51 protein-coding genes and 1 tRNA gene (2 of these 52 cut by a window edge) are annotated in these 57,671 nt (G+C 35.0%); 39 read left to right on the forward strand and 13 right to left on the reverse strand.

The window, feature by feature from the left end:
- On the reverse strand, window positions 1–1,176 hold the 5' end (the start) of the coding sequence (locus E5D58_RS14320) for a tetratricopeptide repeat protein (protein ID WP_136482958.1). 2,238 nt of this gene lie to the left of the window's left edge; only the first 1,176 of its 3,414 coding nucleotides appear in the window; its start codon is at window positions 1,174–1,176; its stop codon lies beyond the left edge, outside the window.
- A 106-nt stretch (window positions 1,177–1,282) separates the two neighbouring features.
- Window positions 1,283–2,128 (reverse strand): universal stress protein, encoded by an 846-nt coding sequence (locus tag E5D58_RS14325; RefSeq protein WP_136482960.1) that lies wholly within the window; start codon window positions 2,126–2,128, stop codon window positions 1,283–1,285.
- 196 nt (window positions 2,129–2,324) lie between these two features.
- Between E5D58_RS14325 and E5D58_RS14330 the strand changes: the two genes are divergently transcribed.
- The 5 genes from E5D58_RS14330 (at window position 2,325) to E5D58_RS14350 (ending at window position 9,897) form a co-directional block, all read left to right on the forward strand.
- Window positions 2,325–3,377, forward strand: a complete 1,053-nt coding sequence (locus E5D58_RS14330; RefSeq protein WP_136482962.1) for a M28 family peptidase — start codon at window positions 2,325–2,327, stop codon at window positions 3,375–3,377.
- Window positions 3,378–3,443: 66 nt separating this feature from the next.
- Complete coding sequence (locus tag E5D58_RS14335) at window positions 3,444–4,454, forward strand: M28 family metallopeptidase (RefSeq protein ID WP_136482964.1); 1,011 nt, start codon at window positions 3,444–3,446, stop codon at window positions 4,452–4,454.
- Between the two features lie 128 nt (window positions 4,455–4,582).
- Window positions 4,583–7,105 carry a PIG-L family deacetylase gene (locus tag E5D58_RS14340; RefSeq protein ID WP_136482966.1) on the forward strand — a complete coding sequence of 841 codons (2,523 nt, stop codon included), beginning with the start codon at window positions 4,583–4,585 and terminating at the stop codon, window positions 7,103–7,105.
- Window positions 7,106–7,217: 112 nt separating this feature from the next.
- Complete coding sequence (locus E5D58_RS14345) at window positions 7,218–8,930, forward strand: sodium:solute symporter (protein ID WP_136482968.1); 1,713 nt, start codon at window positions 7,218–7,220, stop codon at window positions 8,928–8,930.
- Complete coding sequence (locus E5D58_RS14350; protein ID WP_136482970.1) at window positions 8,908–9,897, forward strand: Gfo/Idh/MocA family protein; 990 nt, start codon at window positions 8,908–8,910, stop codon at window positions 9,895–9,897. Before E5D58_RS14345 ends, E5D58_RS14350 begins: the two co-directional genes overlap by 23 nt.
- 139 nt (window positions 9,898–10,036) lie before the next feature.
- Here E5D58_RS14350 and E5D58_RS14355 read toward each other — a convergent pair whose 3' ends face one another.
- On the reverse strand, window positions 10,037–10,888 hold the full coding sequence (locus E5D58_RS14355; protein WP_136483075.1) for a DUF2911 domain-containing protein: 852 nt from the start codon (window positions 10,886–10,888) through the stop codon (window positions 10,037–10,039).
- A gap of 196 nt (window positions 10,889–11,084) precedes the next feature.
- Here E5D58_RS14355 and E5D58_RS14360 point away from each other — a divergent pair, with 196 nt between their 5' ends.
- From E5D58_RS14360 to E5D58_RS14455, 20 genes are all read left to right on the forward strand, one after another.
- A complete protein-coding gene (locus E5D58_RS14360) occupies window positions 11,085–11,741 on the forward strand; it encodes an MIP/aquaporin family protein (RefSeq protein ID WP_136482972.1) in 657 nt (218 codons plus the stop codon).
- 88 nt (window positions 11,742–11,829) lie between these two features.
- Window positions 11,830–12,486, forward strand: coding sequence for a TetR family transcriptional regulator C-terminal domain-containing protein (locus E5D58_RS14365; RefSeq protein WP_136482974.1), 657 nt, complete (start codon window positions 11,830–11,832; stop codon window positions 12,484–12,486).
- A 10-nt stretch (window positions 12,487–12,496) separates the two neighbouring features.
- On the forward strand, window positions 12,497–13,810 hold the full coding sequence (locus E5D58_RS14370) for an ABC1 kinase family protein (RefSeq protein WP_136482976.1): 1,314 nt from the start codon (window positions 12,497–12,499) through the stop codon (window positions 13,808–13,810).
- Window positions 13,810–14,439: a flavin reductase family protein gene (locus E5D58_RS14375; RefSeq protein ID WP_205660328.1), complete on the forward strand. Its 630-nt coding sequence runs from the start codon at window positions 13,810–13,812 to the stop codon at window positions 14,437–14,439. Before E5D58_RS14370 ends, E5D58_RS14375 begins: the two co-directional genes overlap by 1 nt.
- On the forward strand, window positions 14,436–15,863 hold the full coding sequence (locus tag E5D58_RS14380) for an SDR family oxidoreductase (RefSeq protein WP_136482980.1): 1,428 nt from the start codon (window positions 14,436–14,438) through the stop codon (window positions 15,861–15,863). Before E5D58_RS14375 ends, E5D58_RS14380 begins: the two co-directional genes overlap by 4 nt.
- A gap of 13 nt (window positions 15,864–15,876) precedes the next feature.
- Window positions 15,877–16,002 (forward strand): DUF2256 domain-containing protein, encoded by a 126-nt coding sequence (locus E5D58_RS14385; RefSeq protein WP_394345713.1) that lies wholly within the window; start codon window positions 15,877–15,879, stop codon window positions 16,000–16,002.
- The gene (locus E5D58_RS14390) at window positions 15,972–17,276 is read left to right on the forward strand and encodes a DASH family cryptochrome (protein ID WP_136482984.1); all 1,305 of its coding nucleotides are present in this window, start codon (window positions 15,972–15,974) and stop codon (window positions 17,274–17,276) included. The genes E5D58_RS14385 and E5D58_RS14390 overlap by 31 nt, the downstream gene beginning before the upstream one ends.
- A gap of 6 nt (window positions 17,277–17,282) precedes the next feature.
- A complete protein-coding gene (locus tag E5D58_RS14395; protein WP_136482986.1) occupies window positions 17,283–18,815 on the forward strand; it encodes a cryptochrome/photolyase family protein in 1,533 nt (510 codons plus the stop codon).
- A complete protein-coding gene (locus tag E5D58_RS14400; RefSeq protein ID WP_136482988.1) occupies window positions 18,805–20,310 on the forward strand; it encodes a cryptochrome/deoxyribodipyrimidine photo-lyase family protein in 1,506 nt (501 codons plus the stop codon). The genes E5D58_RS14395 and E5D58_RS14400 overlap by 11 nt, the downstream gene beginning before the upstream one ends.
- 99 nt (window positions 20,311–20,409) lie before the next feature.
- Window positions 20,410–20,844: a hypothetical protein gene (locus E5D58_RS14405; protein ID WP_136482990.1), complete on the forward strand. Its 435-nt coding sequence runs from the start codon at window positions 20,410–20,412 to the stop codon at window positions 20,842–20,844.
- Window positions 20,835–21,107: a TIGR03643 family protein gene (locus tag E5D58_RS14410; RefSeq protein ID WP_136482992.1), complete on the forward strand. Its 273-nt coding sequence runs from the start codon at window positions 20,835–20,837 to the stop codon at window positions 21,105–21,107. The genes E5D58_RS14405 and E5D58_RS14410 overlap by 10 nt, the downstream gene beginning before the upstream one ends.
- 52 nt (window positions 21,108–21,159) lie before the next feature.
- On the forward strand, window positions 21,160–21,855 hold the full coding sequence (gene folE / locus E5D58_RS14415) for a GTP cyclohydrolase I FolE (protein WP_136482994.1): 696 nt from the start codon (window positions 21,160–21,162) through the stop codon (window positions 21,853–21,855).
- A gap of 4 nt (window positions 21,856–21,859) precedes the next feature.
- Complete coding sequence (locus tag E5D58_RS14420; protein ID WP_136482996.1) at window positions 21,860–22,081, forward strand: hypothetical protein; 222 nt, start codon at window positions 21,860–21,862, stop codon at window positions 22,079–22,081.
- A gap of 160 nt (window positions 22,082–22,241) precedes the next feature.
- The gene (locus E5D58_RS14425; protein WP_136482998.1) at window positions 22,242–22,457 is read left to right on the forward strand and encodes a hypothetical protein; all 216 of its coding nucleotides are present in this window, start codon (window positions 22,242–22,244) and stop codon (window positions 22,455–22,457) included.
- A 23-nt stretch (window positions 22,458–22,480) separates the two neighbouring features.
- Entirely contained in the window at window positions 22,481–23,161 is a 681-nt protein-coding gene (locus E5D58_RS14430) for an SDR family NAD(P)-dependent oxidoreductase (RefSeq protein WP_136483000.1), read from the forward strand.
- A gap of 5 nt (window positions 23,162–23,166) precedes the next feature.
- On the forward strand, window positions 23,167–23,712 hold the full coding sequence (locus tag E5D58_RS14435) for a glutathione peroxidase (RefSeq protein ID WP_136483002.1): 546 nt from the start codon (window positions 23,167–23,169) through the stop codon (window positions 23,710–23,712).
- Between the two features lie 7 nt (window positions 23,713–23,719).
- On the forward strand, window positions 23,720–23,896 hold the full coding sequence (locus E5D58_RS14440; protein ID WP_136483004.1) for a Lacal_2735 family protein: 177 nt from the start codon (window positions 23,720–23,722) through the stop codon (window positions 23,894–23,896).
- Window positions 23,883–24,344 (forward strand): TspO/MBR family protein, encoded by a 462-nt coding sequence (locus E5D58_RS14445; RefSeq protein ID WP_136483006.1) that lies wholly within the window; start codon window positions 23,883–23,885, stop codon window positions 24,342–24,344. Before E5D58_RS14440 ends, E5D58_RS14445 begins: the two co-directional genes overlap by 14 nt.
- A 7-nt stretch (window positions 24,345–24,351) precedes the next feature.
- Window positions 24,352–24,819 carry an SRPBCC family protein gene (locus E5D58_RS14450; RefSeq protein ID WP_136483008.1) on the forward strand — a complete coding sequence of 156 codons (468 nt, stop codon included), beginning with the start codon at window positions 24,352–24,354 and terminating at the stop codon, window positions 24,817–24,819.
- Window positions 24,816–26,120, forward strand: coding sequence for a cryptochrome/photolyase family protein (locus E5D58_RS14455; protein WP_136483010.1), 1,305 nt, complete (start codon window positions 24,816–24,818; stop codon window positions 26,118–26,120). The genes E5D58_RS14450 and E5D58_RS14455 overlap by 4 nt, the downstream gene beginning before the upstream one ends.
- 55 nt (window positions 26,121–26,175) lie before the next feature.
- Here E5D58_RS14455 and E5D58_RS14460 read toward each other — a convergent pair.
- The 4 genes from E5D58_RS14460 to E5D58_RS14475 form a co-directional block, all read right to left on the reverse strand.
- A tRNA-Tyr gene (locus E5D58_RS14460) sits at window positions 26,176–26,257 on the reverse strand.
- Between the two features lie 55 nt (window positions 26,258–26,312).
- Window positions 26,313–29,030: a TonB-dependent receptor gene (locus E5D58_RS14465; RefSeq protein ID WP_136483011.1), complete on the reverse strand. Its 2,718-nt coding sequence runs from the start codon at window positions 29,028–29,030 to the stop codon at window positions 26,313–26,315.
- A gap of 14 nt (window positions 29,031–29,044) precedes the next feature.
- Window positions 29,045–29,929 (reverse strand): GLPGLI family protein, encoded by an 885-nt coding sequence (locus tag E5D58_RS14470; protein ID WP_394345714.1) that lies wholly within the window; start codon window positions 29,927–29,929, stop codon window positions 29,045–29,047.
- 129 nt (window positions 29,930–30,058) lie between these two features.
- Window positions 30,059–30,910 carry a GLPGLI family protein gene (locus E5D58_RS14475; protein ID WP_136483015.1) on the reverse strand — a complete coding sequence of 284 codons (852 nt, stop codon included), beginning with the start codon at window positions 30,908–30,910 and terminating at the stop codon, window positions 30,059–30,061.
- A 162-nt stretch (window positions 30,911–31,072) separates the two neighbouring features.
- Here E5D58_RS14475 and E5D58_RS14480 point away from each other — a divergent pair, with 162 nt between their 5' ends.
- Both E5D58_RS14480 and E5D58_RS14485 read left to right on the forward strand, forming a co-directional pair.
- Window positions 31,073–31,852, forward strand: coding sequence for a hypothetical protein (locus E5D58_RS14480; protein WP_136483017.1), 780 nt, complete (start codon window positions 31,073–31,075; stop codon window positions 31,850–31,852).
- Window positions 31,853–31,855: 3 nt separating this feature from the next.
- Window positions 31,856–32,470, forward strand: coding sequence for a deoxynucleoside kinase (locus tag E5D58_RS14485; RefSeq protein WP_136483019.1), 615 nt, complete (start codon window positions 31,856–31,858; stop codon window positions 32,468–32,470).
- A gap of 12 nt (window positions 32,471–32,482) precedes the next feature.
- Here the strand turns inward: E5D58_RS14485 and E5D58_RS14490 are convergent, their stop codons facing one another.
- The 4 genes from E5D58_RS14490 to E5D58_RS14505 all read right to left on the reverse strand — a co-directional run bounded on the left by E5D58_RS14490 (window position 32,483) and on the right by E5D58_RS14505 (window position 38,738).
- Window positions 32,483–34,225, reverse strand: coding sequence for a chondroitinase-B domain-containing protein (locus E5D58_RS14490; protein WP_136483021.1), 1,743 nt, complete (start codon window positions 34,223–34,225; stop codon window positions 32,483–32,485).
- A gap of 211 nt (window positions 34,226–34,436) precedes the next feature.
- Entirely contained in the window at window positions 34,437–35,435 is a 999-nt protein-coding gene (locus tag E5D58_RS14495; RefSeq protein WP_136483023.1) for an App1 family protein, read from the reverse strand.
- An 80-nt stretch (window positions 35,436–35,515) separates the two neighbouring features.
- Window positions 35,516–37,885, reverse strand: a complete 2,370-nt coding sequence (locus tag E5D58_RS14500) for a sodium-translocating pyrophosphatase (protein WP_136483024.1) — start codon at window positions 37,883–37,885, stop codon at window positions 35,516–35,518.
- Between the two features lie 319 nt (window positions 37,886–38,204).
- On the reverse strand, window positions 38,205–38,738 hold the full coding sequence (locus E5D58_RS14505; RefSeq protein WP_136483026.1) for an inorganic diphosphatase: 534 nt from the start codon (window positions 38,736–38,738) through the stop codon (window positions 38,205–38,207).
- Window positions 38,739–38,947: 209 nt separating this feature from the next.
- Here E5D58_RS14505 and E5D58_RS14510 point away from each other — a divergent pair, with 209 nt between their 5' ends.
- The 11 genes from E5D58_RS14510 to E5D58_RS14560 all read left to right on the forward strand — a co-directional run bounded on the left by E5D58_RS14510 (window position 38,948) and on the right by E5D58_RS14560 (window position 54,191).
- Window positions 38,948–41,176 carry a M1 family metallopeptidase gene (locus E5D58_RS14510; protein ID WP_136483028.1) on the forward strand — a complete coding sequence of 743 codons (2,229 nt, stop codon included), beginning with the start codon at window positions 38,948–38,950 and terminating at the stop codon, window positions 41,174–41,176.
- A gap of 141 nt (window positions 41,177–41,317) precedes the next feature.
- Window positions 41,318–41,653, forward strand: a complete 336-nt coding sequence (locus tag E5D58_RS14515; protein WP_136483030.1) for a PID-CTERM protein-sorting domain-containing protein — start codon at window positions 41,318–41,320, stop codon at window positions 41,651–41,653.
- 387 nt (window positions 41,654–42,040) lie between these two features.
- A complete protein-coding gene (locus E5D58_RS14520) occupies window positions 42,041–43,687 on the forward strand; it encodes a mechanosensitive ion channel family protein (RefSeq protein WP_136483032.1) in 1,647 nt (548 codons plus the stop codon).
- A gap of 115 nt (window positions 43,688–43,802) precedes the next feature.
- Entirely contained in the window at window positions 43,803–45,353 is a 1,551-nt protein-coding gene (locus E5D58_RS14525; RefSeq protein ID WP_136483034.1) for a DUF1254 domain-containing protein, read from the forward strand.
- A 126-nt stretch (window positions 45,354–45,479) separates the two neighbouring features.
- Entirely contained in the window at window positions 45,480–46,157 is a 678-nt protein-coding gene (gene trmD / locus E5D58_RS14530; protein WP_136483036.1) for a tRNA (guanosine(37)-N1)-methyltransferase TrmD, read from the forward strand.
- 135 nt (window positions 46,158–46,292) lie between these two features.
- A complete protein-coding gene (rplS, locus tag E5D58_RS14535) occupies window positions 46,293–46,643 on the forward strand; it encodes a 50S ribosomal protein L19 (protein ID WP_136483038.1) in 351 nt (116 codons plus the stop codon).
- 854 nt (window positions 46,644–47,497) lie between these two features.
- Window positions 47,498–49,708: an NADP-dependent isocitrate dehydrogenase gene (locus E5D58_RS14540; RefSeq protein ID WP_136483040.1), complete on the forward strand. Its 2,211-nt coding sequence runs from the start codon at window positions 47,498–47,500 to the stop codon at window positions 49,706–49,708.
- A gap of 132 nt (window positions 49,709–49,840) precedes the next feature.
- Window positions 49,841–52,213, forward strand: a complete 2,373-nt coding sequence (locus E5D58_RS14545; RefSeq protein ID WP_136483043.1) for a TonB-dependent receptor — start codon at window positions 49,841–49,843, stop codon at window positions 52,211–52,213.
- Window positions 52,214–52,217: 4 nt separating this feature from the next.
- Window positions 52,218–53,036, forward strand: coding sequence for a DUF4249 domain-containing protein (locus tag E5D58_RS14550; RefSeq protein WP_136483045.1), 819 nt, complete (start codon window positions 52,218–52,220; stop codon window positions 53,034–53,036).
- A 110-nt stretch (window positions 53,037–53,146) separates the two neighbouring features.
- Window positions 53,147–53,971 (forward strand): N-acetylmuramic acid 6-phosphate etherase, encoded by an 825-nt coding sequence (murQ, locus tag E5D58_RS14555; RefSeq protein ID WP_136483047.1) that lies wholly within the window; start codon window positions 53,147–53,149, stop codon window positions 53,969–53,971.
- Complete coding sequence (locus tag E5D58_RS14560; protein ID WP_136483049.1) at window positions 53,955–54,191, forward strand: DUF6095 family protein; 237 nt, start codon at window positions 53,955–53,957, stop codon at window positions 54,189–54,191. Before murQ ends, E5D58_RS14560 begins: the two co-directional genes overlap by 17 nt.
- 3 nt (window positions 54,192–54,194) lie before the next feature.
- Here E5D58_RS14560 and E5D58_RS14565 read toward each other — a convergent pair whose 3' ends face one another.
- Window positions 54,195–54,695, reverse strand: coding sequence for a hypothetical protein (locus E5D58_RS14565; RefSeq protein WP_136483051.1), 501 nt, complete (start codon window positions 54,693–54,695; stop codon window positions 54,195–54,197).
- A gap of 93 nt (window positions 54,696–54,788) precedes the next feature.
- Window positions 54,789–57,227 (reverse strand): helix-turn-helix domain-containing protein, encoded by a 2,439-nt coding sequence (locus E5D58_RS14570; protein WP_136483053.1) that lies wholly within the window; start codon window positions 57,225–57,227, stop codon window positions 54,789–54,791.
- Between the two features lie 249 nt (window positions 57,228–57,476).
- On the opposite strand from E5D58_RS14570, the gene E5D58_RS14575 reads away from it, so the two are divergent.
- Window positions 57,477–57,671, forward strand: partial view of a nucleotide pyrophosphohydrolase gene (locus tag E5D58_RS14575; protein WP_136483055.1) — the 5' portion only. 135 nt of this gene lie beyond the right edge of the window; 195 of the gene's 330 nt are visible here — the first part of the coding sequence; the start codon lies at window positions 57,477–57,479; the stop codon falls past the right edge of the window.

A 57,671-nucleotide genomic window follows, 5' to 3' on the forward strand; every position in this document is an offset into this window, starting at 1 on the left:
TAGCTCTTTTATTTGCGCTTCTTTTTCAAGGGTAAGTATAGCGTTCTCCCTTTTCTCCGAATTATATCTTTCTTGAAGTTCTTCAATTTGTCTTGATTTAGCTTCGTTATAAAGACTATCTTTTAAGACATTTATTTGTGCCTCATAAGCAAAAGCTTCCTCGTAATTACCTTGTGAGGCGTGCAGTTGTGATAGCAAAGAATAGCTATCTTTAACTCTTTCCTTATCGCCTAGAGACTTAACTATTTCTAAAGACTTTAACAAAAAACTCTCAGCTTGTTTAAAGTTTTTTAGATTAAAATGGTTTTTACCAAGTTCAAAAAAGCTCATTGCTAACTCACTCTTTTGATTTAGCCCCGATCTTATAGACAAAGCTTGAGTATGATAATTCAAAGCTGTTTTATAATTTCCTTGAAGGTTCGACACCTTTCCAAGTGACTCGTAATCATAGGCCATCCCCCATTTACTTGATATCTCAGTATCTAATTTAAGTGCTTTGTTAAAAAAAGATAACGCTTTGGTATAGTCCTTTAATAAGAGATACGCATCACCAATATTGTAGTTACAATTGGCTAATTCTGTTTTATCACCTAATCGCTCAAATATAGTAAGTGCTTTATTATAATTTTCTAAAGCCTGCTCAGTTTTACCTGTTTTTTTTAAAGTCTCTCCTATAGCATTTAGAACGGTAGCCTCACCAAAAACATCGCCAATACCTTCATAAAGCTTTACAATTTCATAATAAATTTCAAGGCTTTGCTCCACCTTTCCAATATCATCAAGAATTATTGCCTTTTGATAGAGTCCATTAGCTACCTCTTTTTTTTCATTTCGGTTTGCCGCATGCGTTATATATTCGTCAAAATAACCAAGCGCTTTATCATAATTACCTCTTTGCCTTTCCAATACACCATATTGGTATTTGGCTAAAATTTCGCGCCCTTTCAAGCCTTTATTAATAGCAAAATGGTACAGACTATCTATATACAATTCTGCAATGCTATCATTAGATCTGCTATTCAAATATTCCCATGAAATATCTTTCAAGGCTTGACACTTAACCGAATCGTTAGTAGCATATCGGTATACCTTTTTTAAACTGTCTAATCTATGAGTTTGACCAAGAGTAAGACGGCAAGTAAAAACTAAAAATAATACATATAGAATGTATTTCATTTTAAGACATATTTGGTTGGGCTGATGTTATAAAGTTAAGCGTAAATCTTTAAACTTTAAAAAATCTCCAAACAATTATACTGCAACCTAGGTATATTAAAAGTGTTTAGAGAGATGGACTGTGCATTACTAGAAGTGGTATATCAATATTATATGCCAATGTTTCCTCCAAATGCTCAGTAAATAAACGCTCTATAAAAGAGTGTTTCTTACTCATCATGGCAAGCATTTTTATATCATTTGCTTTTAAATAATTCTGTATCGCTTGGAAAATATCATGCGTGTTAGAATCAATATAATCATGCAATGCTTTAGGAAAGTATTCGTTAAAAAAGTCTTCATTTAAGCTTTGGTTTTGAGCCAAATGATGTTCATCTGCCACATGTAATATGCTGAGTTTTGCATGATGATTCAGCATAAACTCCTGCAATGGTTTAAGTTCTTCAGGTCTAAACAAAGGTAAATTATTGGTAGTGAAAGCAATGGTCCTAAAGTGACTAAATTGGCATCCATCTGGCACAACCAATATAGGGGCATAACAGCGCTGAATAACCCTAACCGTATTGCTTCCAAAAAGCGTTTTTGATAGACCAGACGCCCCTTTAGTACCCATAATTATCAAATCTATTTTTTTGGTATGACTCACCTGATTGATAGCATCAATAAAATTATCATAATCTACAATTGAGAAACATTCAAAGTTCTCAAATTCATAATCCGATTCTATCTTAGAAATAATATTATCTATAGACTTCTTTGCCGCACTTATAATAGTTTTATAAATCGTTCCTGATGCACCAACCACCATCATATCGTCAGAAATAAAAGATGATGCTTTTTGAACATTTAAAAAGTAAAACCTACAAGCTTCACCTTTCATCAAGTCCAAAGCATAATAAATGGCATTAAGAGAATTTTTCGAAAAATCGGTGGGTAATAATATGTTCTTCATGATGCTAGTAATTGACAATCAAGTAAATTTATTATTCCTATCCATAAATTACTATGACAAATGTTAGGATAAAATTTCATGTTTTGTTCATTCAAACTGGCTTCACTAGAGATAATATTTTAAATAGAAGTTCATGCAAAATAGCAGTAAGTAATTTCCTCAAATACTTTATATTTGTTGAGCTATTAAAAATCCTATGAAATTAATTTTAACATTCTCTCTCCTAACACTTGTTGGCACTTGTTCAACACCAAAGTACACCGCAAAACTTCAAAACTTAAAAGATAATATTAAGATAACAGACACGTCCTTAATAAAATTCTATGCCAATACTATAAAAAAAGAAGAACTAAAAACACACCTATATGAGTTTTCATCAGACAAATATGAGGGCAGAAAAGTTGGTGAAAAGGGCCAAAAATTGGCGGCTGAGTTTTTAAAATCTTACTATCAAAATGAACAAATAGCCTCTCCTTTTGGTGGTAGTAACTATTACCAAATGATTCCATCTGATTTTTTTTCTAATAATATTAAAAGCTCTGAAAACGTTCTGGCCTACATTGAGGGGACAGAAAAACCAGATGAAATTATTATTATTTCTGCTCATCTTGACCACTTGGGGATTGATGCACATGGTGAAGTTAACCATGGCGCCGACGACGATGGATCTGGAACTGTAGCACTCATGGAAATGGCTCAGTCTTTTAAAATGGCTAAAAATGCTGGCCATGGCCCTAAACGCAGTATTCTTTTCCTTCATTTAACAGCCGAAGAAATAGGAAAACGTGGTTCTGAATTTTATGTTAGTCATCCAATATTTCCTCTGGAAAACACCTTGGTCGACTTAAATATTGATATGATTGGACGTATAGATGATTTACATAAAGAGGATAAAGACTACGTTTATTTAATTGGATCTGATAGATTGAGTAAAGAACTACATTATATCTCAGAGAAAGTAAACAATACTTTGTTTAACATTCATCTTGATTACAGATATAATGCTGAAAACGACAGTAATCATTACTACGAACGTTCAGACCATTATAATTTTGCCTTAAAAGGGATTCCTGTCATCTTTTATTTTAACGGTGTTCATGACGATTACCACAGAGCTACAGATACACCAGACAAAATAGACTATGCCCTTCTAGAAAAACGCACTAAGCTCATATTTGCTACAGCATGGCAAATTGCTAATCAGGAAAATCGCCTTGCTGTAGATGCGAACAATGACTTTTTAAATTAGCTGTATAAATAATAAGGCCATCCCATCTTATTTTTGTAATATAGAGCTTTTAATAGTTTAAATTTTATGTTTTTAAAACACGTTACTACCTTCATTTGCGCTACTATTACTTTAATGTCTTGTAGTAGTTCTCAAAACAAAAACAAAAAATACGATAATCCCGAAACTTACGCCAAAACGATAACGGCCGCGGAATTAAAAGAAATGCTTTATACGTATGCTTCCGATGATTTTGAAGGCAGGTATACGGGAGAAGCAGGACAGAAAAAAGCAGTTGAGTTTATTAAATCTCATTATGTTGCGAATAAAATAAAGTCACCAATAAGCAAAAACGATTACTTCCAAGACATTCCGGCTACATTTTTTAAAGACGGTATAAAGGCTTCAGAGAACGTCCTTGCATATATTAAAGGTTCTGAAAAACCAGAAGAAGTAATTGTTATCTCAGCGCATTTAGACCATATAGGCATATCAAAAAAAGGAGAAATCAATAACGGCGCGGATGACGATGGTTCTGGTACTGTTGCTATTTTAGAGATTGCAGAAGCCTTTAGAGCGGCTGAGAAAGATGGAAAAGGCCCTAAACGTTCAATTCTTTTTTTACATGTTACCGGTGAAGAATTAGGGCTGTATGGTTCAAGGTACTATACTGATGAAGACCCTATATTTCCATTAAAAAACACGGTAGCCAATTTAAATATTGATATGATAGGACGTGTAGACCCTAAACATGAAGGTGGTCAAAACTATTTATATTTAATCGGCTCGGATAAATTAAGTAAAGAGTTACATGAGCTTTCAGAAGAGGTTAATAAAGCTTCTTTTAATTTGGAATTTGATTATACATATAATGACGATAATGACCCAAATCGTTTCTACTATCGCTCCGACCATTACAATTTTGTTAAAAAAGGAATTCCAGCTATTTTTTATTTTAATGGCACCCATGCCGATTACCACAAACCTTCTGATACGCCTGATAAAATTAACTACGAATTTTTAGAAACTAGAGCTAAGCTCATTTTCCACACAGCCTGGAAACTCGCTAACCGAGAAGAGCGCATAAAAATCGACTAGAGCTTATTTCTTTTATGCGAAAAGGGGGCATACAGATACTTAACATCATCAAAGCGTTAAAGAAAAACTAAAACCTCTTAAACTGGAGGTATCTTTATATATATTTGGTTTTTAGCTAACTGAAAATCATGCATAAAAAACTACTTTTATTAGTATTGGCGGTACTTTACCTATCCTATGGTAATGCCCAAAAACCAAAAACGCCTTCAGCTTCTCAAATCTACGAATCGCTTCAAAAGTTAAACTTTTTAGGCTCTGTTTTATATGTGGCTGCACATCCTGATGATGAAAACACACGCCTGATAGCTTACATGTCTAATCATGTAAAAGCAAGAACCGCTTACCTATCGTTAACCCGTGGAGATGGAGGACAAAACTTAATTGGTCCTGAAATTCGTGAATTATTAGGGGTGATTAGAACCCAAGAATTACTGGCCGCGCGAGGTGTTGATGGCGGTGAACAACTTTTTACTCGAGCAAATGATTTTGGCTACTCAAAACACCCAGATGAAACACTTAAGATTTGGAATAAAAATGACGTTTTAAGCGATGTTGTTTTGGCAATTAGACAATTTAAACCAGACGTAATAATAAATCGTTTTGACCATAGAACCCCTGGAACAACCCATGGTCACCATACGAGTTCGGCCATGCTGAGCATGGAGGCCTTTGATTTAGCCAATGATAAATCAGCATATACTGATCAATTGAACCAGACTAGCCTTTGGCAACCAAAACGCTTGTTTTATAATACAAGCTGGTGGCGCTATGGAAGCAGAGAGAAATTTGATAAAGTTGATAAAAGCAACATGATTAAATTTGACATTGGTACATACTACCCTTTAAAAGGCTTATCTAACAATGAATTAGCCTCATTGGCAAGCAGTCAGCATTTGTGTCAAGGTTTTGGAAGGTTATCGCAACGAGGTACTCAAGAAGAATATATTGAATTCTTAAAAGGTTCGCCTGTTGATAATAACAACATTTTTTCAGGTATTGACACCTCATGGAACCGCGTTCTCGGTGGTTCGGCAATTGGCGATATTTTATATGCGGTGGAAAATAATTTTGATTTTACAAACCCATCAGTTCATATTCCGCAATTAATCGAAGCCTATAAACACCTTCAAAACATCGAAGATGAGCATTGGAAAACCTTAAAATCGAAAGAACTAAAAGCCATCATCGAGATGTGTGTTGGCCTGTATTTGGAGGTCTCGGCTGAAACCAATTGGGCTACATCAAATGAGTCAGTTAAACTAAACATAGAGTCCATTAATAGAAGTAACATACCCTTAACCCTATTAAGCATAAAGACCCCAAATGGTACAAGCGTTTCAAAAAATATAGAGCTAAAGAGCAATATAAAATTTACTTTTGAAGAAATTATTAAAATCAAGGAAAACGCACAACCTACAACCCCGTATTGGCTCAACAAAAAAGGTACATTAGGTATGTACATTGTAGATAACCCCGAGCAAATTGGGCTACCAGAAACTCCTAGAGTCTATAACATGGATTTTAATGTTTTAATTGATAATACCCCTTTTACATTTACTAAGCCAGTAATTCAGAGGTACTCAAAACCTGATAAAGGCGAGCTATACAGACCTTTTGAAATCATTCCTGAGGCTTCTGTAAAGATTACTGAAAAGGTTATCATTTTTGACTCTGATAAATCACATGAAGTCAGCGTTGTTATTAAATCTGGTCGTCATGATCTTAAAGGAACTATTGAATTATGTCACCCTGAAGACTGGAGCGTCTCACCAAAAATGCATAAAGTATCTATAGCCCACAAAGGCGAAGAGCAAACGGTAATATTTAATGTAACGCCTCCTAAAACGGGTAGTGAGGGTTTTATTGGTCCGATAATTCATATAGGTGATAAAGATTATAATAAAGAACTCTTTGAAATCGCTTATGAGCATATTCCTTTTCAAACTGTTCTATTGCCAAGTGAAAGCAAGGTAGTCCGTCTAGACATTAATAAAAGTGGTGAAAACATTGGCTATATTCAAGGCGCTGGAGATGTTGTTCCTGAAAGTTTAGAACAAATAGGATACAAAGTAAAAATTCTTAAACTAGAAGATATAAATACGGAGTACCTTAGTGAATTTGATGCCATTGTAGTTGGAATTAGGGCCTATAACACCTTGGATGATATAGAATTTAAACAGCCTCAGTTATTTGATTATGTTGCCCAAGGCGGAAACATGATAGTACAATACAGTAAAAGCTACGGTTTGAAAACTGCAAATATAGCCCCCTATAGTTTGACTTTATCCCATGATCGAGTAACTGATGAAAATGCTAGTGTAAGATTTATTAATCCGAAACATGAAATTCTAAATTCACCTAATAAAATTACTCAAAAGGATTTTGAAGGCTGGACTCAGGAACGTGGATTATATTTTGCAAATGCATGGTCAGATAAATTCACACCTATTTTATCCATGAACGATAATGGAGAAACAGCTAAAGAAGGTAGCTTACTAATCGCTCAGCATGGCAAGGGCTATTTCATCTATACCGGGTTAAGCTTTTTTAGAGAGTTTCCTGCTGGCGTTTCGGGTGCATATAGATTGTTTGCTAATATGATCTCCTTGGGTAAAGAAGACATGAATTTAGAAGCTAAACGAAATGATTAACCATGGATGACAAAGAACCAAAACAAACATGGCTTAAGCTATACTCTATTGTTTTAATAGCCAACACCCTATATTTTATAGTCTTCTATATCATTACAAAATCGTTTTAATTATGCAAACTCTAAGTTGGATTGACTGGACGGTTTTATGCTTTACGCTAATCGCTATTGTAACTTATGGCACGCTACAAACCAGAGGTAGCAAAAATGTAAAAGACTATTTACGAGGTGGAAATACATCTAAATGGTGGACAATAGGGCTGTCAGTAATGGCTACTCAGGCGAGTGCAATTACTTTTTTGTCCACACCAGGTCAAGCGTTTAATGATGGTATGGGCTTTGTTCAGTTTTACTTTGGCATACCTATTGCCATGGTGGTTATTTGTATGGTTTTCATTCCGCTGTATTACCGCCTAAAAGTTTATACAGCTTACGAGTTCTTAGAAAATAGATTCGATTTAAAAACGAGAACGCTTGCCGCCATTTTATTCTTAATTCAAAGGGGGCTAGCAGCAGGTATAACCATATTTGCTCCGGCCATCATACTATCTGTTGTTTTGGGCTGGGATTTATTAACATTAAATATAATTATTGGGGTCTTAGTAATTATTTACACCGTTTCTGGAGGCACGCGCGCCGTAAATGTGACTCAAAAACATCAAATGGTAGTGATTTTTATAGGGATGCTTATCGCGTTCTTTTTAATAGTTGATAAATTGCCAGAAGACATCACATTTTCAAAAGCACTTGAAATTGCTGGTGCGAGTGGCAAAATGGAAGTTCTTGATTTTTCCTTTGATTTAAACAACCGTTATACCTTTTGGAGTGGTATTATTGGCGGTACGTTTCTAATGTTATCCTATTTTGGTACAGACCAAAGCCAAGTGCAACGCTATTTGTCTGGGAAATCAATTAAAGAAATGCAACTGGGTTTAATATTTAATGGTATTTTAAAGGTACCAATGCAATTTTTCATACTTCTTGTTGGTGTGATGGTATTCGTTTTTTACCAATTTAATGAAGCGCCTATTAACTTTAACCCTACTGCCACTGAGGTTGTTTTAAATTCAGAATATGCAGAGGACTTTAAAGCCCTGCAAAAAGAACAGCAGGATATTTTTAACGACAGACAAAAAATTATTGAAGCTTATATTTCGTCAGAAAATGATAATGCCTCAAAATATATTGCAATAGCAAACGAGGCCAATGATGACATTAGAAGCGAAGCAAGATTATTGATTGACAAAGCTTCTGAAAGCCAAGACATCAAAATAGAGAGTAACGATAAAGATTATGTATTCATCCATTTTATTCTAACCAATTTACCTCGTGGTCTTATAGGTCTTTTATTAGCAGTAATTTTAAGTGCAGCCATGTCCAGTACTGCCAGTGAATTAAATGCTTTGGGCTCAACAACAGCCATTGATTTATACAAACGTAACGTTGGTGAAAAATCTGAAAAAGATATGGTAAAAGCTTCAAAATTTTTCACCTTTGCTTGGGGGATTATAGCAATTGGAGTAGCATGCATTGCTAATTTAGCAGAAAATCTAATTCAATTGGTTAACATTATTGGTTCTATTTTTTACGGAAATGTATTGGGTATTTTTTTACTGGCCTTCTTCTTTAAATTTGTAAAAGGAAATGCCGTTTTTACAAGTGCGCTTATTACTCAGCTTATAGTAATTAGCCTTTTTTTACTTAATGAATACAACTATATAAACCTACCGTTTTTATGGCTTAACTTTGTAGGCTGTATAATTGTTATAGGTACGGCCTGCTTAATTCAATTTATAACCGCTAATGGAAAAACCATTGAATCCTAAAATAATTAAATGGGGCATTATGGGCTTAGGAAATATAGCGCATAAATTTGCTACAGACCTTTTAACCGTCGAGTACGCCGAACTTCATGCTGTAGCCTCAAGGTCTCAAGAAAAAGCGAATACATTTGCTGCTAAATTTGGAGCTACTAAAGCTTATGCATGTTACGAGGACTTTATTCTAGACGAGGAGCTTGACGCAGTTTATATTGCTACTCCTCATGCATTGCACAAGTCAAATACCATGCTGTGCTTAAAACATAAGGTTGCTGTTTTGTGTGAAAAACCTTTTGCTATGAATACAAGTGAGGTTAATGACATGATTAACATGGCTAAAGAAAAAAATGTACTTCTCATGGAGGCTCTATGGACATATTTTCTGCCACATTATCAATATGTGCTTCAAGCCATAGAAACTAAAAAATACGGCAACTTAATTGGCCTGGAAGCGGATTTTGGTTTTTATAGAGCCTTTAATAATGATTCACGTCTATTTAATAAGGGTTTGGGAGGTGGTAGCTTACTTGATATTGGAATCTACCCGATTTTTGTAGCTTTAAGTACCTTAGGCATACCAGAACATATAGAGGCCAAAGCTACCTATTTCGAAAACGGTGCAGATGCCTCCTGCGACATGGTATTTAGCTACCAAAACCAAGTTAAAGCAATTTTGAAAAGTTCCTTGCTAGAAGACACGACTAATCACGCGGTATTTAAATTTGATCAAGGCAGTATTCGAATTAATAGTGGCTTTCATGCCCCTACTACTATTAGCATATTTCCTAAAACAGGCCCAGAAGAGAACCTAGATTTTGGTTACAACACCATTGGATACAATTATGAAATTATACACTTTAATGATTTACTGAGAAAAGCTCAAACAGAAAGCCCCATAATGTCCTTTGACTTTAGTAAACAGCTTATAACACTTTTAGACATTGTAAGACAACACATTAATCTTACTTATTAAAAAAAATACTGCGTTAACGATTGCAGCGGCATCCTTTTGCTTTTGCTAAAGATAAAATGGAAAGCGTGTTAAAACGCCAAAATAAAAAAGCGCAACTTAAAAGTTACGCTTTCCTTTTTTTATGACTTAATAAAGAAACTTACATAGCTCCCCATTCCTTTAAAGAATCTTCATTCATTTTTACGTAATCAGCATTACCGGCTTTTTTCGCACCTTCTAACGATTTTTTTGCAGCAGCAATGGCGCCCACTTTATCTCCAGCTTTTGCATGTATTAAAGATTGTTGTCTTAACACCCAAAACTTTGGTGCATCCTTATCCATATCAACCGCTTTATCGATCCATTCTTGAGCTTGCTTAATATCCTTACCTTCTTGTAAGTAATAAACAGCTGAAGAGAAATAATCATTTGCTTTAGGTTCACCGCCTAAAACATCGTTGATACTAGCTAACACGGCATCGTCTGTAGGAACTGTAAAAGGAATTCCAACATACGTTTTTTCCCAAATAATCTCTATTATGGCCGAGCTATTTTTTATACTATTAATATCTATTGTAAAAGTCTCTACATTGAATGGTACTGGATGAACAGGCACCTCTCCCATAGCCATAACTTTACTAGCGTCCCATTCTTTTGGGGTACCCCAGTTTTCAGTATCAGCATAAAAATAAACTTCCCACATATCCTTACCTGGTTTCGTAAAAATAGCATAAGAACCAGCCTTTAATGTAGATCCAAATACAGAGGCATCTGTACTAAACGTAATAATGGTGTTTTTGTTAGCCCCTGTTCTCCAAACCTTACCATAAGGAACAAGATTTCCAAAAACTTCTCGATCCTTAACACCTGGTCTCGAGTATGCCAGAGTAATATCGGTTAAACCTACCTTTTGCTCAACCTTTGAAAAAGGACTTGGTTGGGGGGTATTTACCTGCGCATTTAATGTGTAAACCGAAGCGCAAATCATAAATAGTAATAGTAATTTCTTCATCATGTATAAGATTATATATTTGGTATAAATTTACATAACGCATTTCCTTTTAATGTTAACAAAAGCTTAAAATAAGACATTGTATATTTGCCAGATAATTAGAAATCGGGCGTTACCCAAAGGGTCGGGCTTTACACCGTATCTTTTACAAAAGCAAAAGGATGCCGTTACAATCCCTAACACTAAAGTATAAATTATGAAATCATATATCTCTGAAGCCATAGGTACATTTGCATTAATATTCTGCGGTTGTGGTGCTATGACTGTTAATGAAATAACGGGTGGTAGTATCTCTCATGTTGGGGTTGCGACCACTTGGGGACTTATTGTAATGGCCATGATTTATGCTTTTGGTGAAATTTCGGGAGCTCATTTTAATCCCGCGGTTACCATAGGCTTTGCCTTTGCGAAGAAATTTTCTTGGGGCCAAGTACCTGCATATATACTCGCCCAAGGTATTGGAGCCGTGTTTGCCGCATTTATATTATGGTTTTTATTTCCAGAAAGCCAGTTTTTAGGCGAAACCACACCTGCAGCAGGTTTTCCTCCATACAAAGCAGCGCTATTAGAGTTTATTTTAACCTTCTTTTTAATGGTTGTTATTATCAATGTCTCCACAGGAAGTAAAGAAATTGGTACCATGGCAGCCATTGCTGTTGGAGGCGTTATACTTTTAGAGGCTATGTTTGCCGGCCCTATGACCAAAGCATCCATGAACCCAATACGCTCCATTGCGCCAGCGCTATTTACAGGAAACTACCAATACCTTTGGTTATATATTGCGGCCCCAATATTAGGTGCCATAACTGCAGTTTCAAGCTGTAAATTAGTAAAAGATAGTACCTGCTGTTAAAGCTGTTCCTTTTTAATGCTTGTTATTTTGTTTAACTTTTTTTATTATTTATTAAACATTTATTATCTTTACCATAAATTTAGAAATCATGGCAAAGAAAAAAGCAGTTACACAACTAGACATCCTAAATTTTTATATGGACCATGTTTTAGAACACGGTTCGAATCCAAAATCTGTTTATGCTTTTTCAAAAGCTAATAATTTTGAGGAAGCCATATTTTACCAGTATTTTGCATCTTTTGAAATGGTAGAAGCATGTATTTTTGAAACGTTCTTTACAAATTCTATCAACGCCTTAAATAAAAACGAAGATTATAAAGTTTTTGACGCCAGAAATAAGCTATTGAGTTTTTACTACACCTTTTTTGAAAACTTAACAGCTAATAGAAGTTATGTAAATTATGTCCTCGAGACATACAAAAACGATTTAAAAGGATTAAAAATATTATCACGTTTAAAAACAGAATTCACCAACTATGTTGCCGGTTTAGGTATACAAATGTTAGATATTAAGCAAGAGCAATTCGAAAAAATTCAAGAACGAGCCTTAAAAGAATCAGCATGGATTCAGCTTTTGGTGACTATGAAATTTTGGTTAGAAGACACATCCGTCGCCTTCGAGAAGACCGATATTTTCATCGAAAAGTCTGTAAACACAACATTTGATGTGATTAACATTGCCCCAATAAACAGCGTGATGGACCTTGGTAAATTTCTTTTTAAAGAAAAATTTCACATGAACTAAAAGACATGTTATGAAAACCATAGATTACATACCTACATCAAAAATAGAGCGCGCTACTAAATTAGTATCTACAGGAGCAAAAGTAGGCGTTAACTACTTAAAATATTACGGCAATAAAATTGTAAATACCGAAACCGAAGCCAAAGAACGCTTAAATAAAAATAACGCTTCAGACATCTACAATGGTTTAAAGCAACTAAAAGGAAGTGCTCTAAAAGTTGCGCAAATGCTTAGTATGGAAAAAAGCATCTTACCACAAGCGTACGTTGAAAAGTTCTCTCTAGCTCAATTTTCGGTTCCACCATTATCACCTCCCCTAGTGATACGAACGTTTAAAAAATATTTTGGTAAAACACCAAATAACATATTTGACACTTTCAATGCAACTTCTGTTAACGCTGCTAGCATCGGTCAGGTGCATGAAGCGGCTAAGAATGGGAAAAAATTTGCTGTGAAAATCCAATATCCAGGAGTTGCAGAGAGTATCAGTTCAGATCTAGCTATGGTAAAACCCATAGCCATGAGTATGTTCAATATTAAAGGGAAAGATTCCGATAAGTATTTTAAAGAAGTTGAAGATAAACTCATTGAGGAAACGAATTATATATTAGAGCTAAAACGTAGCCAAGAAATTGCCGACGCCTGTTCGGTATTACCTAATTTAGAATTCCCTAAGTACTATGAGGAATATTCCTCGGAACGCATAATAACTATGGATTACATGGAGGGTGAACACCTTTCAGAATTTACAGCACATAATACCGACCAAAAGCTAGCTAACACATTAGGACAAGCACTATGGGATTTCTACATGTTTCAAATTCATCACCTCCAAAAGGTGCATGCAGACCCCCATCCTGGGAACTTTTTAGTTTCTAAAAAACAAACCTTAATTGCTCTTGATTTCGGTTGTATAAAAACAATCCCTCAATATTTTTATACACCCTATTTTGAGTTGGCTAAAAAAAGGAACCTAGAAAACAAAGATATCTTTAGAAAAAAGTTGTTTCAGCTCGAAATTTTAAAGAATGAAGATCCCCCCGAAGTCTTAAAGTTTTTCACTCAAATGTTTCATGAAATGCTAAGCCTTTTTACCAAACCATTTCATTGTTCGGAATTCGACTTTTCCGATCCCGCTTTTTTTGCACAAATAGCCGAATTAGGAGAACGATACTCTAAAAACACAGAACTTAAAAAAATGAATGGAAACAGAGGATCCAAGCATTTTATCTACATAAATAGAACGTTTTTTGGGTTGTATAATCTAATGTTCGATTTAAAGGCCAAAAATATTAAAATTAATAATTACCAAAATTTCATATAATGTTTTTAAGCCATTCCGACATAGAAAACCTAAATCACATTTATAAGATTAATTTAATTAATAGCTGTTCTGGGTATAAATCGGCCAACCTTATAGGTACTAAATCCTCAGATGGTATTGAAAACCTCGCCGTTTTTAGTTCGGTTACCCATATGGGCTCTAGCCCGGCTTTACTCGGTTTTTTTTTAAGACCTACAACGGTAATTAGAAACACCTATAATAATATTAAAGCCACCAAATATTATACAATAAACCCGATTCATAATAGCATTTTAGAACAGGCCCATCACACCTCAGCAAAATATGATGCATCCATTTCTGAATTTGAGGTTACAGGTTTAGAAGCCGAATATAAAAACAAATTTTATGCGCCGTTTGTAGCAAATAGTCCTATTCAACTAGCTATGGAGTTTGTTGAGGAATATAATATTAAAGCCAATGATACCATATTACTGGTTGGAAAAATAATAGGGCTGTACTTGGATGACCAGTTGATTGAAGAGGATGGGTTTATAAATTTATCGAAAGCAGAAATAGCTGCTATAAATGGTTTAGATGGTTACGCCGTACCCGAAAATAAAACACGTTTTGGTTATCAAAGACCCAAACAATTAATACAAACCTCATGACCATTCTTGTTACAGGAGCAACAGGCTACATAGGCAAACGCCTTATTCCTCTTCTTTTATCAGAAGGGCATACCGTAGTATGCGCTGTAAGAGATCGCTTAAGAGCAGACAAAAGTTATGCTGATGAGCCCAACGTATTTGTTATAGAAGTAGATTTTTTAAAACCTGAAACCTTAGATAATATTCCGAAAGAAATTGATGTCGCTTATTATTTAATTCACTCCATGTCTAATTCTTCCAAAGATTTTAAAAGTCTAGAGGAGCAATGCGCGATTAATTTTAAAAACCGTATTGAAAACACAAACACTAAACAGGTTATTTACCTGAGTGGCATTACAAACGAAAAAGAATTATCGAAGCATTTAAGTTCAAGAAAGCAAGTAGAACAAACTTTAAAATCTAAGGTGTATGCTTTAACCACCTTTAAAGCGGGTATTATTGTAGGCTCTGGAAGCTCATCTTTCGAAATTATTAGAGACTTGGTTGAAAAACTTCCGGTGATGATAGCCCCAAAATGGTTAAACACAAAAACCCAACCTTTGGCTGTTCGAGATGTTTTAACGTTTTTACACAGGGCTTTAGCCGATGAAAGGCTTTATAACCAATCTTACGATGTTTTTGGTCCCGAAATAATAACCTATAAACAAATGCTATTGCAATTTGCCGAAGTGAGAGGTCTAAAAAGGCATATTCTTACGGTTCCGGTTATGACTCCAAAACTGTCATCCTATTGGTTGTATTTTGTAACCTCAACTTCGTATAAACTAGCCACATCGTTAGTTGAAAGTATGGGGGTTCAAATTATAGGAAAACAAAGTAATGTTAATGAACTTTTAAACGTCAAGCCGCTTAAATACAAAGACGCTGTAGCACTAGCTTTTGAAAAAATTGAGCAAAATGGGATTGTTTCAAGCTGGAAAGATTCTATGGTTAGCAGTGGTAGACTTCGAAACAATTTACATAAATATATAAACGTTCCTAAGTTTGGTTGCTTTAAAGATCATAAAGAACTACCTATTAAAGATACCTCCAAGACGCTTAATAAAATTTGGTCTATAGGAGGTACAACGGGCTGGTATTATGGGAACTTTTTATGGCGATTACGAGGTTATATCGATAAACTCTTTGGAGGTATAGGACTGCGTAGAGGCCGAACAAGTCCAACCGACCTTGATGCTGGAGATGCACTTGACTTTTGGCGTGTTATTTTCGCAGACAAACAACAGAAAAAACTACTACTATACGCAGAGATGCGCTTACCAGGGGAAGCATGGTTAGAATTCAAAATTGAAAAAAACAAACTCAAACAAACAGCTACATTTAGACCTCGTGGTCTTTGGGGCAGGCTTTATTGGTATAGTGTACTACCTTTTCATGGGTATATTTTTAATGGTATGATTAATAAGCTGGTTTCGGTTGATTAATCAAAAATCACACTTGCCACATAAAGTATGTCCCGTTTGTAATTTTCCTTTTAACTGGCGAAAAAAATGGAAACTAAATTGGGATAGCGTTAAATATTGTAGTGCAAAATGCAGAAAAAACAAGAGAAAACAGGCTTAGTTTGGTTTAAAAACAACTTAAGAGTTCAAGACAACGCCATACTTAACAAAGCTCTTAATGAAAACAATGTGGTTCTTGCCGTTTATTATTTCGACCCCAAGGACTTCATGAATACGGCTTTCGGCTTTAAAAAAACTGAAAAATTTAGAGCAAAGTTTTTAATTGAAACCGTTGTTAATCTGCGTGCAAACCTAAAATTTGCTAACATCGAGTTATTTGTGTATCAACAATCTCCAGAATGCCATTTAGCTTCTTTTGTTAAAGAACATCATGTTACCAAGCTATATACACAGCTTGAATGGACACATGAGGAACTTGAAACTCATAAAGAAGTGCTAGACACATTAGAACATGATATTCAAGTTCATACTGATTACGATCAGTTTTTAATTCATCCTCATGATATTAACCTTGAAACCTCTCAAATACCAGATGTATTTACAAGCTTTAGAAAGTATATAGAAAAGAACTCTAGTATTAGACCACAAGCTTACTTAACAAAACACAACACCAATTTAAGTATAGAAAACACGACAAAAGTACCTACTTTAAAGGACCTAGGATTTCAAGACTTTTCCCTAAGCAATCATAGCGCTTTTCCCTTTAAAGGAGGTGAATCTGCTGCAAAAAACCGCCTAAACTATTACTGCTTCGAATCTCAAAAACTTGGTAATTATAAAAAAACCCGAAATGGCCTAATCGGACTAGATTATAGTTCTAAACTATCGCCTTGGTTAGCAAATGGTAGTATTTCTGCGAGAACTATTTATTGGACAATTAAAAAATTTGAAACCGAGTATTTTAAAAACCAATCGACTTATTGGCTTGTTTTTGAGCTGCTTTGGAGAGATTATTTTAAGTACATAGCATTAAAGTATCAAAACAAGATCTTCCAACGAAATGGTATCTCGAATAACTCCCATTTTTTTAAAAAGAACTCAAAAACTATAAGTCTTTGGATGCAAGGAAAAACTAAGTCGGCATTTGTAAATGCCAATATGCAAGAGCTTAATTCAACAGGGTGGATGAGCAATAGAGGTAGGCAGAACGTAGCGTCATTCTTTTCAAAAGAACTTCAAATGGACTGGAGAATTGGCGCTGCGTATTTTGAATCGCTTTTAATAGACTATGACGTTCATAGTAACTATGGTAATTGGATGTATGTTTCAGGTGTAGGCAATGACCCAAGAAATAGAGCGTTTAATGTTGAACTTCAAGCCGAGCGTTACGATCCGAAAGGTGATTATAGACGTTTATGGCAAACAAACCCATAATTTGAAATGAAAACTCTACGACTTATACTTGGAGATCAACTAAACATAAAACATTCTTGGTTTCGAGCGGTAGACCAAACTGTAAGCTATTGCCTATTCGAGATGCGTCAAGAAACCGATTATATAACCCATCATATTCAAAAAGTAATGGGGTTCTTTTTGGCCATGCGCCAATTTGCAGCAGACTTGGAAGCCTTAGGACATCAGGTTATATATTTAAACATAAACGATGTACACAACCAACAGGATCTTTTAAAAAATCTATCAAAAATTATTGAAGATTATGGTATATCGCGATTTGAATATCAATCTCCCGATGAGTTTCGATTATATCAACAAATCACTGAATTTACTTCCTCACTTTCCATACAAACAGCTTGCGCCTCTACAGAACATTTTTTCACTAGTAAAACTGAATTATCGCATTTTTTTAAGGGTAAAAAACAATACCTAATGGAATATTTTTACAGGTATATGCGCAAAAAACATGATATTTTAATGATTGGAGGGCAGCCCGAAGGTGGTAAATGGAATTATGATAAAAGTAATAGGCTCGCATACAAAGGAACTCAAAAGATTCCAAGTCCTGTAGTTTTTAAAAATCCTGTAGTAGAGGTTCTTCAAGATATAGAACAAGCCAATATCAAAACCATTGGACATTTTAATGACGATTATTTTAACTACCCTATAACCCGGTCTCAAGGACTTGAGCAACTTAAGTATTTCTGCGAACACCTGCTGGTTCATTTCGGGGATTTTCAAGACGCTATGCATACTGAAGAAACATACCTGTTTCATTCACGACTATCGTTTGCCTTAAATACTAAACTCATAAGCCCTAGGGATGTTATAAAAACGGTTTTAAACTATTACCGAACTCAAAGAAAAGATATACATATCTCTCAAATTGAAGGTTTTGTTAGGCAAATTATTGGTTGGCGAGAGTATATGAGAGGTATGTACTGGACCTTTATGCCTAACTACAAGAACTTAAATGCACTAGATAACCACAATTCACTTCCCGAATTTTTCTGGACAGGCAAAACAAAAATGAACTGTTTAAAACATGCAATAAACAATTCTTTAAACCAAAGCTATGCGCACCATATTCAGCGATTAATGATTACTGGAAACTTTGCCTTGTTAACCCAAGTCCACCCAGATGAAGTCGATAAATGGTATTTAGGCATTTATATTGATGCCATTGAATGGGTGCAACTCCCGAACACCAGAGGTATGAGTCAGTTTGCAGATGCCGGAAAAATAGCGACAAAACCCTATATATCTTCCGGGAGTTACATTGCAAAAATGAGTAACTACTGCAAAACATGTTGTTACAATAAAAATTTAAAAATAGAAGAAAATGCCTGTCCGTTCAATAGCCTATACTGGAATTTCTTAGATGACAAACGCCCTCAATTAAATGAAAACTTTAGAATGAAGATGATGTACAGCATTCTAGATAAAATGGATCCGAAAGAATTACATAGTATAAAGCAAAAAGCAAAACACATTATAGAACACCCTTATGTCTACTAAGCCCCAAATAAATATTGTCTGGTTAAAACGCGATTTACGACTTCATGATAATGGTGCTATTAATAATGCGCTAAAGTCGTCTCATCCATCATTGCTGTTATATTGTTTTGAGCCCATGCTCTTAAATGATAAACACTATAGCAAAAGGCATTGGGATTTCATTAAACAATCCTTAATAGATTTAAATAAAGCACTTGATTACTACAACTCGAAAATTTTGGTTGTTCAGTCGGATATTATCCCCGCCATAAACATGCTCCTTGAATCGTATAAAATATCGCATGTTTTTTCACATCAAGAGACAGGTCTTTTAGTAACTTATAACAGAGATAAATCGTTTCAAAGGTTCTGTAAAAATAATTTTATAACATGGAAAGAAAACATTAACAACGGCATACAACGTGGTCTAAAAAACCGTGACGATTGGAATGCCTTTATCTATACCTATTACGCTCAAGGGCAATATACCTTTGCTCCAATGCCCAATCAACTATTACATATTTCGGACATTGAGCATTTAGAAAAACATTTCAAAATACCAAGTCTTAGCACGAACAGCGACTTACCCTTTCAAAAAGGTGGTAGAACCGTTGGATTAAAATATTTAAAATCTTTTTTAGAAGGAAGATACCATAATTACATGAGCCATATATCCAAGCCACAAGACTCTAGGACGGGTTGCAGTAGAATTTCTCCGTACATAGCCTGGGGTAATGTATCGGTGAGAGAAGTGTATCAGGAAGCCCAAAATGTAAAAGAATTATCGGTCTATAAAAAACCCTTAGAAGCCTTCTTATCTCGACTGCGCTGGCAGGCACATTTTATACAAAAATTCGAAATGGAACATACCATGGAAGAAGCCAGTATTAACAGAGGATTCCATAAGCTGAAAAAAAGCGTTTCGAAAGCATATCAAACTGCATGGAAAACCGGCAAAACTGGTTACCCTCTAATCGATGCCTGCATGCGGTGTCTTAATGAAACCGGATATCTAAATTTTAGAATGCGCGCGCTCGTGGTTTCATTTTTTACGCACAACTTATGGCAGCCATGGCAAGAAGCAACATCACATCTCTCCCAAATGTTTTTAGACTTTGAACCTGGGATTCACTTTCCTCAACTCCAAATGCAAGCAGGAGAAACAGGGGTTAATATGTTACGAATTTACAATCCCATAAAAAACAGTCTTGAACATGACCCAGAGGCTAAGTTTATAAAAAAGTGGGTACCTGAACTACGACACTTAGATACCCCTTTTGCTCACCAACCTTCAATCATGACACCCTTAGAGCAAGAATTTAATAATTTTAAATTAGGTATAGATTACCCGAACCCCATTGTAGACTTAAAAAGTAGTCGAAAAATAGCTAGCACCGCTTTGTGGGAACTTAGAAAAAGCCCTTTGGTAATTGAAGAAAGTAAACGCATACTTAACAAGCATACCCCAAGAAGAAGGTTTAACCATGCAGAAACACCAAATAATGAAGCGTCTTAAAAACCATTATAAGTTTTCCCAATAGTAGTATTTATTTTTTTGTTTAATTTTTTATGAAATAAGTTAAACATTTTGTAGATTTGAGTAGAAATAGGCGATATGATACTTAATTCCACGCATCACAATAAAGAACATAAACAAATTCTAAGAGATTTAGTAGGGCGCCCTTTTACGTTTATAGAGTCTGTAAAAATGCGTGGGATCGGGTCGAAACGAATGATAATAAAAGATGTTAGCCCTAATTTAAAAAACTACCTCAATAAAGTTGCAGATGTTAATTATGCCAACATCGAACTGAGAACAAAAGGCATTTTGATTTATATAAATAAAGGTCTGCAAAATTTTACTTGGGCAATTCCGTATTACCAATTAGTCATATATAAAACAAATGGCGCTAGTATACATGCTCAAGGAAAATTTATTCAATTTAAAGAAAACAAGACCTTTAAGGAAAATAAAAAGTTTTTTGGAAAACTACTAGATGAGAAAATAAAATACGATCTAGACAACGATTTTCAAGCACTATGGATTTAAACTTATGGCAAATAGACAGAATCATAGAAATGGCTTGGGAAGACCGAACAACCTTCGAGGCAATCATGTTTCAGTTTGGAATAAAAGAGCAAGAGGTTATTGAAATAATGAGAAAAGGGTTAAAGCCAAAAAGTTTTAAGCGATGGCGGCAAAGGGTGCAGGGAAGAAAAACAAAACATGAAAAACTGAGAGTCTTTGAAACGGGGCGTTTTAAATGTTCTAGACAAAAGCAAATAACAAATAATAAAATTTCAAAACGATAACGTGCTTTGATTAGCTCAATAAAAACCTAATACAGCACATAAAAAAGAGACTATGAAAATTGAAACATTAGAAAAAAAAGTAAATGGACATCAACTTAATGGACATTCTGTCGAAGATATAGGCGATGACCACATGTTTACAAGCTTAGAAACCCCTTTGAAGAAGGATGCCTTCAAACTGAGTGATCATGAAAAAAAAGAACGCATTGCCTTCCTGTTCGAAGAAATTATGGACGTTTTAGGCTTAGATCTTAATGACGATTCCTTGCAAGGCACACCCAAACGTGTAGCTAAAATGTACATTGAAGAAATATTCTCTGGACTTAACCCTGCTAATAAACCAAAGGTTGCCCTTTTCGATAATAAATACCAGTACAACCAAATGCTAGTAGAGAAAAACATCACGTTTTATTCGAACTGCGAGCACCATTTTGTACCTATAATTGGAAAAGCGCATGTGGCGTATATTTCTGCCGGACGTGTTATCGGGTTATCTAAACTTAATAGAATTGTACAGTATTATGCAAAACGTCCGCAAGTTCAGGAGCGTTTAACAAATCAAATAGCAAACGAGCTTAAAACGGTTTTACAAACGGAGGACATCGCGGTTATTATAGATGCTAAGCACCTCTGTGTTTCGTCAAGAGGCATCAAAGACGATACGTCTGCAACAGTAACGGCCTACTATGGTGGAGCGTTTAATAAACCAGAGAAAATAACAGAATTACAAAACTACATAAATAACTAGTATCATGGATTTAATTAACAGAGCATTAGAATTTGAGCAAAGAAAAAGAAAATCATTGTCAACTAGCGATCGTGTAAAAATCTCTAGAGAAGCCAAAGCCCTTATCTTGGATTTAAATCAAATTTACAAGGTAAAGAAGGACGAAAAAATCATGGATATCATGAAAAGGCTTACCGTAATAAAACGTAAGGTAGAAAAACGACTTAAAGGTCCAATCCTGACTTAATAATTTCACTTTTGTGAAGCCTATAAAGAAGCAATTATTAAAATTTAGATAATTATTCTTTATAAAAATTAATAATGTCATAGATTTTATTATATTGTCAAATTGTGAAAAGATTACATCTTTTTGCAATCTATTAATAGAACAAAGATTAAACATTACTATGGACATTATTGATCGTGCTTTAGAATTTGAACAACGTAAACACACATTTAAAACTACTAGTGAGCGCATTGAATCTTCTAGAGAGGTAAAAGACTTAATACTAAGTTTAAACACTATTTATAAAGAAAACAAAGATCCTGAAATTATGGATCTAATGAAACGCCTTACGGTGATAAAACAAAAAATTGAAAAAAGGCTAAAGGGCAGGCCGTAAAACTAAAGATGCCCTGAGACCATATGAATACAATAGTTATTATAGGTGGTAGTAAGGGCATAGGACATGCTATTTTAAAAAACCATGTTGATACCTTTAAGGTTATCAATATTAGTAGAACATCTCCAGGTTTTACTCATGCCAATCTCATCCACTACAACTGTGATGTTTTAAATGATGATTTACCGGAAATTGAAGCGTTAGATCATCTGATTTACTGTCCTGGAAGTATCAATTTAAAACCCATATCGAGGCTCAACATCGACGACTTTAAAAACGATTTTGAGATTAACGTCCTGGGAGCTGTAAAAGTTATTCAGCACTATTTACCACAATTAAAGCAAGGTACTAATCCCTCAATTTTATTATTCAGTACAGTAGCCGCAAAATTAGGCATGCCTTTTCATGCGAGCATTGCTGTAGCCAAGTCTGGAATTGAAGGTCTAGTTAAATCATTAGGCGCAGAACTGGCTCCACTTATTAAAGTTAACGCTATTGCGCCTACGGTAACCGACACCAATCTTGCTTCAAAGCTGTTACGAAATGAAAAAATGATTGAAAATATTAAACAACGTCATCCGTTAAAAAAATTTCTATCCCCGAACGAGGTTGCTGAAATGGCTAAATTCATTATTTCGAATACAACTTCTATGTCAGGGCAAATTTTCGAAATGGACTGCGGCATTGTAAGTTTTAAAATTTAATTTCAATGAATACCTTAAAAGCATTTTTTGCGACCATAAACGCAAATACTGGCAACACTAATACCTCGATGCAGCGTAAACAATCTATCTACGACATCGCTATCAAATCACTAACAGAAAGGCCTATTAATTTAAACGATTTTAAAGGCAAATACCTCTTAATTGTGAATGTGGCATCGAAGTGTGGGTTTACACCGCAGTACAAAGACCTGCAAAGTCTATATGATCAGTATCAAGACACTTTAGAAATCATTGGTGTACCCTGTAACCAATTTGGAAAACAAGAACCTGACAACGCGAACAAGATTCAAGATTTTTGCCAAATAAATTATGGTGTAAATTTTACTTTAACGGAAAAGGCTAACGTAAAAGGATCGAACCAACACCCTCTTTACGCTTGGTTAACACAAAAAAGCCTAAATGGAAAGACACAGTCATCGGTTAAATGGAACTTTCAAAAATACTTGGTAAGTCCGGAAGGCGAACTTGTGGACTTCTTTTATTCTACAACTGCGCCGCTAAGTCATAAAATTACAAAACACTTAAAATAAATGTATCATGTTTAAATTTTTTAAAAAAACATCAAAAAAGGAAAAGCTAGAAGCAAAGTTTAAAAAGTTAATGCAAGAATGGCATGAATTATCCAGTGTAAATAGGTCTGCAAGCGACCAAAAGTTTGTTGAAGCTCAAAACATAGCTAAAGTCCTAAACAAACTGAATAATGAAGTTGTTTAAACTTATTATTATATTTCTGATTATAAATTTTGGAGCCCTAGCCATAGGGAATTGGTTAATGGCCAATGGTCCACAGACAAATTGGTATTTAAGTTTAAATAAAGCACCATGGACACCACCCGGCTGGGTATTTGGGGTGGCTTGGACTTCAATCATGATATGTTTTTCAATATACATGGCAAATTTATACCACATACAATTTAGTCAAAAGGTTATCATACTTTTCGTAGTTCAATTTATACTAAATGTTGTTTGGAACTTCCTATTTTTCAACCAACACTTAATTGGTGTCGGCCTCATATCAATTTTAGTTTTAACTGCTATTGTAACTACCTTCCTAATTGATTACTGGAATATTCTAAGCCTGAAAAGCCTATGGATTATGCCATATTTTGTGTGGCTTTGTATTGCCACATCCTTAAATATGTATATCTGGGTTCACAATTAAATAAAGCATGAAAATATATACACTACATAAAAAACAAAAGCTGCCAATTAGTATGGATGAGGCTTGGGACTTCCTGAGTGATCCCAAAAACCTAAAAACAATAACCCCCGATTATATGGGGTTTAACATCCTTTCTGGAGCAGATAGAGCTATGTTTGCTGGGCAAATTATTCAATACATCGTAACTCCTGTTCTGGGTATAAAAACAAAATGGGTTACCGAAATAACCCACTGCATAGATAAATCATATTTTGTAGATGAGCAGCGTTTTGGTCCATATGCATTATGGCATCATAAACATTTCATAAAACCAATTAAAAACGGCGTTGAAATGGAAGACATTATCGACTATAAAATACCTTTTGGCTTTCTTGGCCAATTGGCGCATCCTATATTAGTTAAACCCAAGCTCGAAGAAATTTTTAATTACAGAACTAAAAAGCTTGAAGACATTTTTGGCAAATACGAACTATGAAGCAAAAAATAAATATTTTTTGGTTTAGACGAGATTTAAGATTTGACGATAACAAAGGACTAAATGATGCTCTACAGGGAAATTACCCTGTATTGCCAATTTTTATTTTCGACTCTAACATACTGTCTAAACTTCCTAAAAACGATGCTCGAGTAGGCTTCATACATGATACCATCTCTAACATGAACACCTTTCTTCAGACAGGCTTTGGTAAATCTATAGCCATGTTTCATGATGAACCTAAAAACGTTTATAAGCGGTTAATTAATCAATTCGACATTCAAACGGTTTATACAAATCATGACTATGAACCTTATGCCTTAAAAAGAGATCAGGAGATTGATGGGTTATTGAAAGATTACAAAATTTCATTTAAGAGCTTTAAAGATCAAGTAGTTTTTGAAAAAAACGATATTGTAAAGGCTGACGGAACACCCTACGTGGTCTACACACCATACATGAAAAAATGGAAAGAACAGTTTCGCAAGAAAGATTTAGATAGTGCAGCGTCATCCCAATACCTACAAAACTTTATAAGCTTAAGAAATTTACCTTTCTTGAGCTTAAACGATCTTGGTTTTACAAAATCCAATCAATCTATTGCTCCTTATACCGTAACACCCGATCTTATACAACAATATGAAGAGACCAGAAACTTCCCTTCTAAAGATGCCACTTCAAAACTAGGTCCGCATTTAAGATTTGGTACAGTGAGTATAAGAAAAATGATGGCAAAAGCCATATCCGAAAAAAATGAAACATTTTGGCAGGAGCTTATATGGCGTGAATTTTTCATGCAAATTTTATGGCATTTCCCGCATACCGAGACAAAAAGCTTTAAGTCTAAATATGATAGAATTGAATGGCGTAATAACGAGGCTGATTTTAAGGCGTGGTGTGAGGGTAAAACAGGGTATCCTTTGGTCGATGCAGGTATGAGACAACTTAATAGTACTGGATTTATGCATAACCGAGTGCGCATGCTAGTGGGGAGTTTTTTATGCAAACATTTACTTATCGATTGGCGCTGGGGTGAAGCATATTTTGCTGAAAAACTTCATGATTACGAAATGGCTAGCAACGTGGGTAATTGGCAATGGGTTGCAGGGAGTGGTGTTGATGCAGCTCCTTACTTTAGAATCTTTAATCCTACCACACAAATCCAAAAATTTGATAAACAATTGGACTATATCAAAACATGGGTTCCAGAGTTTCAAGAACTCACCTACCCACTTCCTATTGTAGATCATAAATTTGCTCGAGAACGCTGTTTAGAAACCTATAAAAAAGCTCTAAACTAAGACTAAAAAAAACTTGTTAAAACTAAAAAAGCAAGCGTTTCAGCTTGCTTTTTTGTGGGGAGAGCAGGATTCGAACCTGCGAAGACATAGTCAGCAGATTTACAGTCTGCCCTCGTTGGCCGCTTGAGTATCTCCCCAAAACCGATCGCAAATATATTATTGTTCTTGTAGTCTACAAAATAAATTTTCAAATTAAATTTCATACCTAATTCTCAGCGTTAGAAACCTAGGTTGAATCAAGTATTCTGTCGTAAAAACAGAAACGTTATTATTTCCATTACGAATATTAGAATTGGTATCTAATAAGTTAGTACCCTTAATTTGGTACTCCCATTTTGAGTCTTTATGCTTCCTATAGGATAATGAGGCGTCCCATATTTTAAATACTTGAGGCGAACCGTTTGGATTGCTTTGACTATTGTATGTGAAATTCGTTAAAAATGTAAACGATTTCCAAATATAGGCATCAAATCGAGCGCGCGGTGCATGCGTTATAAATTGAGTGGTCCTCCCACCTTGCTTATTATCATTTACCCCATAACTATAAGACACTCTAAAATTTGGAGCCTCTCTAAAGTTTGAGCGTATTTCTGGGGTATAGCTTTGACGATAATTCTCGTTTAAGGATCGTCTTCCTTGTACTATTTGATTAAACTTACTGTAGTTGAAACTTGCTCTAAAGCTTCCTCGAATTTTCCCAAAGGTTCTTTGAATGCGCCCATTAGCACTTAAGGACTCGTCTGCAAAGTCCGAGTTAAAAAAGGTATTGGTACGTATTACGCTATCAAAATTTGATAGCGTTCTTATCTGCCCTATGGTATTAGTATAATTAACTCTTGCAAATACATTTGTGTAATTAAACAAATTAAAGCTTCTATAAAACAAACTCAAATTGTTAGTTAAGGCATTCTCTAAACGTGGATTACCAATTTGTATACTACTAAAGTTATTTAAAACAATTCCTCTAGCTAATCGAGTAACATCTGTAAACTGATTTCTCATGTTATATCTAAAGGTTAAACTCTCACTCTTTTTAAACTGAATTCTAGTTTCAAAATCTGGTAAAAGCCTAAAAAAGTTATCTGTAAACGTTTCCCCTAACTGGTTGTTAGAGTTGCCATAAGCATGGGCTGACAACCCAGGCGTAAATGTAAACTTACCTAACCTTAGCCTATAATGTATTCCTAAATAAACATCGCTAAACTTATAAGCAACATCATTTTCACTTAAGCCATCATTAATGGTTGGTATGGGAACAAATACAGAATCATCGTCAAGAACCTGAAAGATATTCGAGTTAAAATCTTGACGACTTAAAATACTTCCAAAAGTAAAATTTAGGTTGCTAATACTATTAAGTATGTTCCAATAATCCAATTTAGCATCTAACTGATTGGTTTTAATACGTCTATCTTGATTAATATCGTAACCTGTTTGATTTAGGTCTAAACCTAATCGTTCGGCCGTATTCATATAAGCCACCTTATCCTCTAAAAATGCGTTATAAAATGGATCTTCATCTTGCAATAAATGAACAGCTTCAAACGCAAAAATATTCTTGTCGTTTAAGGTGTAATAATACTTAAGATTTTGACTGATACTATATGGTGAATTCTCTTCAAATTGAGTTGTTCTTCCGATTACTGAAGACACTAAGTTTCTATCTTGCGATTCTTGCGTAATTCTTCCTAAAACATCGTACTCTAGCTGATTATCGACATTGGGTTTATATGATGCACTTAGTTTTGCCAAGCCTACATCAGATCTTTGCCTAGTCGATTCTATGGTTTCTTCATCTGGTATACCCAATTCTGGGTCGGTGTAGGTTACCGAGTTCAGCTCTACCAAATCTATTCTACTACTATTAAAAATTCCAAAACCACTAATATCTAATGCCTGATTGGGTGAATAACTAAAATTACTAGCAGCCATTTTATTAACAATATCTTGAGCTCTATTATTTTGTGTAGCCAGAAATCCTAAACTATTATCACCAAGATTTAAATTAGTTCCACTAGAAGAACTTGGTGCTCTAAAACCACCACCAAAACCTCTTAAATCCCCTCTTGAAAGTGCTGGCTCTCCAGTATTATTTAAATCCCCTAAAAAGTTAATACTGTACTTAGGGTTGTAATAAAATAACTTAGGTTGCACAATATACAAAGGGTTGTCTGGTGCAGCCCCACCACCAGCTAATACATTTCCAAACCAGAAATTCTTTTTACCCTCTTTTAACTTTATATTTATGGCATAGTTATCCTGATTATTTTGAACACTACTAAGCTGAGCTACCTCTGTGTAGTTTTTAAGAACCTGAACCTTATCTACGGCATTTGAAGGTATATTTTTTACTCCCAATTTTGTATCCCCATCAAAAAAGTCTTTTCCATCAACCATAAGCTTACTAACACGTTGTCCCTCTACTTCTATCTGTCCATCGTCATTAACCTCCACCCCTGGTAACTTTTCTAGAATATCCTCTAACTTACGTTCAGTTCCATTTTTAAAGGAGTCTGCATTATAAATTAGTGTATCCCCTTTTATTGTTACAGGCATTTCGTAAGTAATCTCCACAGCGTCCAATGCATTATCTGGCCTCATAATAATATCTCTAACAAGGTTCTCTGTTGTAGTTTCTATATTGGCTTCATAGGTTTTCATACCTATATAGCTTACCTGAAGTTTGTATTTAGAGTTTTTACCTAAAGCCAGCGCATACTTACCCTTGTTTGTAGTAATATTATAAGACTCCAAAACGTTAGACTCTAAATTAACAGCTATAACATTAGCCAATTCTAAAGGCTGACCAATACTGTCTTTTACTACCCCCTCCAACTTAACTTGAGAAAACCCAATGGCCGAAATAAAGAAAATTAGTAAGGTAGCCTTTGGTTTTATATATAAATTCATGTACAATAGGTTAATTACCTTCTTCCTCTTCTAAAATTTTCACGCATTTCTTGATACTTCTTAGTAGCGATATCGACATACTCCTCTTTTGAAACCTCTTTCCCTCGATTAGGTTGCTTTATCGCAAGCTTTTCTTTTGGGTTTAAAACTATTTTCGAACATAGTATGGTGGTGTTAGCTGTGTTTATTTCCAAAATCAAGCCTGGAAGTCCCCAATAATCACCTGGTCCTTGATTAACAGGAATCTGCATGGTATACCAAGCAACCACTTGCTCTGCCATTGGCTCATCATTTTCCTCCTTGTTGCTTTCGATATCTGAATTTGAATCCTCACCGTTTGGGGCTCTTCTTAAACTACTCACATCAAAATCGGCCCAATCCTTTATTGCAGTTGCCTTAAAGCAAGTATAAGTTCCAATTTGCTTGGTTTCCCCTGTTATTTTCCACTGTAATTGAGGCAAGGTATCCATTATTAAAAATAGTTTTCCGAAGAGCTCATGCTCACTAAGAAGGTCTTTCGTTTTAACGTTCTTATACTTAACTCCATCAATAGCCCCAGACATTATAGCACTAAAACGCCCACCTCTTCCTTGATTTGGAGCTTCTAATTCTTCCTTTACTTTATAGATCGATTCTAACCTATTAAAACTTAGAACATATGTTTTTTCGAACATGGTTTTTAAGCGTTCTGCCATACGCTTTTTTTGATCTTCAGTCATATCCGGTCTTCCAAACTGACTCATATCAACATCTGTTTTTGACATATAATAAGCTGTTCCCTGAAAATCCTGCGCGAATAAAAAACCCGTAAAAAGAAAAACAATGAAAAAACGACTCAATTTTAGAGCATAGTTTACCATGGTGAGTAATGAATTTTGGTTTAGAGTATAGCAACACATATGTAAAGCTAGTTGTTAGACTCGCCTCAACGTATTACGTTTAATCGTATATTCTTAAAAATATGTTAAACTATCTCGTTTTCCTCAGTAGAACATGGCACCTAGTTTCCTGCCAAATAGATTCCAAGTTTATCTTCGCCCACTCCTATTTTTTCTAAACTCCTTCATTTTGTCTGTAATAATAGTTTTGTACTCCCTTCGAGTAACTTCTTTCCCTTTGGTGGGAATTTTTAAGTCGTCTTTTTCACCGGGGTTTATAACAATTTTATTACATAACAAAGTCGTATTTCCTGCACTAACTTCCAAAATTAGTCCAGGAAGCCCTGTATAGTCACTTGGCCCTTGACTTACAGGGATCTGTGGCGTGTACCAAGCAACCACCTCGACCATATCATCGCTAGGGGTTTGCTCCGCTTTATGTAAAGCATCTGGTTTTTTTATAGTATCTGTCTTATTTTCAACCTCTCGCCTCAATTCACCCCATGAGAAATTATACCATGACAAATCAAATTTGGGCCTTAAACAGGTTGCCTTAAAACATGTATACGCACCAATTTTTTTTGTTTCTGTTCCCATAGTCCATAATATGGTTTGTAAGGTATCTTTAACCAAAAAAACTTTACCATAGAACTCCTGGTTTTGTATAAACGCTTTAGTCTTTATATTCTTGTATTGAGTTCCTGGTGTAAAATTTTTACCCCAAGAATCTGTTGCTCCAGAAATAGCATCGAGCTTAACCTCCTCTTTGTATGTTGAAGCTACTTGATTAAAAGCTAAAACATATGTTTTCTCGAGCCTATTTTTAAGCCGTTCTGCAATTTGCTTTTTTTGTTGTTCACTCATTTTAGCTCCCCATCTACCTAAATCCATAGGGGTTTTAGAAAAGTAATAGGCTTTTCCTTGAAATTCTTGCGCCTTAATTATGCAAACCATAAAAAAGGAAAAAAGAAAGATAAAAGATCTCTTTAAGCTTAAATTCATGATTAAATATTTTTTTTGTTTAACAAATATACCTAAAAATAAAACAAAATAATTTTATAAACTAACGATAGTTAGTATATTCCCAACCAGAACTAACTAAAGTATCTCTGAAATAAAATTCTTCATTAAAATCTAATTTCGTTTTTGTATTTTTCAAAGCAAATGAAACATGTCCTATTTACTTGCTGCCTTGCTCTGCAAATTTTAACCGCTCAAAACAACGTTGAGGCCAAGCTTATTAAATCTTACGACGTCAATGATGAAACCATTATTTCCTTTGATAATTTTGGACGTGCATATTTTATAAAAGATAATGTTTTTTATATCAAAACGAGTCCGGTTAACCTTAGCTATAATAACTTCCAACTCGGAAATCTCACCTCCATAAACACATTCAATCCTTTAAAAATAAATCTGTTTTACAAAGATTTCAACACCGTAATTATTTTAGATAACCGGCTTGCAGAAATTTATAAAATTGATTTTAATAGGATGTCCCCATATATAAATGTTTCGCATGTATCAACTGGAAATGATAATACTCTTTGGGTTTTTAACCAAGATTTACAGCGCCTTGAACTTTTTGATTATAAGTCGCAAACAACGCGAGCTCAAATAGTCCCTGTACAAAGCTATCCCTTAGATTTGGTTAGTAATTTTAATTACTGTTGGTTACTTACCGAAAAGTATTTGTTCATGTATAACTACTTTGGACGCTTAGTTAAAAAAATTGAAAATAACGGCTATACGGAGATTTCTCAGTATAACGAAAACGTAATTTTGAAAAAAAATGACAAGCTATACTATCTAGGAAAAAATGAAGATATCATAAGGCAAATACAAACTCCAAATTTAAGCATAAATGCATTTTTTGTAACGAATGAAACCTTGTATATTTACAACGATGAAACCTTACAACAATATCAATTAAAGACAAACTAAGATATGCATATTGCTGTTGCCGGAAATATTGGTGCTGGAAAAACAACTCTAACCAAACTACTTGCAAAACATTATAAATGGGAAGCCCAATTAGAAGATGTGGTTGATAACCCCTATTTGGATGACTTCTATAACCAAATGGCACGTTGGAGCTTTAATTTACAAGTTTACTTTTTAAATAGTAGGTTTCGTCAAGTACTACAAATTAGGCAAAGTGGTAAAGATATTATTCAGGATCGAACCATTTATGAAGATGCGCATATTTTCGCACCAAACCTTCATGCTATGGGATTAATGACTAACCGTGATTTTGAAAATTATAAATCGCTTTTTGACTTAATGGAGTCTTTGGTGCAGGGTCCCGATGTTTTAATCTACTTAAGAAGTTCTATTCCTAATTTAGTCTCGCAGATTCATAAACGTGGTCGTGACTACGAAAACTCCATTAGTATTGATTATTTAAGCCGATTAAATGAACGCTACGAAGCTTGGATTCACGGCTATAATAAAGGTAAACTGCTAATTATTGACGTTGACAAATTAAACTTTGTTGACAACCCCGAAGACTTGGGTAATGTAATTAACACCATTGATGCAGAGATAAATGGTTTGTTTTAATAACGAATATACTTAGTTTATTATAAATCGATTAAAAGACTCCTTTGTTTTTAGCACATATATACCATTTGAAAAATTGCTAAGGTCTATAGTGGTTTTATTTGTATCTACTTGTTCAAAATGAAGTAATTTACCTAAGGTATCAAAAATTTTAACTTCTCCAATAATACTTTCGCTTTTCTCTAAATTCAATAAACCTTGACTTGGAACTGGATATAGTTTTAGGGTATCATTTCTAAAATGTATCTTCCCTATAGATAAGGTCTCTAAAGCACCAAAACCTATAGTGAGTCCAACATTTGAAAGGTCATATGGTCCAACGGTCCCGTTGGCACCAAATTCTTCCGCTCCGGCATCAAAATCTTCTTCTCTATCTCCATACAAAATATCTTTGGTTAAAAATGAATAGGTTCCAACTCCAGCATTAATGGCTGCACTTGCATTGGCTAATCTATAAAAATCAGATCCACTAACTAACAACCCAGAACTTACTGTTTGGTTTGAATTCTCTCCATTTGTTAAGTCCCAATCGCCATCTTGCGTAATATTGCCTTCGTATAATGAAGTTCCTGTCGGAGCGGTAACTTCTTGAAAGGCATTGATATCAGAATTTAAAATGATGTTATTGGCTACAATTAGATTCTCTGGCGCCAGAGTTGCACCACTTAAACTAGTCCCTATTCTGATAGCTAAATCACAATTTACGAGTGTATTATTTACAATCTGAACATTTTTAACTTGATAATATCCATTAAGAGGAGAATCTTCTATACCATTCATAACATTTATACCTCCTGTGGTACTTGAACCTGATCCATTTGGTTTTCTATACCTGAGTCCTTCAAAATAATTATTATAAACTTTATGATCTTCTCCAATAACTCTTACACCTCCAGAAAATGAATTGTTATTTCCAAAAAAATAGTTCCCATAAACCTCGGTATTATTACCATGTCTTAAAGTTAAAGTGCCCTGATAATCTCTAAAGGTGTTATTATAGTATTTATTGCTTCCACACTTGTTCGAAATTATTTCTACTTCACCTGACCAATTGTTAAAAAAGTTATCATAAACCTCGGTAAATGAATCAGAAAGCGATGTAGAACTTACGCCTATTCTTATGGCATCTTGGTCGTTAAGCCCATTTATATTGCCTCCTACAGGAATCCTATCTGCAAAATAATTATGATGAATTTTAGAGTAATCTGGTGTTCCGTTATTATGATTATCATTTATAATACTGCCTACGCCATTTTTACCTAAAAAAGAGCTATAACTCACTTCATTATAAGCTCCATAAATAATAATCCACTTAAAAACGGCTTCCTCTTGGCTTACTGTTCCATTGTATGCATTAATTTTGATATTCCGAACATGGCAATTAAAACAATCGTTATTACTGGTATCCCTAAATTCTATAATGGGCTCAATTCTATCACCACTAGAAATAAGACCTGAGGCATTTTGAAAAACAATACCTTCAAATATAATATATGAACCACCCAAACTTATGTTTGCTCGTCCTTCAAAAAACACCTTACCGGGATTTTGCGCTTTGATAATACATGGACGGTCTTCCGTTGCATTAACATTTATAGATATCTGTAAGTTGTCCCAAGTACCATCGGTCAACTCAATAATAGTTCCTGCTTTAGCATTATTAATGGCGTCTTGAAGTTCTGTTTTAGAGCTTACTATCTGCCCACTTACACTAACTACAAACAATAAAATAACTAAGGAAATACAATTCTTCATAACATATAAATTATCAGGTTAACCAGATTGGTTAACCAGTACAAATATACTATCTTTTACTAAACTACATATCAATTCACTCCTAAATAATTAGGCATAACAAAATAGTCCTATTTTATGCAAAAGATATGTAAACGGTCATCCCCATAATAGTTCTTGATCATAATATTACAAGCAAGACATTATCCGCAAGGCCAATCTATGGAAGACACTACTTTATAAACCCATGCTTTCTGGCATGTTCAAGTGCTTGGTTTTTATTTTCAATAAGTAGTACTGGAATATCTTTAAAAGGTTGATATAACGCAGCAATACGCCTTATTTTTTTCTTGTCTGCCACGCTTCTTAAATAAATAGCTTTAATTCGTTCTGGGTTAAGTTGAGCAATCTCAAGATAAATATCTGGATCGCCCTCTCCAATATCCCCAATAAGTATAAAATTCAATTTAGGATAAGTGTTTAAAAGATTCATAATCTCCTTATACTTTCTTGGTTTAAAACCATTTCTTTTTTTGTAAAACAGTTTTGGAAAACTCCTCAAAATTATGGGCCCTTTAGGAAATTTATTCTTTTTTAAAAAATATTCTAAATATCTGTAAAGATTCCAAGGGCTATGGCTAACGTAAAAAATAGGGTTGGCCTCATTTCCTTTCGCACCTAGGTGCAATAAATTGTATAGCTCTGGAGCACCCTCCAATGGTATTCGTTTGCCTGCAGAAGTCAATAATGTGTTAATGAGCACGCGCCATTTAAGTATGGATACTATACCTGTGTGCAATATAGTATCATCTATATCGCTTATAACCCCAAAAGACGCCTTACTTGATGGAATAAGCATTTCTCCAACAAATCTATTCTGTAACTGAATTTTTCTACCTACATGCTTCTCTGCATATGAAAACTCAAAACTAACCCAACCTTCTTCATCTAAAAACCTAGTAATATCATCTACCGTATCTTCAATTATAAAATAACCATCCTTATTTGTCCTTGTAGAGAAAACAAAATCTTCTCCAAGCTTTATGCGTATTCCTGTGTGCTTAATCTCATCTGTTCCAAAACGTTTCCAGGCGTTTATCAGTAACTTAAAAGCTCCTTTTTGTTCTAAATCGATACTCTCATCCTCTAAGGCCCGACCTCTAAGATAAACATGGGTTTTCGTTCCATAGGTTTGAAAAGCTATAATTTGAAGCGGATCTTTTTTAAACATTTTGGTTGTTTGAGATTTTTAAAAATACAAAAACCACATGCAATACATGTGGTTTTTATACTCTATAGATAAATTTCTAACTAGCAATCATCTTTGTTTGTTTCAAGAACAGTTATGAACGTTTTTGAAACTTCTTCTGATGCTTTTATTTTAGCTTTAACCTCTTCCTTGGTGCCTTCAAAAGTTTCGTAAGTAGTAGAAACTTCTCCCTTATTAGTGGTTATAGTGGTTTTTACAGCAGTAAAGGTACCATCATCATTAGCATCCATTTCCACGTTTACCTCCTTAGTTATTTCAATATTTTCAGCATCTTCAGAGACATAGGTTAAAACGGTACTGTCATCAACTAAACTTGGAGCAATAACCAAAGCTACAACCGACATTAATTTTAATAATATATTTAAAGATGGTCCAGAGGTATCTTTAAAAGGGTCACCTACGGTATCCCCAACAACTGCAGCTTTATGAGCATCTGTCCCTTTTTTACCTTGCTCCTCAATGGTTTTCTTTGCATTGTCCCAAGCCCCACCGGCATTAGATTGAAAAATTGCCATTAGCACACCACAAGTAGTAACACCTGCTAATAAACCACCTAACATTTCTGCACCTCCAATAAAACCAACAGCAACAGGTACCGCAATGGCTAATAAACCAGGTAAGACCATTTCCTTAATAGACGCCTGCGTTGAAATGGCAACACATTTATCATACTCCGCTACACCATCAGCAGCATCAAATATTTTTCTATCAGCTTCAGATGCTTTACTCATATCCGAATCATACTTACGCATAACTTCAAGCGCTGCTTTAAGCGCAGGAATATCTCTAAATTGTCTACGTACTTCCTCAATCATAGCCATTGCTGCGCGTCCTACAGCATTCATAGACAAGGCAGAAAATACAAAAGGCAGCATCCCTCCTACTAGTAATCCTGCCATAATATCTGGTTGAGAAACATCAATAGATTTTACGCCTGCTGTTTCCATAAATGCAGCAAATAAGGCTAATGCAGTCAATGCTGCAGATGCGATGGCAAACCCTTTACCAATTGCAGCTGTTGTATTACCAACAGCATCAAGTTTATCGGTACGCTCGCGAACTTCGCTTGGCAGCTCAGCCATTTCAGCAATACCTCCAGCATTGTCTGATATTGGTCCGTAAGCATCAACAGCCAATTGAATTCCCGTATTAGCCAACATACCAACCGCAGCAATAGCGATACCGTATAACCCAGCAAAATGATGAGATACCAAAATAGCTGCTGCAATTAAAATAATTGGAATCATTGTAGACATCATACCAATTCCTAAACCTGCTATAATATTGGTTGCAGCTCCGGTCTCAGATTGTCTCACTATAGAATTCACAGGCTTTGTTCCTGTTCCTGTATAGTATTCTGTTACTTTACCAACAGCTAAACCTGCTATCAAACCAGCTAATACCGCTATAAATACCCCCATAGATCCATGAGGTAAAGCTGAAGAACCAGCCAACATAATATCTATTATAAAATAAGATGCTACAACCATTAAACCAGCCGAACCAAACTCACCAAGGTTTAATGCCTTATGTGGTGAACCACCATCTTTTACTTTAACAAAAAAGGTTCCTATAATAGACATTATAATACCCACAGCTGCCAACACTAAGGGCAAATACACAGCTCCTAATCCGTTAAAATCTTGAGTTGTGATTAAGGCTCCTAATACCATAGTACCTATAATTGAACCTACATAGGATTCAAATAAATCGGCTCCCATACCAGCAACATCACCCACGTTATCTCCTACGTTATCTGCAATTGTTGCAGGGTTTAAAGGATGATCTTCTGGAATACCAGCCTCTACCTTACCAACCAAATCGGCCCCTACATCGGCTGCTTTCGTGTAAATACCACCTCCAACACGAGCAAAAAGTGCAATAGAAGAAGCCCCTAAAGAAAAGCCTGAAAGTACATTAAGAACTTCATTAAGCCCCCAGCCCATTTCACTGTAAATCATGAATAAACCACTCAATCCTAAAACACCAAGTCCAACAACACCCAGTCCCATTACAGCACCACCTGCAAAAGCAACCTCTAAGGCTTTACCTAAAGATGATCTTGCAGCACTAGTAGTTCGTACATTGGCCTTGGTGGCTACTTTCATACCTATAAATCCAGCTAAGGCCGAACATATAGCACCAACAATAAACGATACGGCAACCATACCATTAGACCCGGCTTCTGAACTTCCTTTAAAATAAAGTAAAATAGCCACTGCAATTACAAAGACAGAAAGAATTTTGTATTCAGCTTTTAAGAAAGACATAGCCCCATCGGCTATATTTTTTGCTATGCGCTTCATTTTTTCGTCACCCTCATCTTGTTTAGATACCCATGCACTTTTAATAAATACAAACGCCAATGCCAAAACACCAAAGAGTGGCAAGAATTTTACTAGTAATTCCATATTTCAATAATTAGTTTAAATTAATTTCGCAACCAAAAGTATGGAAATTAATGTGATAAAAAAAACCCTTAATAATTAAAGATTACGCATTGAAAACCCTTATAAATTATAATATTTTTAATACTATGATTTATGTTAGTTTTTGTCTTGCAAAACGACAAAAAAATTCTTAGCCCTCAGCTTGTAAGCTGATATTTTTTGGCATTTAGATTTGAATACGCTTATTAATTCGCACTACAAAACAAATAGAAATAGTATAAAAAAAACCATCTTAATTTATAAGATGGTCTTTCAAATATAACTGTACTTTAAGTTGTTTTTAAATTGTAAACGTACGCTTCTTTTTGTGTTCACTTTCGTTGTATCTGTTAACACATTCATGGTAGATTTTAACAGCAGCATCGGCATTACCCCAACCTCCAGTATCTACTTTTTTTCTTTCTAAATCCTTATAAACCTGAAAGAAATGTTCTATTTCCTTAAGCCTGTGAGGGTTTAAATCGGAAATATCTTCTTTCTTACTCCAAATAGGATCTGATACAGGCACACAAATTACTTTTTCGTCAGGACCTTTTTCATCAGTCATGTAAAAAACGCCAATAGGCCTCACTTCCATAACCACCATGGGATACGTTGGTTGATGCCCCAGTACTAGAACATCCAAGGGATCTTGGTCTAATGCCAAAGTTTCAGGAATAAAACCATAATCACCAGGATACATCATGGAAGAGAACAACATTCTATCAAATCTAATTTTATGCAATGCAAAATCATACTCGTATTTGTTTCTACTCCCCTTAGGTATTTCAATTAAAACATCAAACGTAACCACTTTCTTTTTCTTTTCGCTCATTCTACTTATATTTTTGTGCTTTTTTAAAGCTGTTAATCACAATATTAAGCAAGCAAAAATACAGAACCCATCTACTTAAACCAACTAATTATAGACGATTTATGAGATTTTAAAAATTGATAATCTTTGCATAACACATATCACGAATTTAACAATAAAACCTACTAATATTTAGTATCTTGTGCATGACTAACTCAAATGATTAACGCATGCAACGGATTTTTTTCTTAACCGTCACTCTCTTTTATTTTTCTTTTTTAAACGCCCAAACCAAACCTTGGCAAGGAAAGTTTGAACCAATAGACCGCATGATTACTCCGCCTAATAATTACAGAACCGCAAGCGGAGCGCCAAGTAAGGCTTATTGGCAACAAAGAGCCGACTACAAAATAAAAGCAAGCATTAATGAAATAACGAATGTACTTAAAGGCGAGGAAACTATTACTTACTACAACAACTCGCCAGACGATTTGACCTATGTATGGATCCAACTAGATCAAAACGTTAATAAAAATGGAAATGAAGATTTTGGGGATTTTAGAAATCAAATGAAAGACTCAATAAATACAAGACAAATGCAGTTTTTAACTAGAGCATTAGACTTTCCAGCTGGATATAGTATAGACTATGTAAAAAATAATAGACAAGAGAATTTAAAAACGCATGTAAACAATACCTTGATGAAGGTTAAACTTAGCGAAGTTCTTAAATCTGGTGCATCCACTACGCTCTCCATAGCTTGGTCTTACCCTATTACGGACAGAAGTCTTTTCAGACTCTCAAGAGAAGGTTACGAATACTTCCCAGAGGATGACAATCGGGTTTATCTAGTGGCCCACTGGTTCCCTAGAATGGCAGTTTATAATGATACCGAAGGTTGGCAAAATCAACAATTTCAAAAATTAGGAGAATTTGCTTTAGAGTTTGGTAACTATGAGGTCGAAATTACAGTTCCAAAAGATCACATTATTGCGGCTACTGGCCGTTTACAAAATAGCAAGGAAGTTCTTAACAAAACGCAACTAAAACGACTCGATCAAGCAAACCTTTCTTTTGAAAAACCTGTTATGATTATTACCCAAGACGAAGCTATTGAAAATGAAAAAACGAAAGCAAAAGGTGTTAAAACTTGGAAATTTAGAGCTGAAAATGTAAGAGACTTTTCATTTGCATCTTCAAGAAAGTTTTTATGGGATGCCCAGGCAGTTAAACTACCCACACATACTGTTATGGCTATGTCGTTTTATCCTAAAGAAGGTTTACCTGTTTGGAGCGAGGAATCAACCAAAGCCATAAAGCAAGCTTTAGAAGTTTACTCTGAAGCTACCTTTGAATACCCGTACCCCGTGGCTATTTCCGTAAACACATCTAACGTAGGTATCGAATTCCCCATGATTAGTTTTAACGGAGGACGCCCCATAAATGGTAAAATATCAGACCGCGCCAAGCAACAGGTGATTAGTACCATAATTCATGAAGTTGGACACAATTGGTTTCCCATGATTGTGAGTTCTGATGAACGCAAATGGATGTGGATGGATGAAGGTCTAAATACTTTTTTACACCAAAGAACCATTGCCGAACGTTATCCTGGATTTAATAGCGTAACTCCAGAAACGGTTGTTCCTTTTATGAGCGGTGATAAAAATGTTATACGCCCCATCATGACAACTTCCGACAATGATTTATTTAACCAATTCGGTTATAACTTCTATTACAAACCAACTGTTGGATTACAAATGCTTAGAAACTCCATCATTGGAAAAGAGTTATTCGATGAAGCCTTTAAAGAATATGCCAATCGCTGGAAGTACAAACATCCTAATCCAGCAGATTTTTTTAGAACACTGGAGGATGCCACGGCTGCGGACTTAGATTGGTTTTATAGAGGTTGGTTTTTTACCACCGACCATGTTGACCTGGAGATAAGTCAAGTGAAATGGTTTCAAATTAATGAAGAAACCACCAATATTGAAGAGCAAAAAAGTACAGATCAGATTAAAGTGGGTAACGACCAAGCCACTGTCAATAAAGAAGAGACCGATTTTTCCAATGGGCCAGAAATGATTAATATGATAACCACTCCCGATCGTGCTTATGGGCAGTTCCTTTCAAGATTAGACGACACGGAAATGCGCAAAGCACTTTCTGGAAAACAGATTTACGAAGTAAAAATAAAAAATAAAGGCGGGCTTGTTATGCCAGTTGTTATTGAGTGGTTATTTAAAGATGGAACCAAAGAAATTGATAGACTTCCAGCCGAAATTTGGCGTAAAAATGAATATGAGATTACAAAAACATTTATAAAAGAAAAAGAGGTAATACAGGTAAACCTTGATCCTAATTTAGAATTTGCCGACACGAACAAAAGCAACAACAGTTTTCCTAAACCTGATAACGAATCTGAGTTTGATACTTTCAAGAAATCCAAAAAATAAATTTTATCATGAAAAAAAACCAATCATAATCAACTAATAACTAACCATTTAAAGAAAAAAAACATAACTTAGTCGACTTTATTTTAAATTTAAAAAGGCAACAACGATATTGTTTTATTAATAATAAAACCAACAAAAAACATGAGGGGAAGATTTAATTTTAAAACATTAACTATATTCACAGCTACTTTGATGTTTTCATTAAACATTAATGCTCAGGGTCAAGGCCTAGGTTCAGATAATGGTGCATCCATAGTGCATTCTGCGAATGTCAACAACAATGGAAACAATGGAAAAGCTGGAGAAGGAAATAATGGTAACGGTGTTGGAAACATGCCATTTGGAAATCAAGGAAGTAATAATAACCCAAATGGTAGAACGGGCACAAGAGGCGCCTCGATCCCATTAGATGGAGGTTTAAGCATCTTAGTTTTAGCTGCCGCTGCTTTTGGCGTTAAAAAATTGCGAAATAAATAATCGCAGACTGTCAATTAAACATTATCAAAAGGCCTTTCATCAAGGTCTTTTTTAGTTAAAATCCATGATAAATCATGGATTTTAACTATTCACAACCAACTCAACTAATGAACTTGCTTAATCTTTTTAACTAAGTCTTAATCTTCTATGTAAACTTAACACTTATTTTTCATAAATTTTTATTTATATTTTTTATGGAAACCATAATAATAGTTTATAATTAATTCGAAACTAAAAAACACCTGTTACCTAAACCAAATAGAATTTAATGAACAAAAATCTAAAAATTCATATCTTAGAGCTTACTGAAGACTACTATATCTGGTAAAGCTTTTGTAGGTCATTCTGAAATAGAGGTTCAATTTCACCCACCAATTAATTTAAACTATGCCAATAAAAAGAATTGTTTCCCTTCTGTTAATACTCCCTTTTTTAGTTGGTGCCCAGGACACCTTGAACACAAAACATGTAAAAACTACACCAGTAATCTTGCATAAAGACACCCTGTTCTTTTTACAATCAAATGTTTTAAACTATCCGCTAGAAGTAAGAGCGCAAGAAGCATCGGCAAGACTAGAACGGCTCACCAAAACTTACAATCCTTTAACAGACAGCCTCTGGCTGCAACATGATAAGGGTTTTTCAAAAATCATGTTGAATAACCAATTTGCATTAATAACAACCTCTCAAGATGCTGAAACAGCTGATACAAATATTGAAGCCTTGGCCGAAATGAGGTTACAAGCTATAGTAAAGGCCTTAAACCAAGAAAAAGGTTTAAGTCCAAAAGAATGGGCTATGAGGATAGCTTACTTCTTAGGTTCTTTAATACTACTAATTGTATACATTAAACTCATCAATTGGTTTTTTAAGAAAATTGATGTGAGACTATCAAAAGTAGAACGCAACTTTTTAAAGAAGAAGAAAAATATTCTAAAGTATTTTATACCAAGAGATACGGCCAACATTTTTGTTTTTCTATCAAAAATTGCTCGAATAGCAATTATAATTATTTCCTTATTTTTTTATGCCCCATTTATGTTTAGCTTTTTTCCTTGGGCTGAAAATGTGGTGAAATTATTTTATGGATACATTGCCAAACCAGTTAAATTTATCTTTTTCGGGTTTATAGATTTTATTCCATCGCTTTTCTTTATTTTAATTATTGCTTATGTTGCAAGATATGTAGTTCGTGTTATCAATGAAATTGCTAAAGATGTGGAACGCGAACATTTTACAATTAAAAATTTCCATAAAGATTGGGCAAGACCTACCGGAAAAATTTTAGGTCTTTTAATTTATGCCTTGGCTTTAATTTTAATATTTCCCTATCTACCTGGATCCGGATCCTCTGCTTTTCAAGGTGTTTCTATTTTTATTGGTGCATTAATATCCTTTGGTTCTACATCGGCCATTGCTAATATTATTGCAGGCATTGTGATTACTTACATGCGCCCATTTCAATTAGGAGACCGTGTCATGGTAGACAATATAGTAGGGGACGTTATTGAAAAAACTATTCTGGTAACACGATTGAGAACCACGAAACAAGAAGATGTCACTATTCCCAATGCTAAAATTTTGGTTGGTACCATAGTCAATTATTCGAATGAGGAGAATAAAATTTTAATCCTTCATACAACCATTACACTGGGTTATGACCTGCCATGGGAAACAGCCAACAAGCTATTACTAAAAGCAGCCTCAAATACTCCAATGATTGAAAAAGAACCTGCTCCGTTTGTATTACAAACAAGTTTAGATGATTATTATGTGTCTTATGAACTTAATGCCTACACACTCCAACCAAAAAAAATGCCACTTATATATTCTGAAATGCATAAAAACATTTTAACGGTTTTTAACGATGCGGGTGTCGAAATACTCTCGCCAAGCTATGTAGCTGCAAGAGATGGTAGTTTAACGACGGTACCAAGCCAATTAAAGCCTGAAGACAAATCGCCATTAAATAAAATTATAGACCATTTAACAGGGCAAAACCAACAAATAACGAAAACCGATAGCAAAAAATAATACCATATATTCGTAAGCCATATGCATTACTACATTTTTTTCTAGTTTTATATTGAAATTTAGAGTCGCATTAATTTACATAAATCACGTTTAATAAAAATACATACAGCAAAATATGAAGAATAAAAAAACCTTTTTTAGTCTAATCCTATCGGGGATTGTTTTTTTTAACTGCAGCGAAAAAGCAGATGCGCCAGAAGGTCAAAGTATTGAGGCCACTCCTGTTGTGAAAAAAATGAAAATGACTACAGACATTCCTGATGGCATTAAAAGTCCAAATAACATTATATCCAAACAATTGGGAGAGCTTAATTTCTTTGACGGCGTTCCCGAACCTAAAACGGCAGAAAAGGTCTATGACTATCTCGATTTAGTAAATGCCATAGATGCTTATACAAAAGGCATTCACATAGCCTCAATGGAAGCCATGAAAAAAGGCATTTTATCTTTTGGCCCAGCCAATTCCACAGCCTTAATTTTCGAAGAGCTTATGGATTCTAAGGCATTATTTTTAACCGCTAATACCACATCCGTTTATATGACCTCATGGTTAGAACTTGGTAATGAGCCTATGGTTATAGAAACCCCACCGGATGTATTAGGTATTATTGATGACCATTACTTCAAATATGTAGCAGATTTTGGAAGACTCGGACCAGATCGTTCTAAAGGTGGAAAATTCCTTATTCTACCGCCAAACTACAAGGGTAATATTCCCGATGGCTACTTTGTATCCCAAGCTCAAACTTACGGCCACTGGGTTATTTGGAGAGGTTTTCAAAAAGACGGCGATCCACAGCCAGCTGTTTTAGCTACAAAAAACACCTTTAAAATATATCCGCTCTCTCAAAAGGATAATCCTCCTAAAATGAATTTTGTAAATGTTTCTGGTAAAACATTTAACACAATTCATAAAATGGACGAAAGAATTTATGATGAAATCAATGATGTTATTCAAGCTGAGCCTGCCATTGGAGAGAATGCCGAAATATTAGGAAGCCTTGCAGCTATTGGCATAAAAAAAGGAGAAGATTTCAATCCAGACGAAAGAATGCGAAACATATTAAAAGAAGCTTCAAAAATTGGTAGTGCCATTGTACGAACACAAATGGCTAAACCAAGAAGTGAATACCTCTATAAGTTTCCAAATACACAATGGCTAAATCCACTGGCATACAAAAGTTATTTATTCGAGCATGAAGGTGTTCGATTATTAGATGCCCGCAGCGCATTTCATTTCTATGCGACGGGGATTACGCCAGCCATGTCAATGAAAATCATTGGGAAAGGCTCTCAATATGCCATTGCTTATTCCGACAAAGATGGTAATACATTTGATGGCAGTAAAACATATAAATTTCATGTGCCTACCAACCCTCCTATGAAAGACTTTTGGTCCTTTACGATTTACGACAATCAAACACGCTCGATGCTACAAACCGACCAACAATTCCCTGGCATCGATAATAATAAAAACGGATTAGTTCAAAATGAAGATGGTAGTTGGGACATCTATATTGGTCCAGAGCCGGTTAAAGGCTTTGAGCAAAATTGGATTCAAACCATTCCTGGTAAAGGCTGGAATACCATTTTTAGGCTCTATGGGCCTTTGGAACCTTGGTTTGCAGGAGAATGGTACCCCTCAGACGCTGAGGAGGTAAAATAAAGTACATTAACAACAAGGGCATAGATGTGCCCTTGTTTCTTTTTAAGATAACAATAGTTACTAAAAATAATTACGGTGATTACTTCCCAAACAATTCATCTATCTTTGCGGCATTAAATTGTCTTTATGCGCATAGATATTATTACTGTACTTCCAGAACTCTTAAAAAGTCCTTTTGAAGCCTCTATTTTAAAGCGTGCTATTGAAGCTGGCTTGGTAGATATTCACTTTCATAATTTACGCGATTACACCACGGATAAATATAAATCTATTGACGACACGCAATTTGGTGGTGGTGCCGGTATGGTTATGATGGTAGAACCCATAGATAAATGCATCTCGGCATTAAAAGCTAAGCGCCATTACGACGAGGTAATTTATATGACACCCGATGGCGAAACTTTAAACCAAGGTATCGCTAATCAATTATCATTAAAAGAAAATATAATTATTCTTTGTGGCCATTATAAAGGTGTGGATCAACGGGTACGAGACCATTTTATAACAAAAGAAATCTCTATTGGAGATTATGTTTTGTCAGGCGGTGAATTGGGAGCTGCGGTATTATGTGATGCAGTCATTAGACTCATCCCTGGGGTACTGGGTAATGAAACCTCTGCCCTAACCGATTCTTTTCAAGACAATTTATTAGCCCCTCCTATTTACACAAAACCAAGAGACTACAAAGGCATGAAAGTTCCAGAATTACTTTTTAGCGGAAATTTTCCCAAAATAGAAAAATGGCGTGAAGAACAAGCTTATAAACGAACTAAGGAGCGTCGCCCAGATTTGCTAGATGAATAAAATAATAGAAAGAAACTTTTAAGCTTTTAAGTTTCAACTTTTAAGTTTTTATGTATATTTGCACCCAATTTCGGGTTAACCTCTGGCGAGAATCGTGAATGTTGTTCTGAATCAATCATTATTAAATTTAAAGATATGGAATCTTTAGTAAAATTTGTACAAGACGAATTTGTAACAAGAAAAGAATTACCAGAATTTGCTGCTGGTGACACTATTACTGTTTATTACGAAATTAAAGAGGGTAATAAAACACGTACTCAGTTTTTTAGAGGTACAGTAATTCAAAGAAGAGGGTCTGGAACATCAGAGACTTTTACGATTAGAAAAATGTCGGGATCTATTGGTGTAGAACGTATTTTCCCAATTAACTTACCAGCATTACAAAAAATTGAAGTTAACAAACGTGGTAAAGTACGTAGAGCTAGAATTTACTACTTTAGAGGTCTAACTGGTAAAAAAGCCAGAATTACTGAGCGTAGACGTTAATAATAATATTTCTGCAATCGCAGTAGCCAAGAGCCTTGAGAATTCTCAAGGCTCTTTTTATTAACAAAAGTTAATAACTCAAGTTCATAACTAGTTAATATCTAGATCTTTGAAAAATTTGATTTTTTCAAATTTGGTTCTATATTAGCAATAGAAATACTGACAACGTCATAGTTGGTTTCGTCTCAACAGCGAATTAACAAGATTTCTAAATAAGGTAACGTTCTTTACATAATTGTTTTTTGAGGTTATTTTGCATCACGTGTATGCGTTGATAAGTAAAAAACCATGACATTATAAAATGTTGTATATGTGTTAGCAGATATAGCATGATATAATGAAAAGCTTAAAAAATTATAAAAGCGAAAGCTTTTATAATAATGCAAGCAATGCGATTAATAATTTAGACACGAAAGTGAATAAAGGTTTAAAAGCATCAAGAAAAACAATAACGAAACGTTTTTATGATAAGTCAATACATTTTGAAAATCAAAAAAATGTTTCATTGAAATAACAACACTTGAACCGAAAGTTTAAATGAAAATTTTAAATGCATTTGGTAGACATATCAAATAGGTCACGTTAAGTTATTTCGAGAAAGCCATGTCAACGGAGATTAAATTCTGCAGTGATATGGCTTTTGTTATTTTGTAACTTCTTCATCAATTTGTTACACTTTTCTCATCTACAGTTTACTTTTTTAGCATTATTATAAATCTATTATGTTAAAACACTTTCATTATAGTAATGAACCTAAATAAGCATGTAATTTTGTATATTCGCATCGCTAAAATTCAAGCCTTTCTTTTTGAATGATTTAGTAGTTTAATAATTCTTTAAAAAAACCGACACGAATGTCTAAAATTATTTATACAAAAACTGACGAAGCTCCAGCATTAGCAACACGTTCGCTACTTCCAATTGTTAAGGCCTTTGTTAAATCTTCAGGTATTAATATTGAAACTAAAGATATTTCTTTAGCCGCTAGAATTCTGGCTGTTTTCCCTGATTTTTTAACCGAAGAACAACAAGTTTCTGACGATTTAACAATTCTTGGTGAGCTAGCAAAAAAACCAGAAGCTAATATTGTAAAATTACCTAACATTAGTGCTTCCATCCCACAATTAAAAGGGGCTATTAAAGAATTACAAAATCTAGGATATAAAATCCCTGATTACCCTAATGAGCCTGGAAATGCTTCAGAAAAAGACATCAAAGAGCGCTACGATAAAATTAAAGGAAGTGCTGTAAACCCTGTATTAAGAGAGGGTAATAGTGATAGACGTGCACCTAAAGCAGTTAAAAACTATGCCAAAAAGAACCCACATGCTATGGGGGCTTGGACAGCCAATTCTAAATCGCATGTAGCAACTATGGCAGATGGTGATTTTGCTCATAACGAAAAATCATATACCCTTCCCGAAGCTACAAGTGTAACTATTAAACATACAAGTGCAAATGGAACAACTACAGTTTTAAAAGAGAGTTTTGATTTGCTTAAGGGAGAAATTATTGATGCCACGGTAATGAATAAAAAAGCGTTATTAAGCTTTTTAGAAACACAGGTTGAAGATGCTAAAGCCAACGGTATACTGTTTTCTCTGCACATGAAGGGTACCATGATGAAAGTTAGCGACCCTATTATTTTTGGTCATGCCGTTAAGGTGTTTTTCAAAGATGTATTTAGTAAACATGGTGCTACCATTGAAAAATTAGGAGTTAACGTAAACTCTGGTTTGGGTAACCTTTTAGAGCGTATACAAGAATTACCTGAAGCTAAACGAAAAGAAATTGAAGCCGACATAAACGCTACTTATAAAAACGGTCCTTCAATAGCTATGGTAAATTCCGATAAAGGCATTACCAACTTACATGTACCAAGTGATGTTATTATTGATGCTTCCATGCCTGCTATGATTCGTACATCTGGAAAAATGTGGAATGCCGAAGGTGAATTGCAAGACACCAAAGCTGTGATTCCAGATAGCAGCTATGCTGGGGTTTATGCTGCTACCATCGATTTTTGTAAAAAACATGGTGCTTTCGATCCAACTACTATGGGAACCGTTCCCAATGTTGGACTAATGGCAAAAAAAGCGGAAGAGTATGGTTCTCATGATAAAACGTTTGAAATCTCTTCAAATGGTATCGTAGAAGTTATTGATGCTAACGGCAATACGATTTTAGAACATAACGTTGAAGAAGGTGATATTTGGAGGATGTGCCAAACTAAAGATGCACCAGTTCAGGATTGGGTTAAATTAGCGGTGACTAGAGCTAGAGCTTCAGAAACTCCTGCTGTATTTTGGTTAGATGAGAATAGAGCTCATGATGCCGAATTAATTAAAAAGGTAAATACATACTTAAAAGACCATGATACTGCTGGATTAGATTTAAGAATCTTATCACCTATTGATGCTACTGTATTTACATGCGAACGTATCATTAAAGGTCTTGACACCATCTCTGTTTCAGGAAATGTGTTACGTGATTATTTAACGGACCTATTCCCTATTTTGGAAGTTGGAACTAGCGCAAAAATGTTATCTATTGTACCATTAATGAACGGTGGTGGCTTATTCGAAACTGGTGCCGGAGGATCTGCCCCTAAGCACGTTCAACAGCTTCTTGAAGAAAACCACTTACGTTGGGATTCTTTGGGTGAATTTTTAGCCTTAGCAGTGTCTCTAGAGCATTTTAGTCAGGTAAACAATAATGCTAAAGCTAAAGTTTTAGGGGAAGCTTTAGATAATGCAACCGAAACGCTTTTAGAAAACCGAAAAGGCCCTTCTAGAAAAGCAGGTGAATTAGATAACCGCGGAAGTCATTTTTATTTAGCCTATTATTGGGCACAAGAACTTGCTAAACAAAATAAAGACCAAGATTTGAAAGCTGAATTCTCTGTGCTGGCACAAAAACTTGCTGAAAATGAAGATACGATTGTTAACGAGCTTAACAGCATTCAAGGCAGCCCTACCAATATTGGCGGTTATTATGACCCAAAAGAATCTCTTGCTAATGATGTTATGCGTCCCAGCAAGACTTTCAATAGTATTATAGACTAGTTTAATAACTCTATAGAATATTCATATTACTTATATTATAAAAGCTCCCGCTATTGGGGGCTTTTTTCATACTTTTACCTAAAAGAAAATGGCCTTAAGCTAACCAAGGCTTAATAAAAGAAAAATAATTGCATGAAAAACTTTTATGGCTGGCTTGTAATGGCATTATGCTGTGGGCTATTTACCAGTGCTCAAGAAAAATACACTATAAGCGGTACCATCTCAGAAGAGCAAAGTAATGAAACTTTAATTGGTGTAAATATTATCTTTCCAGAGATTCAAGCAGGTGCAACTACCAATGAATATGGTTTCTACTCTATTACTATACCTGAAGGTAGTTATAAAATGATTATAAGCTACCTAGGGTTTACCTCTGTTTCTGAAACCATTGAACTAAGAGGTAATATTGTAAAAAACTTTAGCTTATCTGAAGCCGTTGAAAGCTTAGACGCGGTTGTTATTACTGAAGATGTTGAACGTCTCAATATAAAGAAACCTCAAATGAGTGTGAATAAGCTAAGCGCTAGTACTATAAAAGAAATTCCTGTGGTACTAGGAGAAGCCGATATCATAAAAGCGATTACCCTTTTACCTGGTGTTACCACGGCAGGCGAAGGTGCTTCGGGGTTTAATGTAAGGGGGGGTGCAGCCGACCAAAACTTAATTTTGCTTGATGAAGCTACTATTTACAATTCATCTCATCTTTTTGGTTTCTTCTCGGTATTTAATCCAGATGCTATTAAAGACTTAAAGTTATATAAAGGAGGAATCCCTGCTAGATATGGTGGTAGAGTGTCGTCCGTTTTAGATATTTACCAGAAAGAAGGAAATAATAGAAAATTCCGAATGAATGGCGGCATTGGGTTAGTCTCTAGCAGATTATTATTAGAAGGCCCCATTAAAAAAGAAAAAGGCTCCTTCTTATTGGGAGGAAGATCGAGTTATGCCCATTTGTTTTTACCAATTTTTGACATCTCCAGTATTGCCTATTTTTACGATTTAAACACAAAATTAAGCTACAAACTTAATGAGAGAAACAACATTTACTTATCGGGATATTTCGGTAGAGACGTGTTTAGAATTCAAGATAGCTTTGAGAACTCTTATGGAAATGCCGTTTTTAACTTTAGATGGAACCATTTGTTTTCCGATAAGCTATTCTCAAACCTTTCATTAATTTATTCTGATTATGACTACGATTTAAAATTAAACTTCGTTGAATTTGATTGGATGTCTGGAATACGTAATTTTAATCTTAAATATGACCTAAAGCATTACATTAGTCAAAAAATAAAACTACAATATGGGGTAAACAGTATTTATCACAAGTTTAATCCTGGTGATATTAAACCTACTACCCCAACATCTGGTATTAACCCATTTAAGCTTACGGATAAATATGCTTTTGAAAATGCTCTTTATATTGATGTAGAACATAATCTATCGGACAAAATAGCGCTATCCTATGGTTTACGTTTTAGTACCTTCCATAGGTTGGGACAAGATGAATTGAATATTTATACCAACGACCAGGCGGTACTATTTAATGATGACTTTCAGATTTATGAAAAAGCCGATCCTATTGGGGTTGAAACTTTTAAAAGAAGTGATGTTATCGCTAGCTTTTCAAACTTAGAACCGCGTGCAGCAGTGTCTTATCAGCTCAATTCAGAAAGCTCAGTAAAAGCAAGCTATAATAGAATGAGCCAATACTTACATTTATTATCAAACACAAATTCGCCTACCCCCTTAGATATTTGGACACCCAGTGGAAAGTATATTAAACCGCAACTACTGGATCAATATGCTGTAGGATATTTTAAAAATTTTAGTAACAACAAATACTCTTTAGAGTTAGAGACTTTTTATAAAAACGTTCAAAATAGAATAGACTATATAGATGGTGCCGATTTAATTGCGAATAATGCTATTGAACAAGTTATTTTAAATGGGCGCATGCGTTCCTACGGTTTGGAAATGTTATTAAGAAAAAATGAAGGGCGTTTTAAGGGTTGGGTAGCCTATACCTTATCGAAAGCCGAACAACAAACTCCAGGAAGAACACCTAATGAAACAGGTATAAATAATGGGCAATGGTACCGTGCAGCCTTCGATAAAACGCATGACATATCCTTTACCGGCAGTTATGACTTTAATGATAAATGGAAATTAAATACAAACTTCCTGTTTCAAACTGGGCAACCGGCAAACTTCCCCAATGGGCAATTCGAATATAATGGCCTTAGAGTACCCAACTTTGGAAGCAGAAATGCCAGTAGATTACCTGCCTATCATAGATTGGATATTGCTTTAAACTATACACCTAAACCCAAGAAAAAAACGGGATGGCAAAGTTATTGGGTTTTCGGTATTTATAATGTCTACAATAGAAGAAATGCTGCTTCCATTTCCTTTGCCCAAAATCAAGAAACAGGTATGAATGAAGCCCTGAGGTTATCCATATTTGGTATTGTACCCTCTATTTCATATAATTTCAAACTATAGTTTTATGAGAAAAATAGCCCATATATTATTGATAGGTTTACTCCTCGTTACATCTTGTGAAGATGTGATTGACGTAGACCTTGATACGGCGCAACCAAGATTGGTTATAGATGCTTCCTTAAGATGGATTAAAGGAACCGATGGCAGCTCTCAAGTTATTAAACTAACGCAAACGGCTCCTTTTTTCGATAATGACATTCCCCCTGCAAGTGGAGCACAGGTTACAGTAACAGATGATAAGAATAATACCTTTAACTTTATTGAAGAAAATAATTCTGGTTTATATAAAAACGATAACTTCATTCCAGAAATTGGTGGCGTATTCAATCTCAGCATCGTTTATAATAATGAAACTTATGTTGGGACAGAAACGATGCAATCTGTGGTTCCTATCGACAGGGTGGAACAAAAAAATGATGGTGGCTTTTCTGGCGAGGATATTGAACTAAAGTTTTATTACACGGACCCAGCTGGAGTTGAAAATTTCTACTTATTTGAATTTTTAGTCACTAATAGAAGCCTATTAACTTTAGAAGTATACGACGATGAATTTACAGATGGTAATGAAATATTCGGATTCTATTCTGATGAAGACTTAAAGTCTGGTGACGAACTGGTGGTAACAAATTCGGGGATTAGCCGTAGAACATATGATTTTACAAACATTCTACTTCAGCAAACAGCTGATAACTCCGGTGGCCCTTTTGAAACACAACCTGCTACAGTAAGAGGTAATTGTGTAAACCAAACAAATCCAGATAATTATCCACTAGGCTATTTTAGAGTTACTGAGACCGATGTATATAACTATACCGTTCAATAATTTTAGCGCTTTTAAGAAGTTTTAACATCTTAAACTACTGCTCTATAAATAGCTATGAGGAACCTAACTAAAAAAGATAGTTACCTCAAAATTTTGTGTATTTTTGGATCATGAGTTTCATTAAAACCACCGAACAAGATTCTTACTACAGCCATCTGGAAAACATGTCTGTTTCAGAATTACTCCAAAACATAAACAAAGAGGACAAAACAGTTCCCGATGCTGTTAAAAAAGAGTTACCAAGTATTGAAGCATTAGTGCATCAAATTGTTGATAAACTCAAAAATGGTGGTCGCCTATTTTATATGGGCGCAGGTACTAGCGGACGTTTAGGTATCGTAGATGCTTCAGAATGCCCACCAACCTTTGGTGTTTCTCACAACTTAGTTATTGGCCTTATTGCAGGAGGAGATTCTGCCATAAGAAAAGCTGTAGAATTTGCAGAAGATTCTACCACTCAAGGTTGGGAAGATTTGCAGAAATATCATATTACTTCAAAAGATGTTGTTGTAGGTATTGCTGCTTCTGGAACTACGCCTTATGTTATTTCAGCACTTGAAAAATGTAATGAGAATAATATTGTTACGGGTTGTATTACCTGTAATTTAAACAGTCCGTTAGCTAAGGTATCCCAATACCCCATAGAGGTTGTTGTAGGTCCTGAATTTGTAACAGGGAGTTCGAGAATGAAAGCTGGCACCGCTCAAAAGCTTGTTCTCAATATGATAACAACATCGACCATGATTCAACTTGGGCATGTTAAAGGCAACAAAATGGTAGATATGCAACTAAGTAACAACAAACTAGTTGATAGAGGTGCTAAAATGATTATGAAAGAAATTCAAGTATCAGAAGATAAAGCGCTTGAATTATTGAACCAGTATAAAAGCGTTAGAAACGCTATTAAAAATTATAATAATGACACAAGAAAATAAGACCGACAAAAAAATACTCTTTAAAGGGATAAAAACTCTAGTATTTGCATTACTCAGTCTTTTTATGGGACCTATTCTGCTGAGCTTTGCCTTTAGCAAGCCAGATGACAAACTTTATATTCCGCTATTAGTTATTGGGTGTGCAATTTCTGCCATGGCAGTAATTATGATGTTCAAAGGCATTAGAACCATTATGAATAGTATGTTCAAAAAAAAGTAGTTTTTACTTAGAGGAAACCTCCTTTGGTGTTGTTGGATTATACCCAAATTCATCATCTTGAACTACAATACCTAAACTATCAAAAATATAGTTAATAATGGCATAATGATGAATCGTATGGCTATTAGCCTGCGCCAATAAAGCTCCGTAAGTATAAGTAATATCTGTTTTTCCTAAGCCCAAATCATCCCTAACTATAATGGCTTCATCTATTTTAAAAGCTGTTACCCTAAGTTTAGCAGTAATCTCATTTAAATACTCCTGTGCACATCTACAATCGGTTTCCACATGCTTATTCCGGCTTCTTGCAGTTAAATCTACTCTATTCTCGTCATCCATTTTAAAAATGCAGTCGTAAAAATCTAGAATATGCCGCATATGAGAGCCAATACTTGAATAATAAGGTGACACTGAAGTATCACATAATTGTTCATTACATAGATTGTCTAATAATATCTGAGATTTCTGAAGTGTTTTAAGTGTAGATTGGATGATTACATTCATGGACACTAATTTAATTAAATAATTTAAATATTAAAGGCAACCGTTTATTAGTCTTAGTCCATACAAATCCTTACACACCTCATTTAAGCTGGTTTATCTTTTTAACGCATCAAGTACTAACCGTATTTCGGCATAGCTATACTTTTCATCTAGTTGATGCTTTAAGTCCGATAAGTTTTCAAATGTTTTTTTGGGAATTAAACGCTTTAGTTCCTCATAATGCGTATCAGGCATCAAATCGGTAATTGTCACCTCTCCAGACGCCATAAAACTCGCTAAATGAGTTATAATAGTATTAGCATTTAGTTCCCTAGAATCTGCAATCTCCTGTACCGATTTCCCCGATTGAAACAAGGCTAACGATTCCTTTTTAGTATCACCCTTTTGGCGCTTAGGCTTTTTAGGCGTATCAAAAATTTCCGCTTCGGCGGATGTTTCAATATCGTGTTCCTCACAATACGCGCGAATCACTTTTAAAATAGCAGCCCCATATTTCTCCACTCGGGTTTTGCCCATACCATTTACTTCAAGCAATTCTGCCTTATTCGTTGGCAAGGTTTCACACATTTCATAAAGTGACTTTTGCGTAAATATCTGAAAATGCACCAGACCTTTTTCCGCTGCTATATCATTCCGTAAAATCCTTAGCTTCTCAAACAACTCCACATTACTTGTGCCCTCAATAACCGCCTTTCTAGGTTTCTTAGGCTTTTCTTTACCAGAAAACACAGATTTAGCCCGCAATTCTAAAAATTGCTTCGCGCTAAAACCATCCGTTAAACCTTTAAAATAAAGCACTTTTACAGTTAGTAAGTCTTCGAAAGCATCTAAGTTTTTTGTAATGTCACCACCAACCGCTTGGTTATCGGTAGTAAATGCAAAGGTTTTTAAAGGCGCTAAAATCTTAGTATCGGTCTCCGTTTTAAAATAGGTAATGCCCTTTTTAAATCGTTCCTGTATCGTTGCACTTGCTTCTGGTAAACCATCAGCTTCAGCAAGTTGTTTTAACTGGGCGTTAAACCCATTCGCCACTTTTAAAAAATTGGTAACCATATCTTTAATAGGTAAAAACGTCTCTTCAATCTTCCCTTCAACTACGGTTCTATTTTTATAATACACATCTAAAATTCTATTTAACGGATATAAAAACCCATAAAAATCAAACACCTCCGCAATCAAATCCAACTGAAACTGCGTCCGCGAATCCTCTAAAACTTTCTTATCTGGCGAATGCTCCTCTGCTTGTTCATTAAACTGCCTCACATTCCCATCACTAATAATCTGGCTAGAATGTATCTTACTTTTAAGCACCAGTCCTTCTAGAGATTTACATCTACTCAGCGCTACGTAAGTTTGCCCATGCGCAAACGCACCAGCAGCATCAATAATGGCTTTTTCAAAAGTTAAGCCCTGGCTTTTATGTATGGTAATACTCCACGCCAAACGCAACGGCATTTGGGTATAACTCCCTATTTTCTCCTCCGTAATTGCTTTGGTTTCAGGGTCTACACTATAGGTAATATTCTCCCAAATTTCGGGTGTTACATTAATATTAAAATCATCGTCAGGACAATGCACCACCACTTCGTCTCGATTCAATAAAATCACTTTTCCAATCTTCCCGTTAAAATAGCGTTTCGCAGGATCGCTATCATTTTTTACAAACATCACTTGAGCGCCCACCTTCAACTCCAAATGCGCATCATTTGGGTACGCATACTCGGGGAATTTGCCATCAATCTCAGCATTATACGTATAAGGTTTAGTAGTTAATTTCCCCAACTCCGCTTTATTTACAGCCTCCGCTTTGTTATTATGCGTTGTTAAACTAATATAGCCGGCATCAGGCTCGGGGGTAAAATCTGGAATAAACCGTTTGTTTAAGTCCGCAGCGGCAACATCCGTTAATGTATTAGTTCTAATGGCATTTAAAATATCAATAAACTTAGGGTTTTCCTGCCTATATATATGTTTCAACTCAATAGTAATCGCGTTACATTCAGCAAACGCCTTACTACTAAAAAAGAAACCATTAGCATACACATGCTTCAACAAGTCCCACTCCTGCTCTTTAATCACGGGGCTAAGCTGTTGTAAATCGCCAATCATTAATACCTGCCCACCCCCAAACACCTTGTTACGGTTTCTAAAACGGCGTAAGGTGCGATCAATCCCATCCAGCAAATCGGCTCGCACCATACTAATTTCGTCAATAACCAGCAGGTCCATGCTCTTTATAATATTAATCTTGGTCTTGCTAAACTTACGGTTAAAACCCTTGTTGGCATTCAAATCGGTATCCGGTAAAATAGGGCCAAAAGGCATCTGAAAAAACGAATGTATGGTCACCCCCTTCGCATTAATCGCCGCCACACCCGTAGGCGCCACCACCACAAGGCGTTTTAAACTATGCATCTTCAAACGGTGCAAAAACGTCGTCTTCCCCGTTCCCGCCTTACCCGTCAAAAAAATCGAGCGGTTCGTATTATTCACAAACGCCCACGCCAAATCCAGCTCCCTATTCTCAGTCATTAAATACTTACAATTTAAAAAATGAAGATACTAATATTGCCTATTTATTTGAGCGGGTTTTTATAAAAAAATAAAAACCGCGGGTGCACGTCATTGCGAGGTACGAAGCAGTCTCTATAAACAATAAACAGATCGCTTCGCTAAAAGCTCGCGATGACGTAAATAATTTAAAAAAGTGCTACTATTATGATGAAGATTTTTATTTTTATAATTAAATCAGAAAAATGATTAATATTTAAACTTTTTTAAATGAGTGATTTCAGAATAGTAACAGATTTGCTTATCAAATTTAGAGATGAAAGAGAATGGAAGCAATTTCATAATTCGAAAGATTTAGCATTAGCTATTTCGATTGAAGCCGCTGAATTAAATGAGTTATTTTTATGGAAATCAAATGAGGATGTAGATAAAGAAAAATTAAAAGAAGAATTAGCTGACGTTTTT

Source organism: Cognatitamlana onchidii (assembly GCF_004804355.1).
Classification (GTDB): domain Bacteria; phylum Bacteroidota; class Bacteroidia; order Flavobacteriales; family Flavobacteriaceae; genus Cognatitamlana; species Cognatitamlana onchidii.

Excerpts from the sequence above, each read along its gene's own strand:
- E5D58_RS14360 (WP_136482972.1), top strand. The coding sequence starts at position 11,085 with ATGAAATCATATATCTCTGAAGCCATAGGTACATTTGCATTAATATTC.
- E5D58_RS14395 (WP_136482986.1), top strand. The coding sequence starts at position 17,283 with ATGAAAACTCTACGACTTATACTTGGAGATCAACTAAACATAAAACAT.
- murQ (WP_136483047.1), top strand. The coding sequence starts at position 53,147 with ATGAGTTTCATTAAAACCACCGAACAAGATTCTTACTACAGCCATCTG.
- E5D58_RS14445 (WP_136483006.1), top strand. The coding sequence starts at position 23,883 with ATGAAGTTGTTTAAACTTATTATTATATTTCTGATTATAAATTTTGGA.
- E5D58_RS14470 (WP_394345714.1), bottom strand. The coding sequence starts at position 29,929 with ATGTGTTGCTATACTCTAAACCAAAATTCATTACTCACCATGGTAAAC.
- E5D58_RS14525 (WP_136483034.1), top strand. The coding sequence starts at position 43,803 with ATGAAGAATAAAAAAACCTTTTTTAGTCTAATCCTATCGGGGATTGTT.
- trmD (WP_136483036.1), top strand. The coding sequence starts at position 45,480 with ATGCGCATAGATATTATTACTGTACTTCCAGAACTCTTAAAAAGTCCT.
- E5D58_RS14365 (WP_136482974.1), top strand. The coding sequence starts at position 11,830 with ATGGCAAAGAAAAAAGCAGTTACACAACTAGACATCCTAAATTTTTAT.
- E5D58_RS14510 (WP_136483028.1), top strand. The coding sequence starts at position 38,948 with ATGCAACGGATTTTTTTCTTAACCGTCACTCTCTTTTATTTTTCTTTT.
- E5D58_RS14475 (WP_136483015.1), bottom strand. The coding sequence starts at position 30,910 with ATGAATTTAAGCTTAAAGAGATCTTTTATCTTTCTTTTTTCCTTTTTT.
- E5D58_RS14455 (WP_136483010.1), top strand. The coding sequence starts at position 24,816 with ATGAAGCAAAAAATAAATATTTTTTGGTTTAGACGAGATTTAAGATTT.
- E5D58_RS14355 (WP_136483075.1), bottom strand. The coding sequence starts at position 10,888 with ATGAAGAAATTACTATTACTATTTATGATTTGCGCTTCGGTTTACACA.
- E5D58_RS14430 (WP_136483000.1), top strand. The coding sequence starts at position 22,481 with ATGAATACAATAGTTATTATAGGTGGTAGTAAGGGCATAGGACATGCT.
- E5D58_RS14560 (WP_136483049.1), top strand. The coding sequence starts at position 53,955 with ATGACACAAGAAAATAAGACCGACAAAAAAATACTCTTTAAAGGGATA.
- E5D58_RS14480 (WP_136483017.1), top strand. The coding sequence starts at position 31,073 with ATGAAACATGTCCTATTTACTTGCTGCCTTGCTCTGCAAATTTTAACC.
- E5D58_RS14435 (WP_136483002.1), top strand. The coding sequence starts at position 23,167 with ATGAATACCTTAAAAGCATTTTTTGCGACCATAAACGCAAATACTGGC.
- E5D58_RS14565 (WP_136483051.1), bottom strand. The coding sequence starts at position 54,695 with ATGAATGTAATCATCCAATCTACACTTAAAACACTTCAGAAATCTCAG.
- E5D58_RS14420 (WP_136482996.1), top strand. The coding sequence starts at position 21,860 with ATGGATTTAATTAACAGAGCATTAGAATTTGAGCAAAGAAAAAGAAAA.
- E5D58_RS14515 (WP_136483030.1), top strand. The coding sequence starts at position 41,318 with ATGAGGGGAAGATTTAATTTTAAAACATTAACTATATTCACAGCTACT.
- E5D58_RS14330 (WP_136482962.1), top strand. The coding sequence starts at position 2,325 with ATGAAATTAATTTTAACATTCTCTCTCCTAACACTTGTTGGCACTTGT.
- E5D58_RS14425 (WP_136482998.1), top strand. The coding sequence starts at position 22,242 with ATGGACATTATTGATCGTGCTTTAGAATTTGAACAACGTAAACACACA.
- E5D58_RS14540 (WP_136483040.1), top strand. The coding sequence starts at position 47,498 with ATGTCTAAAATTATTTATACAAAAACTGACGAAGCTCCAGCATTAGCA.
- E5D58_RS14325 (WP_136482960.1), bottom strand. The coding sequence starts at position 2,128 with ATGAAGAACATATTATTACCCACCGATTTTTCGAAAAATTCTCTTAAT.
- E5D58_RS14465 (WP_136483011.1), bottom strand. The coding sequence starts at position 29,030 with ATGAATTTATATATAAAACCAAAGGCTACCTTACTAATTTTCTTTATT.
- E5D58_RS14380 (WP_136482980.1), top strand. The coding sequence starts at position 14,436 with ATGACCATTCTTGTTACAGGAGCAACAGGCTACATAGGCAAACGCCTT.
- E5D58_RS14370 (WP_136482976.1), top strand. The coding sequence starts at position 12,497 with ATGAAAACCATAGATTACATACCTACATCAAAAATAGAGCGCGCTACT.
- E5D58_RS14375 (WP_205660328.1), top strand. The coding sequence starts at position 13,810 with ATGTTTTTAAGCCATTCCGACATAGAAAACCTAAATCACATTTATAAG.
- E5D58_RS14335 (WP_136482964.1), top strand. The coding sequence starts at position 3,444 with ATGTTTTTAAAACACGTTACTACCTTCATTTGCGCTACTATTACTTTA.
- folE (WP_136482994.1), top strand. The coding sequence starts at position 21,160 with ATGAAAATTGAAACATTAGAAAAAAAAGTAAATGGACATCAACTTAAT.
- E5D58_RS14440 (WP_136483004.1), top strand. The coding sequence starts at position 23,720 with ATGTTTAAATTTTTTAAAAAAACATCAAAAAAGGAAAAGCTAGAAGCA.
- E5D58_RS14390 (WP_136482984.1), top strand. The coding sequence starts at position 15,972 with ATGCAGAAAAAACAAGAGAAAACAGGCTTAGTTTGGTTTAAAAACAAC.
- E5D58_RS14490 (WP_136483021.1), bottom strand. The coding sequence starts at position 34,225 with ATGAAGAATTGTATTTCCTTAGTTATTTTATTGTTTGTAGTTAGTGTA.
- E5D58_RS14550 (WP_136483045.1), top strand. The coding sequence starts at position 52,218 with ATGAGAAAAATAGCCCATATATTATTGATAGGTTTACTCCTCGTTACA.
- E5D58_RS14505 (WP_136483026.1), bottom strand. The coding sequence starts at position 38,738 with ATGAGCGAAAAGAAAAAGAAAGTGGTTACGTTTGATGTTTTAATTGAA.
- E5D58_RS14405 (WP_136482990.1), top strand. The coding sequence starts at position 20,410 with ATGATACTTAATTCCACGCATCACAATAAAGAACATAAACAAATTCTA.
- rplS (WP_136483038.1), top strand. The coding sequence starts at position 46,293 with ATGGAATCTTTAGTAAAATTTGTACAAGACGAATTTGTAACAAGAAAA.
- E5D58_RS14345 (WP_136482968.1), top strand. The coding sequence starts at position 7,218 with ATGCAAACTCTAAGTTGGATTGACTGGACGGTTTTATGCTTTACGCTA.
- E5D58_RS14400 (WP_136482988.1), top strand. The coding sequence starts at position 18,805 with ATGTCTACTAAGCCCCAAATAAATATTGTCTGGTTAAAACGCGATTTA.
- E5D58_RS14485 (WP_136483019.1), top strand. The coding sequence starts at position 31,856 with ATGCATATTGCTGTTGCCGGAAATATTGGTGCTGGAAAAACAACTCTA.
- E5D58_RS14570 (WP_136483053.1), bottom strand. The coding sequence starts at position 57,227 with ATGACTGAGAATAGGGAGCTGGATTTGGCGTGGGCGTTTGTGAATAAT.
- E5D58_RS14495 (WP_136483023.1), bottom strand. The coding sequence starts at position 35,435 with ATGTTTAAAAAAGATCCGCTTCAAATTATAGCTTTTCAAACCTATGGA.
- E5D58_RS14350 (WP_136482970.1), top strand. The coding sequence starts at position 8,908 with ATGGAAAAACCATTGAATCCTAAAATAATTAAATGGGGCATTATGGGC.
- E5D58_RS14520 (WP_136483032.1), top strand. The coding sequence starts at position 42,041 with ATGCCAATAAAAAGAATTGTTTCCCTTCTGTTAATACTCCCTTTTTTA.
- E5D58_RS14340 (WP_136482966.1), top strand. The coding sequence starts at position 4,583 with ATGCATAAAAAACTACTTTTATTAGTATTGGCGGTACTTTACCTATCC.
- E5D58_RS14450 (WP_136483008.1), top strand. The coding sequence starts at position 24,352 with ATGAAAATATATACACTACATAAAAAACAAAAGCTGCCAATTAGTATG.
- E5D58_RS14500 (WP_136483024.1), bottom strand. The coding sequence starts at position 37,885 with ATGGAATTACTAGTAAAATTCTTGCCACTCTTTGGTGTTTTGGCATTG.
- E5D58_RS14410 (WP_136482992.1), top strand. The coding sequence starts at position 20,835 with ATGGATTTAAACTTATGGCAAATAGACAGAATCATAGAAATGGCTTGG.
- E5D58_RS14545 (WP_136483043.1), top strand. The coding sequence starts at position 49,841 with ATGAAAAACTTTTATGGCTGGCTTGTAATGGCATTATGCTGTGGGCTA.